The 57426-nt window shown below is 71.9% G+C and carries 50 protein-coding genes (2 of these 50 cut by a window edge); 27 read left to right on the top strand and 23 right to left on the bottom strand.

The genetic code is table 11. The annotated features are described in order from the left end of the window. From infB to truB, 3 genes are all read left to right on the top strand, one after another. Positions 1-2440, top strand: partial view of a translation initiation factor IF-2 gene (infB, locus tag V3N99_02445; protein MEO3935596.1) — the 3' portion only. It extends 521 nt beyond the left edge of the window; the window shows 2440 of its 2961 coding nt (coding positions 522-2961); its start codon lies beyond the left edge, outside the window; its stop codon occupies positions 2438-2440. A gap of 140 nt (positions 2441-2580) precedes the next feature. After that, positions 2581-3069, top strand: a complete 489-nt coding sequence (gene rbfA / locus V3N99_02440) for a 30S ribosome-binding factor RbfA (protein MEO3935595.1) — start codon at positions 2581-2583, stop codon at positions 3067-3069. After that, entirely contained in the window at positions 3059-3988 is a 930-nt protein-coding gene (gene truB, locus V3N99_02435; GenBank protein ID MEO3935594.1) for a tRNA pseudouridine(55) synthase TruB, read from the top strand. Before rbfA ends, truB begins: the two co-directional genes overlap by 11 nt. 13 nt (positions 3989-4001) lie before the next feature. Here the strand turns inward: truB and V3N99_02430 are convergent, their stop codons facing one another. Both V3N99_02430 and V3N99_02425 read right to left on the bottom strand, forming a co-directional pair. Further along, entirely contained in the window at positions 4002-5315 is a 1314-nt protein-coding gene (locus V3N99_02430; GenBank protein MEO3935593.1) for an MFS transporter, read from the bottom strand. Next, positions 5312-5881, bottom strand: coding sequence for a helix-turn-helix domain-containing protein (locus tag V3N99_02425; GenBank protein ID MEO3935592.1), 570 nt, complete (start codon positions 5879-5881; stop codon positions 5312-5314). Before V3N99_02425 ends, V3N99_02430 begins: the two co-directional genes overlap by 4 nt. Positions 5882-6056: 175 nt before the next feature. On the opposite strand from V3N99_02425, the gene V3N99_02420 reads away from it, so the two are divergent. After that, positions 6057-7514 (top strand): DUF222 domain-containing protein, encoded by a 1458-nt coding sequence (locus V3N99_02420; GenBank protein MEO3935591.1) that lies wholly within the window; start codon positions 6057-6059, stop codon positions 7512-7514. Positions 7515-7546: 32 nt separating this feature from the next. Here the strand turns inward: V3N99_02420 and V3N99_02415 are convergent, their stop codons facing one another. After that, the gene (locus V3N99_02415; protein ID MEO3935590.1) at positions 7547-8656 is read right to left on the bottom strand and encodes an SAM-dependent methyltransferase; all 1110 of its coding nucleotides are present in this window, start codon (positions 8654-8656) and stop codon (positions 7547-7549) included. Positions 8657-8763: 107 nt separating this feature from the next. Here V3N99_02415 and V3N99_02410 point away from each other — a divergent pair, with 107 nt between their 5' ends. Further along, positions 8764-9723: a bifunctional riboflavin kinase/FAD synthetase gene (locus V3N99_02410; GenBank protein ID MEO3935589.1), complete on the top strand. Its 960-nt coding sequence runs from the start codon at positions 8764-8766 to the stop codon at positions 9721-9723. A gap of 156 nt (positions 9724-9879) precedes the next feature. Here V3N99_02410 and V3N99_02405 read toward each other — a convergent pair whose 3' ends face one another. After that, positions 9880-10812 carry a LysR family transcriptional regulator gene (locus V3N99_02405; protein ID MEO3935588.1) on the bottom strand — a complete coding sequence of 311 codons (933 nt, stop codon included), beginning with the start codon at positions 10810-10812 and terminating at the stop codon, positions 9880-9882. An 87-nt stretch (positions 10813-10899) separates the two neighbouring features. Between V3N99_02405 and V3N99_02400 the strand changes: the two genes are divergently transcribed. The 5 genes from V3N99_02400 to V3N99_02380 all read left to right on the top strand — a co-directional run bounded on the left by V3N99_02400 (position 10900) and on the right by V3N99_02380 (position 18403). Beyond that, on the top strand, positions 10900-11823 hold the full coding sequence (locus V3N99_02400) for an EamA family transporter (GenBank protein MEO3935587.1): 924 nt from the start codon (positions 10900-10902) through the stop codon (positions 11821-11823). 153 nt (positions 11824-11976) lie between these two features. Continuing rightward, positions 11977-13857, top strand: coding sequence for a long-chain fatty acid--CoA ligase (locus V3N99_02395; protein ID MEO3935586.1), 1881 nt, complete (start codon positions 11977-11979; stop codon positions 13855-13857). 77 nt (positions 13858-13934) lie between these two features. Then, a complete protein-coding gene (locus V3N99_02390; GenBank protein MEO3935585.1) occupies positions 13935-14693 on the top strand; it encodes an ABC transporter ATP-binding protein in 759 nt (252 codons plus the stop codon). Then, a complete protein-coding gene (locus V3N99_02385; protein ID MEO3935584.1) occupies positions 14668-16320 on the top strand; it encodes a hypothetical protein in 1653 nt (550 codons plus the stop codon). The genes V3N99_02390 and V3N99_02385 overlap by 26 nt, the downstream gene beginning before the upstream one ends. A gap of 70 nt (positions 16321-16390) precedes the next feature. Then, positions 16391-18403, top strand: coding sequence for a TIGR03960 family B12-binding radical SAM protein (locus V3N99_02380; GenBank protein MEO3935583.1), 2013 nt, complete (start codon positions 16391-16393; stop codon positions 18401-18403). Between the two features lie 16 nt (positions 18404-18419). Here V3N99_02380 and V3N99_02375 read toward each other — a convergent pair whose 3' ends face one another. Further along, entirely contained in the window at positions 18420-20285 is a 1866-nt protein-coding gene (locus tag V3N99_02375; GenBank protein MEO3935582.1) for an NHL repeat-containing protein, read from the bottom strand. A 378-nt stretch (positions 20286-20663) separates the two neighbouring features. Between V3N99_02375 and V3N99_02370 the strand changes: the two genes are divergently transcribed. Beyond that, on the top strand, positions 20664-22166 hold the full coding sequence (locus V3N99_02370) for a cryptochrome/photolyase family protein (protein MEO3935581.1): 1503 nt from the start codon (positions 20664-20666) through the stop codon (positions 22164-22166). An 18-nt stretch (positions 22167-22184) separates the two neighbouring features. On the opposite strand, the gene V3N99_02365 is transcribed toward V3N99_02370, so the two are convergent. After that, entirely contained in the window at positions 22185-22718 is a 534-nt protein-coding gene (locus tag V3N99_02365) for an NUDIX hydrolase family protein (protein ID MEO3935580.1), read from the bottom strand. Between the two features lie 103 nt (positions 22719-22821). Next, a complete protein-coding gene (locus V3N99_02360) occupies positions 22822-24684 on the bottom strand; it encodes an NHL repeat-containing protein (protein ID MEO3935579.1) in 1863 nt (620 codons plus the stop codon). Between the two features lie 444 nt (positions 24685-25128). Between V3N99_02360 and ileS the strand changes: the two genes are divergently transcribed. Genes ileS through V3N99_02345 form a run of 3 tightly spaced genes read left to right on the top strand, consistent with a single transcriptional unit; the run spans position 25129 to position 30445 of the window. Then, the gene (ileS, locus tag V3N99_02355) at positions 25129-28470 is read left to right on the top strand and encodes an isoleucine--tRNA ligase (protein MEO3935578.1); all 3342 of its coding nucleotides are present in this window, start codon (positions 25129-25131) and stop codon (positions 28468-28470) included. Next, a complete protein-coding gene (locus tag V3N99_02350; protein MEO3935577.1) occupies positions 28467-29042 on the top strand; it encodes a GNAT family N-acetyltransferase in 576 nt (191 codons plus the stop codon). Before ileS ends, V3N99_02350 begins: the two co-directional genes overlap by 4 nt. Further along, entirely contained in the window at positions 29039-30445 is a 1407-nt protein-coding gene (locus V3N99_02345; protein MEO3935576.1) for a folylpolyglutamate synthase/dihydrofolate synthase family protein, read from the top strand. Before V3N99_02350 ends, V3N99_02345 begins: the two co-directional genes overlap by 4 nt. Before the next feature lie 118 nt (positions 30446-30563). On the opposite strand, the gene V3N99_02340 is transcribed toward V3N99_02345, so the two are convergent. Next, positions 30564-31970: an amidase family protein gene (locus V3N99_02340; protein MEO3935575.1), complete on the bottom strand. Its 1407-nt coding sequence runs from the start codon at positions 31968-31970 to the stop codon at positions 30564-30566. Between the two features lie 150 nt (positions 31971-32120). Here V3N99_02340 and V3N99_02335 point away from each other — a divergent pair, with 150 nt between their 5' ends. Together V3N99_02335 and ndk are read left to right on the top strand one after the other, a co-directional pair. Beyond that, a complete protein-coding gene (locus V3N99_02335) occupies positions 32121-32534 on the top strand; it encodes a DUF4233 domain-containing protein (GenBank protein ID MEO3935574.1) in 414 nt (137 codons plus the stop codon). A gap of 22 nt (positions 32535-32556) precedes the next feature. Next, complete coding sequence (gene ndk, locus V3N99_02330; GenBank protein MEO3935573.1) at positions 32557-32979, top strand: nucleoside-diphosphate kinase; 423 nt, start codon at positions 32557-32559, stop codon at positions 32977-32979. An 87-nt stretch (positions 32980-33066) separates the two neighbouring features. Here ndk and V3N99_02325 read toward each other — a convergent pair whose 3' ends face one another. The 7 genes from V3N99_02325 to V3N99_02295 all read right to left on the bottom strand — a co-directional run bounded on the left by V3N99_02325 (position 33067) and on the right by V3N99_02295 (position 39736). Beyond that, entirely contained in the window at positions 33067-33531 is a 465-nt protein-coding gene (locus V3N99_02325; GenBank protein MEO3935572.1) for an SRPBCC family protein, read from the bottom strand. Positions 33532-33752: 221 nt separating this feature from the next. Further along, positions 33753-34748 carry a dTDP-glucose 4,6-dehydratase gene (gene rfbB / locus V3N99_02320; protein MEO3935571.1) on the bottom strand — a complete coding sequence of 332 codons (996 nt, stop codon included), beginning with the start codon at positions 34746-34748 and terminating at the stop codon, positions 33753-33755. Next, positions 34745-35575, bottom strand: a complete 831-nt coding sequence (locus tag V3N99_02315) for a GntR family transcriptional regulator (protein MEO3935570.1) — start codon at positions 35573-35575, stop codon at positions 34745-34747. Before V3N99_02315 ends, rfbB begins: the two co-directional genes overlap by 4 nt. Positions 35576-35670: 95 nt before the next feature. Then, on the bottom strand, positions 35671-36237 hold the full coding sequence (locus tag V3N99_02310; GenBank protein MEO3935569.1) for an isochorismatase family protein: 567 nt from the start codon (positions 36235-36237) through the stop codon (positions 35671-35673). Further along, entirely contained in the window at positions 36230-37708 is a 1479-nt protein-coding gene (locus V3N99_02305; protein ID MEO3935568.1) for a cytosine permease, read from the bottom strand. Before V3N99_02305 ends, V3N99_02310 begins: the two co-directional genes overlap by 8 nt. A gap of 49 nt (positions 37709-37757) precedes the next feature. Further along, a complete protein-coding gene (locus V3N99_02300) occupies positions 37758-39419 on the bottom strand; it encodes a sodium:solute symporter (protein ID MEO3935567.1) in 1662 nt (553 codons plus the stop codon). Then, on the bottom strand, positions 39416-39736 hold the full coding sequence (locus V3N99_02295) for a DUF3311 domain-containing protein (GenBank protein MEO3935566.1): 321 nt from the start codon (positions 39734-39736) through the stop codon (positions 39416-39418). The genes V3N99_02300 and V3N99_02295 overlap by 4 nt, the downstream gene beginning before the upstream one ends. A gap of 135 nt (positions 39737-39871) precedes the next feature. Between V3N99_02295 and V3N99_02290 the strand changes: the two genes are divergently transcribed. The 5 genes from V3N99_02290 to V3N99_02270 all read left to right on the top strand — a co-directional run bounded on the left by V3N99_02290 (position 39872) and on the right by V3N99_02270 (position 45183). Beyond that, positions 39872-40903: an ATP-binding cassette domain-containing protein gene (locus tag V3N99_02290; GenBank protein MEO3935565.1), complete on the top strand. Its 1032-nt coding sequence runs from the start codon at positions 39872-39874 to the stop codon at positions 40901-40903. Further along, on the top strand, positions 40900-41712 hold the full coding sequence (locus tag V3N99_02285; protein MEO3935564.1) for an ABC transporter permease: 813 nt from the start codon (positions 40900-40902) through the stop codon (positions 41710-41712). The genes V3N99_02290 and V3N99_02285 overlap by 4 nt, the downstream gene beginning before the upstream one ends. 43 nt (positions 41713-41755) lie before the next feature. Continuing rightward, positions 41756-43153, top strand: coding sequence for a dihydrolipoyl dehydrogenase (lpdA, locus tag V3N99_02280; GenBank protein MEO3935563.1), 1398 nt, complete (start codon positions 41756-41758; stop codon positions 43151-43153). A 136-nt stretch (positions 43154-43289) separates the two neighbouring features. Beyond that, positions 43290-43625 (top strand): PadR family transcriptional regulator, encoded by a 336-nt coding sequence (locus V3N99_02275; protein ID MEO3935562.1) that lies wholly within the window; start codon positions 43290-43292, stop codon positions 43623-43625. A 370-nt stretch (positions 43626-43995) separates the two neighbouring features. Continuing rightward, entirely contained in the window at positions 43996-45183 is a 1188-nt protein-coding gene (locus V3N99_02270; protein ID MEO3935561.1) for a methyltransferase domain-containing protein, read from the top strand. A 106-nt stretch (positions 45184-45289) separates the two neighbouring features. Here the strand turns inward: V3N99_02270 and V3N99_02265 are convergent, their stop codons facing one another. Further along, positions 45290-45448, bottom strand: a complete 159-nt coding sequence (locus V3N99_02265; protein ID MEO3935560.1) for a DUF6131 family protein — start codon at positions 45446-45448, stop codon at positions 45290-45292. A gap of 295 nt (positions 45449-45743) precedes the next feature. Between V3N99_02265 and rpsO the strand changes: the two genes are divergently transcribed. The 3 genes from rpsO to V3N99_02250 all read left to right on the top strand — a co-directional run bounded on the left by rpsO (position 45744) and on the right by V3N99_02250 (position 49574). Beyond that, entirely contained in the window at positions 45744-46013 is a 270-nt protein-coding gene (gene rpsO / locus V3N99_02260; protein ID MEO3935559.1) for a 30S ribosomal protein S15, read from the top strand. A 155-nt stretch (positions 46014-46168) separates the two neighbouring features. Further along, positions 46169-48415 carry a polyribonucleotide nucleotidyltransferase gene (locus V3N99_02255; protein ID MEO3935558.1) on the top strand — a complete coding sequence of 749 codons (2247 nt, stop codon included), beginning with the start codon at positions 46169-46171 and terminating at the stop codon, positions 48413-48415. A gap of 154 nt (positions 48416-48569) precedes the next feature. After that, positions 48570-49574, top strand: coding sequence for a hypothetical protein (locus V3N99_02250; GenBank protein MEO3935557.1), 1005 nt, complete (start codon positions 48570-48572; stop codon positions 49572-49574). A 9-nt stretch (positions 49575-49583) separates the two neighbouring features. Here V3N99_02250 and V3N99_02245 read toward each other — a convergent pair whose 3' ends face one another. Together V3N99_02245 and V3N99_02240 are read right to left on the bottom strand one after the other, a co-directional pair. Further along, complete coding sequence (locus V3N99_02245; GenBank protein ID MEO3935556.1) at positions 49584-50498, bottom strand: hypothetical protein; 915 nt, start codon at positions 50496-50498, stop codon at positions 49584-49586. A 40-nt stretch (positions 50499-50538) separates the two neighbouring features. After that, on the bottom strand, positions 50539-52740 hold the full coding sequence (locus V3N99_02240; GenBank protein MEO3935555.1) for an alpha-galactosidase: 2202 nt from the start codon (positions 52738-52740) through the stop codon (positions 50539-50541). 89 nt (positions 52741-52829) lie between these two features. Between V3N99_02240 and dapB the strand changes: the two genes are divergently transcribed. Beyond that, the gene (gene dapB / locus V3N99_02235) at positions 52830-53597 is read left to right on the top strand and encodes a 4-hydroxy-tetrahydrodipicolinate reductase (protein MEO3935554.1); all 768 of its coding nucleotides are present in this window, start codon (positions 52830-52832) and stop codon (positions 53595-53597) included. A 15-nt stretch (positions 53598-53612) separates the two neighbouring features. Here the strand turns inward: dapB and V3N99_02230 are convergent, their stop codons facing one another. The 3 genes from V3N99_02230 to V3N99_02220 form a co-directional block, all read right to left on the bottom strand. Then, a complete protein-coding gene (locus tag V3N99_02230; protein ID MEO3935553.1) occupies positions 53613-54101 on the bottom strand; it encodes a glutathione peroxidase in 489 nt (162 codons plus the stop codon). A 76-nt stretch (positions 54102-54177) separates the two neighbouring features. Further along, positions 54178-54492, bottom strand: coding sequence for an AzlD domain-containing protein (locus V3N99_02225; GenBank protein ID MEO3935552.1), 315 nt, complete (start codon positions 54490-54492; stop codon positions 54178-54180). Then, positions 54489-55196: an AzlC family ABC transporter permease gene (locus tag V3N99_02220; protein ID MEO3935551.1), complete on the bottom strand. Its 708-nt coding sequence runs from the start codon at positions 55194-55196 to the stop codon at positions 54489-54491. The genes V3N99_02225 and V3N99_02220 overlap by 4 nt, the downstream gene beginning before the upstream one ends. A gap of 69 nt (positions 55197-55265) precedes the next feature. Here V3N99_02220 and V3N99_02215 point away from each other — a divergent pair, with 69 nt between their 5' ends. Next, positions 55266-55712 (top strand): DUF6314 family protein, encoded by a 447-nt coding sequence (locus V3N99_02215; protein MEO3935550.1) that lies wholly within the window; start codon positions 55266-55268, stop codon positions 55710-55712. Here V3N99_02215 and V3N99_02210 read toward each other — a convergent pair. Both V3N99_02210 and V3N99_02205 read right to left on the bottom strand, forming a co-directional pair. After that, positions 55702-56397: an SDR family NAD(P)-dependent oxidoreductase gene (locus V3N99_02210; protein ID MEO3935549.1), complete on the bottom strand. Its 696-nt coding sequence runs from the start codon at positions 56395-56397 to the stop codon at positions 55702-55704. The two genes, V3N99_02215 and V3N99_02210, sit on opposite strands and share 11 nt — an antisense overlap. Positions 56398-56497: 100 nt before the next feature. Then, positions 56498-57094 (bottom strand): GNAT family N-acetyltransferase, encoded by a 597-nt coding sequence (locus V3N99_02205; protein MEO3935548.1) that lies wholly within the window; start codon positions 57092-57094, stop codon positions 56498-56500. 35 nt (positions 57095-57129) lie between these two features. Between V3N99_02205 and V3N99_02200 the strand changes: the two genes are divergently transcribed. After that, positions 57130-57426, top strand: the 5' portion of a protein-coding gene (locus V3N99_02200) for a hypothetical protein (protein MEO3935547.1). Its footprint extends 165 nt past the window's final position; only the first 297 of its 462 coding nucleotides appear in the window; its start codon is at positions 57130-57132; its stop codon lies off the right edge, out of view.

Raw genomic sequence — 57426 nt, 5'->3', positions numbered from 1 at the left:
CGCGGCGCCTGCTGCGGCTCGGGCCCCTCGAGAGGGTGGCGCTGCCACCCCGGGTCCGCGTCCGGCGCCCCGCCCCGGCGCGCCGCGCCCGGGCAACAACCCCTTCGCGCCCAGCCAGGGAATGGGGCGTCAGCCCGCGGCCCGCGAGTCGGCGCGTCCCGGTAACAACCCCTTCGCCCCCAGCCAGGGCATGCCCCGCCCGCAGTCGCGGCCCGGTGGCCCCGGTCAGGGTGCTCCGGGCGCTCCGGGCGCAGGCCCCGGTGGCCCGCGTCCCGGTGGCCCGGGTGGTCCGGCCGGACCTCGTCCGGGTGGACCGCGTCCGAGCCCGGGCATGATGCCCGACCGCTCGGCTGTCGCCCGTCCCGGCGCCCGCCCCGCGGGCGGTCCCGGTCGGCCCGGTGGCGCCGGCGGTCCCGGTCGCCCCGGTGGCGCCGGCGGCGGCTTCGCTGGCGGCGGCGCCCGACCCGGCTTCGCCGGTCGTGGTGGCGGCGCGGGTCGTGGCGCGACGGCAGGTGCGTTCGGTCGCGGTGGCGGTCGTCCCGTGCGTGGGCGCAAGTCCAAGCGCGCGAAGCGCCAGGAGTTCGAGCAGATGCAGGCCCCGACGATCGGTGGCGTGTCGGTGCCCCACGGCGACGGCAAGACGCTGGTCCGTCTCCGGCGCGGTGCGTCGCTGACCGACTTCGCCGACAAGATCAACGCCAGCCCGGCCTCGCTGGTCACTGTGCTCTTCCACCTCGGTGAGATGGCCACGGCGACCCAGTCGCTGGACGAGGACACGTTCCGTCTCCTCGGCGCCGAGCTGGGCTTCGACATCCAGGTCGTCTCGCCCGAGGACGAGGAGCGCGAGCTGCTCGGCCAGTTCAACATCGACCTGGAGGCCGAGCTCGAGGCAGAGGACGACGACGAGCTCTTCGCCCGTCCGCCTGTCGTCACCGTCGTCGGCCACGTCGACCACGGAAAGACCAAGCTCCTCGACGCGATCCGCTCGTCGAAGGTCGCCGAGGGCGAGGCCGGTGGCATCACCCAGCACATCGGTGCCTACCAGGTCGTCACCGAGCTCGAGGGCGTTGAGCGCCCGATCACCTTCATCGACACCCCGGGTCACGAGGCGTTCACCGCCATGCGTGCTCGCGGTGCGAAGGTGACCGACATCGCGATCCTCGTGATCGCGGCCGACGACGGCGTCATGCCGCAGACGGTCGAGGCTCTCAACCACATGCAGGCGGCCAACGTGCCGATCGTGGTGGCGGTCAACAAGATCGACAAGGAGGGCGCCAACCCGGAGAAGATCCGGCAGCAGCTCACCGAATACAACCTGGTGGCCGAGGAGTACGGCGGCGACACGATGTTTGTCGACGTCTCGGCCAAGAGCGGGCTCAACATCGACAGCCTGCTCGAGGCTGTCCTGCTGACCGCCGACGCATCGCTCGACCTGCGGGCCAACCCCGACAAGGACGCTCGCGGTGTCGCAATCGAGACCCACCTCGACAAGGGCCGCGGCCCCGTCGCGACGGTGCTCGTGCAGTCGGGCACGCTCCACGTCGGTGACTCGATCGTGGCGGGTGCCGGCTTCGGCCGCGTGCGCGCCATGCTCGACGAGGACGGCAACAGCGTCGACTCGGCCGGCCCGGCCCGTCCGGTGCTGGTGCTCGGTCTGACCTCGGTGCCCGGCGCGGGTGACACGTTCCTCGTGGCTCCCGACGACCGCACGGCCCGCCAGATCGCCGAGCGTCGCGAGGCCGCCACGCGGGCCGCGTCGCTGGCCAAGGCCCGCAAGCGGATCAGCCTCGAGGACCTCAACGAGGCGCTCGCTGCTGGCAAGGTCGACACGCTCAACCTCATCCTCAAGGGTGACGCGAGCGGTGCCGTCGAGGCCCTGGAGGATGCGCTCCTCCAGATCGACGTCGGCAACGAGGTCGACCTGCGGATCATCGACCGCGGTGTCGGTGCCATCACGATGAACAACATCAACCTCGCGGTGGCGTCCGACGCGATCATCATCGGCTTCAACGTGAAGGCGGAGGGCCAGAACGCGGTCTACGCCGAGCGTGAGGGTGTCGAGGTGCGCTACTACTCGGTGATCTACCAGGCGATCGACGAGATCGAGCAGGCGCTGAAGGGCATGCTCAAGCCGGAGTACGAGGAGGTCTCGCTCGGCGAGGCCGAGATCCGCGAGATCTTCCGGTCGAGCAAGTTCGGCAACGTCGCGGGCTCGATCGTCCGCTCGGGCGAGATGAAGCGTGGCGCCAAGGCGCGCATCCTCCGCAACGGCACGGTCATCGGCGAGAGCGTCGAGATCACGGGTCTGCGGCGCTTCAAGGACGACGTCACGGAGGTCCGTGAGGGCTTCGAGTGCGGTATCAACCTCGGGTCGTTCAACGACCTGCAGCTCGAGGACGTCATCCAGACGTACGAGATGCGCGAGAAGCCGCGCGCCTGACCCGTTCCACCCGGCGTGCGGGCGGGGGCCTTCGCCCCCGCCCGCACCCGTGCGCGGTGACCCCGCGTGTCCTGACATCCCCCGGCTCTCCATACGGGCCGGGCAGTAGCCAGCACGACCCACCCAGGCAGGAGCACGCCATGGCCGACCCGGCACGCGCCCGCAAGGTCGCCGACCGCATCAAGGTCGTCGTCGCGGAGTACCTCGAATACCGCATCAAGGACGAGCGGCTCGGGTTCATCACGATCACCGACGTCCGGGTCACCGGTGACCTGCAGAACGCCACCGTCTTCTACACCGCCTTCGGCACCGCCCTCGAGCAGCAGGACACCGCGCGGGCCCTCGAGACCGCCCGTGGGCGGATCCGCTCGGCGGTCGGGCAGCAGCTCGGCATCCGGCTGACGCCGACCCTGGCCTTCATGCAGGACGCGCTGCCCGAGGGTGCGGCGCACCTCGAGGACGTGCTCGCGGCCACCATCGCGGCCGACCTCGAGCTGGCCAAGGCCCGCGAGGGCAAGGTGCACGCGGGGGAGGCCGACCCGTACAAGAAGCCGGTGGTCGACGGTGACGACGAGGCCGAGACCGAGGCCGTGAGCGGCGGCGAGCCCGCCGGGGACGATGGTCGCTGACGGACTGCTCGTCGTCGACAAGCCGGCGGGCTGGACCAGCCACGACGTCGTGGCCAAGGCCCGCTGGGTCTGCGGCACCCGCAAGGTCGGACACGCCGGCACGCTCGATCCCTTGGCGACCGGGGTGCTCGTGCTCGGCATCGGCCGCGCCACCAAGCTGCTGACCTATCTGGTCGGCTGCGACAAGGCCTACACCGCGACCATCCGGCTCGGGCAGGCGACAGTGACCGATGACGCCGAGGGCGAGGTCACCGCGACCGCGTCGGCTGCGGGCGTGACCGAGGCCTCGGTGCGGGCCGGGATCGCCGCCCTCACCGGGGCGATCCAGCAGGTGCCCTCGTCGGTCAGTGCGATCAAGGTCGACGGCAAGCGCTCGTATGCTCGGGTGCGCGGTGGCGAGGCGGTCGCCCTCGCGTCGCGGCCGGTCAGGGTGTCGCGCTTCGGGGTGCTGGCCCTGCGCGCCGACGACGCGCTCGACGTGCTGGACGTCGACGTCGACGTGGAGGTGTCGTCGGGCACGTACGTCCGGGCGCTGGCCCGCGACCTCGGTGCTGCGCTCGGGGTGGGTGGGCACCTGACCGCCCTGCGCCGCACGCGCGTCGGGCGCTTCGGTCTCGACGTCGCGCAGCCGCTCGACCGGCTCGTCGCCTTGGCCGAGCAGGCCGTGGCGGTGGGGGAGCCGCGCGGCGGTGGCCTCCCGGTGGTGCCGATGGGTGTGGCTGCGCGGGCGCAGTTCGTCGTGCACGCGGTGAGTGCCGACGAGGCGCGGACCATCGGCTACGGGCAGCGGATCACGTCGGCGCTCGTGGGTGAGCCGGTCGTCGCGGCGATCGGCCCGGACGGTGACCTCGTGGCGATGCTGGACGAGACGCGGGCGCAGGCGCGGTCGTTGGTGGTCTTCCCGGTCGCGACCGCGTGACCGTGGCGCAAGGTCAGGTGGCGCATGGGCTCGGCCGCCGGCCGAGCTCGCGCCAGGTGGGGCCGATCGCCGGCAGCATCGTCACGGCGAGGTAGCCGACCCCGCACGACACCAGGGCGACCTGCAGACCCCACACATCGACGAGCAGGCCTCCGAGGAGGCCGCCCAGGGGCATCAGACCCCAGGCCATCGAGGTGACGAGGGACGAGACCCGACCCACGAGAGGGGCAGGGATCCGCTCGAACTCGACGGCGCCGATGATCGGGTTGATGAAGCCGGCGGCGAAGCCACCCAGCCCGAAGGTGACGAGCGCGACCCAGATCGGCGTGTCGTAGGCCAGGACGAGGAACCGCGGGAGACCGGCCACGAGGAACGCCCCGAGGTAGACCGCGTGGCGGTGCAGCCGGGCCGCCCAGACCGCGGCGGAGAGCGCGCCGAGCGCGGCCAGCCCGCCGAAGACCGCAAGCAGCAGCCCGAGGGCCGCGGCCCCGCGCGTGCTGTCGATGGCCCACACCGGAAGAAGTACGGAGACCCACGCCTGGTCGATGAGGTTGGTCATCGCCACCATGACGGCGATCCCGAGCAGCAGCCGGTCGGTGCGCAGGAAGTCCCATCCGGCGCGCAGCTGACCGAGGTAGGAGAGCGACTCGGGGTTGTCGAGGTTGTCGGGGTTGTCGAGGTTCTCGGGGCTGCCGAAGCCGCTGTCGTTGCTCGCACTCAGTGGTGCCGCGATGCCCCACAGCAGCACCCCTGCGGAGGCGGCGAAGCTCCCCGCGTCGACGTACAGGGCGTTCGCCGGCCCGGTCGCCGCGACGAGCAGACCCGCGATGATCGCCCCGGTCATCGTGGCCGTGCGCTCTGCCGTGCCAGCCAGCCCGGTGACCCGTTCCATGGGGACCCTCGCCGTGGCCGCCACCACCGGAGCCAGCGCGTTCTTCGCGGCGTCACCCGGCCCACGCAGGGCCCCGGCCAGTGCGACGAGGGCGAGGAAGGCGACGAAGGGGAGCCGGCTGGCGGCATACAGGATCGGGACGGAGCCGACGACGATCGTCGAGCCGAGATCGCAGGTGACCGCGACCCGGCGGGCGCCGAGACGGTCGATGACCGGCCCGCACAGGGCCTTGAGGGCGATGAGGGGCACCAGCTCGGCGAAGGCGACGAGGCCGGTCCGGGTCGCGCTGCCGGTCGCTGCCAGCACGAAGAGCGGGATGGCGATCATCGACACCCGGGTGCCCGTGATCGAGATGACGTCGGCCACCAGCCAGCCGACGAGCGGTCGTCGGCGGGCGCCCGTCTCGAGCGTCGCGCTCGGGGCGGTGGTGGTCATCGGTCACCCCCGAGCTGGCCGGGTCGGACGAAGCCGTTGACGTTGACGACGTAGGACGCTGCGTCGTCTCCCACCTCGTCTTCGGTCGACTCGATGACCTCCTGCAGCCGCTCGAGCAGGCGGGCCGCTCCAGCCGGGCTGATGCGCAGGCGCCAGTCGCTGTAGGTGACCACCTCGCGCCAGGCGCGGGGGAGCAGGGGCAGCTCCTCGACACTGCGCTGGAGCTGCTCGGCGTAGATCGTGGTCACTGCCTGGAGGTAGGCCTCGTTGGTGTCGTTGGCCTCGACGTCGTCGGGTGGCGGGTTCGCGGTGCGGGTGCTCGCGGAGGTCGCCCGCCACCAGCGGTCGCGGCCGTTGCCGCGCTCGGTGTCTTCCTCGATGAAGCCGTGGGTGGCGAGCTGGCGCAGGTGGTAGGACGTCGCACCGGTGTTGAGGCCGAGCGCCCGGGCGAGGCTCGTGGCCGTCGCCGCGCCGTCGACCCGCAGCATGCCGAGCATGCGTAGGCGAGCCGGGTGCGTGAGCGCCTTCAGCTGCTGGGGGCTGGGAGTGACGGAGTCAGTGGGCATGATGGCAAAGGTATCTCTGCAAAGAGATGTTTGCAATAGAACCTGTGAAAGGGGAGTGACGCCTGTGGTTCGTGTGAAAAGCGTTGACCCACAACGACGGTCGTGTCGCACGTGATCGGGCCGTCCGTCGGTGGCTTGTCGGTGGCTTGTCGGTGGTCGGACCTACGTTCGGATCATGGACAGGGAGATCGAGGTCGGGGGCGGCGGCGCCGGCGCGGTGGCTCGTGCCGCTGGCCACCGCGCCGCCCGTGACGCCGTCTGCCCCGAGCGCCTCCACCAGCTGGCCACGCAGCTGGAGCGCGAGGCCTTAGCGCGGCTGTCTACCCTGGGCGACGACGGACTGCGAGCGGTGCTCGGCCAGGTGGGGCGCGCTCGAGCGGCCCTCGCTCGTCTGGAGCTGGCCTGTGTCGGCGAGGTGCTCGGGCGGGAGGCTGCGTCTACCCGCGGGTTCTCCGTCGTCGACTGGGTGGGGCAGGCGCAGGGGCAGTGGGCGCCGCTTCCCGACCCCCGAGACGTGGCGGCCGTGGTGACGGTCGCCCAGGCGATGGCCGAGGGTCAGCCTGGCCGTGACGCCCTGACCGCAGCGGTCGAGGACGGGCGGCTCTCCGTGACGAAGGCCGCTCAGATCGCGCGCTGGACCAAGGACGTAGGCGGCGTCGCCGACGATCACGACCTCCACGCGACGTTGAGCAGCGTGATCGAGCTGGCCGGTGACGACCTCCCCACCGAGGGTGTGGCGACTGAGAACGGGGACGGCGCTGCAGTGACGTCGTGGCCAGGTCGGTCCCGCGGCTTGTCGACGGCCGAGCTCGCCCGCTTCCTGAGTCGGGCGAGTCGGCTGATCAAGCCCGCGCGTGACATCGAGGACCTCGAGCGGGCACAGCGGCTCGCCCGTTCGCTCGTGAAGTCGCAGGGGCCGGCCGGGATGAGCGTCTACCGCCTCCAGCTGGACCCAGAGGGTGTGGCGCTGCTCGACGCGGCCGTGGCGGCGCTGTCGGCGCCGGTTGCCGGTCTTGCCGGTGAGCGCGACGCCCGGCGGCCCGCCACGCGTCGGGCCGACGCCCTCTTGACCCTCGTCGAGCGGGCCGTGGCAGCCGGTAGCGGAGGGGTCGGCACTGGCGCAGGGGGAGGGGCTGGTGGGGGCGCGGGCGGAGGAGTCTGCGACCGCGAGCCACCCGCCGGGCCGGTCCCGGGCACCGGCGACCGGGCGCAGGTGGTGGTCACGATCGCCTACGAGTCCCTCCTCGAAGGACTGCGCGGCGCTGGGGTGACGCTGGGTGGAGAGGTGCTCTCGCCCAGTGTCGTGCGCCGGATGGCCTGCGACGCCCGGATCCTGCCGATGGTGCTCGGAGGTGACGGTCAGGTGCTCGACCTCGGTCGGGGCCGGAGGCTCTTCAGCCCGGCTCAGCGGCTGCTGATCAGGCGCCGGGATCGTGAGTGCACCTTTCCCGGGTGCACGGTGCCGGCCACCTGGTGCGACGTGCACCACGTGCGCTGGTGGTCTCGAGGAGGCACGACCGACCGCTCGAACGCCGCGTTGCTGTGCCAGCGACACCACACCGTCGTCCACGAGCGAGATCTTGAGGCCACGGTCACGCCCAGCGGCGTGTCGTGGCCGACCGGATACGGGTGAGGGCCCGGTCGGCACCCGGCCGGGGTGCGGGCTCAGCTCTTGCGGGCCACGATCACGTCGCGGTGGATCCCGGCGTCGACTCGGTGTGCCAGGCCTCGGTAGGGCTCGGTGTCGCACACGTCGAGCCCGGCCCCCGAGCACAGCTCGGTGAGCTCGCCGCGGCTCAGGCCGTGGGTGTTCCACGCCAGGCCCAGCGCCCCGCCGGCGCGCAGCACCGACGACCAGACGGGGAGGGCGGCAGCCAGCAGGTCACCGGGGGAGCGGTCCCGCCCGGCGCCCGACCGCGAGCCGTGGGCGACACCGTAGGGCGCGTCGGTGACGATCGCATCGACCTTGCGTCGACCGAGCAGCTCGGCGGTCTCGAGGGTGTCTGCCGCCCACATCGACAGGTGCTGGCGCTCGCCGGCCTTCCATGCCTCGACGTCCGGGTGGAGCTGGGCGGTGAGGTGGTCGGCGACGTGACGACCGTTGCGGCGCAGGGGATCCAGCGAGATGGTGTGCTTCAGCCGCTTGCGCCGCAGCCAGGTCGTCAGGAAGGCGGCGTAGGCCTCGACCTCGCGTCGCTCCCGCTCCACCCCGTAGGCGTCGTGGCCCAGCGCCAGGGCCCAGCTGAGGGTCGTGCCCCGCCCGGCGAGGGGGTCGAGCACCGTGAACCGGTGTCGCCCCAGCCGGTCACCCCAAGCGGTCGAGGCCAGGGTGACGTTGATCAGCGCCCGGGTGAACTGCTCGTTCGTGCGGCCGGGGTACTTCGGGATGGTGAGCAGGTCATCGTCGAGGTGCTCGGTGCGGGTGAGCTCGAGCGGGCGCAGCAGCTCACCCTCCCGCGCGAAGAGCGCGTGGGCGGCGGAGAGCTGCCCGAGTGCGGTGAGGGGCTCGGTGAGTGGTTGGAGGGAATCGGTGCGCGGCTCGTCGTCAGGCGCTGCGTCGAGCTCGGTCTCGAGCTCGGTCTCGAGCTCGGTCTCGGTCTCGAGGTCGACCTCGAGGTAGTCCACACCGGCCAGCCTGACCGGTTCCACCGAGCGCACCGGCGCCCCCACTCCAGCGGCGGCGAGCACCGCGAGCTCGTGGGCGACGACGCCCGGGGCGTTGCCGGCATACACGCGGTTGCTCGAGGGGGTGAGGAGCAGCAGGAAGCGGGTCACGGCGCGTCAGCCTAGACGGCGCCCGCCCGGTGGCGGGCCGCCCATGGTGCGCTGACTCACCCACCTCCGGCGTCTCACCACGCCTGCGGACTTCGTAGAGTGTGACCGTGCACGTGTGGAGCAGCCTCGACGACATCCCGACCGAGCTCGGTCGCACCGTGGTGACCCTCGGCAACTTCGACGGCGTGCACAAGGGCCATCGGGCGGTGCTCTCGCGTGTCGTCGAGCGGGCCACCGCCCTGGGGCTGACGTCCGTCGCGGTCACGTTCGAGCCGCACCCGATCGCGGTGCTCTACCCCGAGCGGGCCCCCCAGATGCTGCTGTCACTGACCCAGCGCACCGACCTTCTGGCTCAGACGGGTCTCGACGCGACGCTGGTGCTGACCTTCACCCAGGAGTTCGCGCAGCTGACCCCCGCGGACTTCGTCGCGCAGGTGTTCGTCGATGCCCTGCACGCCGATGTCGTCGTCGTGGGCAAGGACACCCGCTTCGGGGTCCGCAACACCGGCAACGTCGAGACCCTGCGGGCGCTGGGTGAGTCGCTCGACTTCGAGGTCGTCGCGCTCGAGGACATCGGCGAGGGTGCCCGCTGGTCGTCGTCGATGGTGCGCGGCCAGCTCGCCGAGGGTGACGTCGAGGGGGCCGCCGACGTCCTCGGGCGTCCGCCCCTGCTCGCCGGCACCGTCGTGCACGGCGACCACCGCGGCCGCGAGCTCGGCTACCCCACGGCCAACCTCAGCCCCGCTGTCGAGGGCCTCGTGCCGGCCGACGGTGTCTACGCCGGCTGGCTGACCCGGCTGGGCCAACCCGTCGGGTCCACCGACCGCACCCTCCCTGCGGCGGTGTCGATCGGCACCAACCCGACCTTCGACGGCACCGAGCGCCGGGTCGAGGCGTACGTGCTCGACCGCACCAACCTCGACCTCTACGGCGAGCGGGTCACCTACGAGCTGGTGCGTCGGCTGCGGCCCACACTGCGCTTCGACGGCATCGAGCCGCTCGTGGCCCAGATGGAGACCGACGTCGCGCAGTGCCGAGAGATCCTGAGCTCCATCGTCCCCACCTGAGGTCGTGACGCCCATCGCCGGCAGGGCTGGCGGGTCAGGGGGAGTCTCGTCCTCGCGTCGGAGACAGACGCAGCGGTGGCATCTGGGGGCGCGAGCCGGTGTACCGGCTGATCACGGAGAGCGTGGTCGAGACCGGGGCCAGACGTCGTCCCGCGGTCACCCGCTCCCCGCGTCCGACGGGGGGAGCAGCCCCCACGCCGGGGCCGAGTGGACGAGCAGCCGACGCAGGTGGGTGACCGTGGGACTGGCTCCCATGCTGCGGCGCCACGTGACGCTGACGGTGCGGGTGACCTGGGGCTCGACGGGCAGGACCACGACCCCGGCCGGGAGGGTCTCGCGGCCCAGGCGGGGGATCAGCGACACCGCCGCCCCGTGCTCGACCAAGGCGATGTGCGAGCTGAACTCCGCGGCCCAGTAGGCGATGCGGGGCGCCTTACCGGTCTCCTGGAACAGCCGGGTCAGCCACTGGTGGCAGACGCTGCCGACGGGAGCGCACGCGAAGACGTCGTCGCGCAGGTCGTCGGGTGAGACGTGCGGGCAGTGCGCCAGGCGGTGGTCGGCGGGCACGAGCAGGTCGGCGACGTCGAGACCGACCACCTCGCGCTCCAGGTGGTCCGGCATCGTCGGCCGCAGGTCGCCCCAGTGGTGCACGAGCGCAAGGTCCACGCGTCCCGCGGCCACGAGGTGGACCGCCCCGGGTGGGTCCTCCTCGACGACCTCCAGGGCGATCCCGCAGGCGTCGTCGGCAAGCCGCCGCAGCAGGGGGGCGACGACCCCGCGCACGGCGGTCGAGAAGGCTGCCATCCGCACCCGCCCGCCCACCACCCCGTGCCCGGCGGCGACGTCGGCCTCGAGCGCCTCCATCGAGGCGAGCAGCTCGGCGCCCCTCTCGGCGAGGTGGTGGCCGGCCTCGGTGAGCATGATGCCGCGGCCGTAGCGCTCGACGACGACGGTGCCCGCCTGTCGCTCGAGCTTCTTCAGCTGCTGGGAGACGGCTGACGGGGTGCAGTGCAGCACGTCGGCCGCCGCCACCACCGACCCGTGCTCACGGACGGCGGTGAGGGTGCGCAGCAGGGCGAGATCGATCACGACTCAGTCAACCATGCAGCCCTGCTTCATGGTGGCACCCACGACATGTCGCTGGTGCTAAGGAGTCTTGGGGCTGATGATGGAGGCGTGCCCCGTCGCCATGCCGCTCTCGCCATCCTGGTCGCGGTCGTATGGGGGGCCAACTTCGTCGTCATCGACGCCGGGTTGGGTGACCTGCCACCCTTGACCTTCGTGGTGCTGCGCTTCCTGCTCGTGCTCGTGCCCGCCATCTTCCTCGTCCCGCGACCGGCGGTGCGGTGGCGCGACCTCGCGGCGGTCGGGCTGCTGATGAGTGCGGCGCAGTTCGGCCTGCTCTACTCCTCGCTCGCCCTCGGGATGCCCCCCGGCCTCGCCTCGCTGGTCCTCCAGGTGCAGGTCGTCCTCACGGTCGTCATCGCTGCCCTCACGATCCGCGAGCGGCCAAGCCGCACCCAGCAGCTCGGCGTCCTGGTCGGTCTCGTCGGGTTGGGCATCGTGGCCCTCGGCCGCGGCGCAGCCACCCCCGTCCTCGCCCTGGCTCTCTGCATCGCGGCCGCGCTCGCCTGGGCCGCCGGCAACGTCGTGGCTCGCCGCGTCGGCACGTCCTCCGGGCTCGGGCTCACTGTCTGGTCGGCGCTCTTCGTGCCCCTACCCCTCCTGGCTCTCAACCTCGTCGTCGACGGCCCCCAGGCGATCGTCACCGGTCTCAGCCACGCCGGCTGGGCGACGCTGCTGTCGAGCGCCTACACGGCATACCTCTGCTCGCTGTTCGGCTACGGGGTGTGGAACTCCCTGCTGGCCCGGCACCAGGCGTCGGCCGTGGTGCCCTTCACCCTGCTCGTGCCGGTGAGCGGCATCGCGACGGCCTGGATCGCGTACGGAGAGCGGCCCGGCGTCGCGTCCGCCGTGGGTGGGACCGTGCTCATGGCCGGGGTGGGCGTCACCGTGCTGGCCGCCCGCCGCCGTGCCCGCAGTGTGGTCCCGCCCGCGGTGGACACGGTCGTCTCGGCGCCGGCCTCGGTGGCTCGCTGAGCCCGCTGGGCGACGCTGCCGGTGTCGGTCTGGTGTCGAAACCGACGAATTCCGGGGGCGACCTACCGTCGGTCGCCACACCTTGTCAGGATGGGCTCACCTGACGACGGCGTCGGTCCGATGCGGTCGCCCCCAGTGCGAGGAGAGTGTGGCGTGCCCCAGCTGTCGGTAGTGGACGAGGTCGTCGACGAGCAGATCCTGGCGGGGCGGGCCCCGAGCCTGGCCCGGCTCTTCCGTGACCGCGTCTCCAGCAGCGGCACCCGGGTCGCCTTCCAGTTCTTCCGGCCCGGCGTCGGCGGCCAGGAAGACCTGGTCGACCTGACCTGGGACGAGACCCGAGGCCGGGTCGACGCGCTCGCCGCTGGCCTCGTCGCGCTGGGGATCGCCGCCGAGGACCGGGTGGCGATCGCCGCCGGGACCCGCATCGAGTGGGTGCTGGCCGACCTCGCCATCATGACGGCGGGCGCCGCCACGACCACGATCTACCCGTCGTCCAACGAGGAGGACGTCGCCTACATCGTCGCCGACTCCGGCAGCCGGGTCGTCTTCGCCGAGGACGCCGAGCAGGTCGCCAAGCTGCGCCACTTCCGCTCCGAGCTGCCCGAGCTGATGAAGGTCGTCACCCTCGAGCCCACCCGCGCCCCGAGCGAGGCCGAGGCCGGCGACGACTGGGTGATCGGTGTGGACGACCTCGCCGACCTCGGGCGTGGCCTGCTTGCGCAGGACCCGACCCGGCTCGACGAGCGCGTGGCCGCGATCACCCGTGACACCCTGGCGACGATCATCTACACCTCGGGCACGACCGGCCGCCCCAAGGGAGTGCGGCTGACCCATGACTCCTTCACCTACATGGCCGCGGCCAGCGCGGCGATGGGGGAGATCAAGGCCGACGACCTGCAGTTCGTCTGGCTGCCCCTGTCGCACGTGTTCGGCAAGGTGCTGATCGCCGTCCCGTTGCAGATCGGCTTCACCACCGCCATCGACGGGCGCATCGACAAGATCATCGACCACCTCTCGGTGATCCGGCCGACGTTCATGGGCGCTGCGCCCCGCATCTTCGAGAAGGCCCACGCGCGCATCACCTCGATGTTCGCCGCCGAGACCGGAGTCAAGAAGCAGCTGATCGACTGGTCGCTCGCCACCGCGCGCAAGGGCCTCGACGTCCGTGAGGGCGGCGAGGAGCCGGGCCTCGTCCTGGCGGCCCAGCTCGCGGTCGCCGACCGTCTCGTCCTGGCGAAGGTGCGGGAGCGGTTCGGCGGCCGGATGCGCTTCATGATCAGCGGCTCGGCGCCCCTCAGCCCCGAGATCGCCCGGTGGTTCGGCTCGGTCGGTCTGCAGATCACCGAGGGGTACGGACTGACCGAGACCGCGGCGGGCTGCACGATCAACCGCGCCGGCACCGGCCGCTGGGCATACGGCTCCGTGGGCTGGCCCCAGCCCGGCACGCAGGTGCGACTCGCCGACGACGGCGAGATCCAGATCAAGGGACCCGGCGTGATGCGCGGCTACCACAACCTGCCCGAGGCGACGGCGGAGGTGCTGGACGCCGACGGCTGGTTCAGCTCCGGCGACATCGGCACCCTCGACGAGCGGGGCTTCCTGCGTATCACCGACCGCAAGAAGGACCTGTTCAAGACCTCGGGCGGCAAGTACATCGCCCCGTCGATGATCGAGTCGCGGTTCAAGGCCCTGTGCCCCGTGGTCGGCCAGTTCCTCGTGCACGGCGAGAGCCGCAACTTCGCCAGCGCCCTGATCACCCTCGACCCCGACGCGATCACCGCCTGGGCCGCGGGCCACGGCATGGCCGGCCGGCCGTACGGCGAGATCGTCGCCTCACCCGAGGTGCGCGCCCTCGTGCAGGGTTACGTCGACGAGCTCAACGCCGGGCTCAACCGCTGGGAGACGATCAAGAAGTTCGTCATCCTCCCTCGGGACCTCTCGGTCGAGGACGGCGACCTCACGCCCAGCCTCAAGCTGCGTCGACGGGTCGTGGTCGACAAGTTCCGCGACGAGCTCGACGCGCTCTACCGCTGAGGCGCTGGCCGCCGTCTCCTGGGGGAGAAGGGGGTCAAATCGGCCCTCACCGGGTTCCCGTCTGACAGACTGCACGGGTGGGCAGGCGCAGCGGCGGGGGCACCGCGGGCCCGCCGGGCCCCACCCCCGACGGCCCCCAGGGCCTCGACGTGGTGCACCTCGTCGTGCGATTCGGGTCCGTGGTCGCGGTCGACGACGTCACGCTGTCGGCCTCGGCCGGCCGGGCGACGGCGCTGCTCGGCCGCAACGGCGCCGGCAAGTCCACCACCCTGCGGGTCGCTGCCGCGGTCGTGCCACCGAGCGGGGGTCGGGTCAGCGTGTCGGGCGTCGACGTGACGGCCGATCCGCTGGGCGTCAAGCACCTCGTCGGCTACTGCCCCGACGTCGGCGGCCTCGTGCCCCGCGCCACTCCCTGGGAGCACCTGGAGCTGAGCGCCCGCCTGCGTGGGCTGAGCGGCTGGGAACCCCGCGCGCGCGACCTGCTCGACCGCTTCGACCTGCTCGAGGTGGCTGACCGCGTCACCGGCGGTTTCAGCCACGGGATGGGGCGCCGCACCTCGGTGGTGCTGGCCGCGCTGCACGAGCCCCGGGTGCTGCTCCTCGACGAGCCCTTCGACGGGGTCGACCCGACCGGGGTCGACGCCACCCTCGACGTGATCGCCGAGGCTCGCGGCCGTGGAGCGACGGTGGTCGTCTCGACGCACCTGCGCGACCTGGCCGTGCGAGCGTGCGACGACGCGATCGTCATGCGCGCAGGGCGGGTCGTGGCCCTGGTCGGGGCCGACGAGCTCGAGGGCGAGGAGGGGGAACGTGCCTACCGCGAGCTCCTCAGCTGACCTCGGTCTGGTGCCGCCCCCGCCCCGCGGGGGCCCGCTCGTCGGGCTGCCGCCGCAGCAGCACCCGTCTCCACCGAGCCCGCTCCGGGCCCTCGGGGTGCTGGCGCGCTTCCGGTGGGCGATGCTTCCGGGCCCGGTGCAGGTGCTGGGGCTGCTCGTCGGCGTCATCGCCCTGTCCCTCGAGGTCCTGCTGGTGGTGGGCGCTCACCGCCTGCGGTCCGACCCGGGCACCCTGACCTCCGTGACCTCCCTGACCAGCGCCGGCTTCTCGGCGCAGACCCTCGTCGCCACCCTGCCCCTGACCTTCGCGGCCTTCCTGCTGACCGTCACCGCGGCAGCCCTGGGGTCCGGGGGCGGGCGTGAGACCCTGCCGGCCGACCAGGCTGTCGCCCTGCCGATCGGCTCCTCGACCGACCACCTCGCCGCCCTCGGCTGGGCCCCGCTGACGCTGGCGTGGGTCGTGCCCGCAACCGCTTTGGCGGCCTCGGTGTCCTTCGCCGCCCGACACGACGTCGTCGCGGGCGAGGCGGTCGTCGTGTTGTGGCTCCTGGCTGTGACCGCGGCCGCTCAGCTGCTCGCCTGGCTGGTCGAGAGCCTGCGCAGCACCCGCCACGGGCCGCTGGCGGTGCGCCTCGTCACGGCAGCGGTGGTGCTTGTCGTGGCGGTGACCTTCTGGCAGGGACACGCCCACACCGTCGTCCGCGCCGTGGGGGGCGACCTCCTCGCCGCCCTGGTGAGCGCGGGCGACGACGGCCACTGGGCAGTGTGGTCCCTCGGTGTCGCCGCACTCGCCGTGGTGCTGCTCGGCGCCGTGCGCCTCGGCGACCGCGCGGCCGCCGCAGCCGCCCGCCGCGCGCCGCGGGCCCAGGCCGCACTCGAGACCAGACGACACCCCTTGCGCCCCGCACGCACGACCGAAGGGGCCCTGCGCCGCCTCGACCGGGCCGGCGTCTGGCGCTCGGTCCCGTTGCGCCGGGGCCTGGGCCTGCTCGCCCTCATCCCGGTCGTCGTCGCCGTCACCGGCCGGGTCCAGTGGGGGTCCCTGCCGTTGCTGCCGGGCTTCTTCGGCCTCGGCGGCGCGCTGCTCTTCGGGGTCAACGCGCTCAGCCTCGACGCGGCCGGTGCCTGGTGGCGCGAGTCGCTGCCGGTGCCGCCGGACGTGCTCCTGCGGGTGCGGACCAGGGTCGTGCTCGAGGTGGTGCTCCTCCCCTCGGTCGCCACGCTGATCGTCGGTGGGGTGCGCTCCGGCCCCCCGCCGGGACCCACCGCGGTCCTGGCCGTCCTGGGGTGCACCCTCGTCGTCGTGGCGCGGGTGCTGGCGTCGGTCATGCGGTGGTCGGTCACCCGTCCCTACGCCGCAGACCTGCGCCGGCCCCGAGCCACCCCGGCCCCGGCGGGGGCGATGCTCCTCTACTCGCTGAGGCTCACGGTGCACGGTGTCCTCTACGGCACGCTCTTCGCGGCCCTCAGTGCGATCTCGGCGCACTGGGCCTGGGCCCTTCCGGTCACGGTCGGCCTGAGCGGGCTGCTGGTGGTGCCGTCGGTGCTCAGCCTGCGCCGCACCCGCCGTCTCTGGCTCGACCCGGTGCGCCGGGCCGCCGTGGTGCGCACCGTCGGCGCCGTCTGAGCACCCACGACCCGCCGCCGACCTGCGGATGCGGGTTGGTGCGGCGACGGGGTCGGCCTACCCTTGGGCCATGCTCACCACCCGCCGCCCCGGAGACTCGCTCTTCACCGACCTCGAGCCGCTGCTCGAGCGCGTGAGCAAGCCGATCCAGTACGTCGGCGGTGAGCTCAACTCCACCGTCAAGGACTGGAACTGCGGCGGCCACGGCCCCGATGGCCAGGAGCTGACCACTCGCTGGGCCCTGATGTATCCCGACGCCTACGAGGTCGGCGTCCCGAACCAGGGCGTCATGATCCTCTACGAGGTCCTCAACGAGCGCCCCGACGCCCTCGCCGAGCGCACGTATGCCGTGTGGCCCGACCTGGAGGCGCTGATGCGCGAGCACGGCGTGCCGCAGTTCACCGTCGACGGCCACCGCAGCGTGCGCGACGTCGACGTGCTCGGGGTCTCCTTCGCGACCGAGCTGGGCTACACCAACATGCTCACGGCCCTCGACCTCGCGGGCATCCCCCTGCACGCGGCCGACCGTGGCGACGACGACCCCATCGTCCTCGCCGGTGGCCACGCCGCCTTCAACCCCGAGCCGGTCTCCGACTTCATCGACGCCGCGGTCGTCGGCGACGGCGAGCAGGCCGTGCTCACCATCACCGACGTCATCCACGAGTGGAAGGCGCAGGGTCGCCCCGGCGGTCGCCACGAGCTGCTGCTGCGCCTCGCCCGCACGGGCGGGGTCTACGTCCCGTCGCTGTACGACGTGTCCTACCTCGCTGACGGGCGCATCCAGCGCGTCGCGCCCAAGCCCAGCGCGTCCGGGGTGCCGTGGCGGGTCTCGAAGCACACGATCATGGACCTCGATGCCTGGCCGTACCCCAAGCAGCCGCTGGTCCCGCTCGCCGAGTCCGTGCACGAGCGGATGTCGGTCGAGATCTTCCGCGGCTGCACGCGTGGGTGCCGCTTCTGCCAGGCGGGCATGATTACCCGCCCGGTGCGCGAGCGCTCGATCACGGGTATCGGCGGGATGATCGAGCGTGGTCTGGCCGCAACGGGATTCGAGGAAGTGGGTCTGCTCTCGCTCTCCTCCGCCGACCACTCCGAGATCGCCGAGCTCACCAAGGGTCTGGCCGACCGCTACGAGGGCACCCAGACCGGGCTCTCGCTGCCGTCCACCCGGGTGGACGCCTTCAACATCGACCTCGCCAACGAGCTGACCCGCAACGGACGACGATCCGGGCTGACCTTCGCCCCCGAGGGCGGCTCGGAGCGGATCCGCAAGGTCATCAACAAGATGGTGACCGAGGAAGACCTCATCCGCACGGTCTCGGCGGCCTACGGCGCCGGCTGGCGGCAGGTCAAGCTCTACTTCATGTGCGGTCTGCCCACCGAGACCGACGAGGACGTGCTGCAGATCGCCGAGGTCGCGAAGCGGGTCATCGAGACCGGTCGCAAGGTCTCGGGGCGACGCGACATCCGGTGCACCGTGTCCATCGGAGGGTTCGTGCCCAAGCCGCACACTCCGTTCCAGTGGGCCTCGCAGCTCGGCGTCGAGGAGACCGACGCGCGGCTGCACAAGCTGCGCGACGCCATCCGCTCCGACAAGCGCTACGCCAGCTCGATCGGCTTCCGCTACCACGACGGACAGCCCGGTCTCGTCGAGGGACTGCTCTCGCGCGGCGACCGTCGGGTCGGCAGGGTCATCGAGGCGGTCTGGCGCGACGGCGGGCGCTTCGACGGCTGGAGCGAGCACTTCTCCTACGAGCGCTGGATGCGCTGTGCCACCGAGGTGTTCGCCTCCGCGCCGGACTGCGAGGCCGTCGACGTGGCCTGGTACACCACGCGCGAGCGCGAGCAGGCCGAGGTGCTCCCGTGGGACCACCTCGACTCCGGTCTCGACAAGGACTGGCTCTGGGAGGACTGGCAGGAGGCCCTCGACGAGACCGAGGTCGAGGACTGCCGTTGGACCCCGTGCTTCGACTGCGGCGTGTGCCCGCAGATGGGGACCGAGATCGAGGTCGGGCCCACGGGCAAGACCCTGCTCCCCGTCACCGTCCTCGGGGCCGGGCGCACGCAGATGCTCGAGTCCTAGCCGCCCCGGCCGGGTGCTACGCCAGCGAGAAGGCGAGCACCCGGTCGTTGTTGGTGTCGGCGACGTAGAGCAGCCCGTCGGGGCCGACCGCCAGGCCCTGGGGGTCGTAGAGCGGACGACCGTCCCACACGTCGGTCGGGGTGGTCTCCGCCACCAGGACACCCTGGTCGTCCATGACGACGATCCGGTTGTTGCCGGCGTCGGTGGCGTAGATCAGGCCGTCGGGACCGACCCGCACACCCCAGGGGCTGCGGAAGGGGCGGGCGCTGCCCGTGGCCTGCAGGAAGCGTCTCCATACGCCACCGGTCGTGCGTCGGCAGAGGCCGAGGTTGTCGGCAACCCACACCGTGCCGTCGGGGGCGACGTCGATCCCCGAGCAGTAGCGCAGGCCACCGATGCTGCTGGCCGAGTCGGTTTCGGCAACCGTTCCGTGACCCGAGCCGTCGAGCACGTAGCGCACGATGCGCTTGTTGGGGCTGTCGGTGACCACGACGTCGCCGGCGGGGGTGAAGGCGAGACCGACGGGGTGGTGCAGCTCCCGCGTGCCGAACGCGGCGGCCCGGTGCGACGACCCGTCGGGATCGAGCACCTCGATGTCGTTGCTCTCGCGGTTGGCGACGTAGATCAGGCCGGACCGCTCCACCCGCACGTCGGTGGGGAAGGTGAGGGCTCCGGGGGTCGTGCGGTCACCTGTCATGCCGACCTGCTCGGCGTTGGTGCCGTCGAGGTCGCAGCGCACGATGGCCTGGCGCCACCAGTCGATGACGTTGACCTTGCCCGAGGCGTCGATGTCGAGACCCTTGGGCTTGTTGACCCCGTCGATCGGGGGGACCGCACCGAAGAAGCTGCGGGTCGGGCTGCCGGTCAGGTCGAACTCGTCGAGCCCGTAGCCGTAGAGGTCGCAGACGATGACCCGTCCGCCGTTGACCGCGATCCCCTTGGGCCCGATGAACTGCCCCAGACCGGTGCCGCTGCTGCCGAAGGCGAACAGGTAGTTGCCCGCGAGGTCGAAGACCTGGATGCGGCGGTTGTCTGAGTCGGTGACCCAGATCTTGCCCTCGGCGACGTCGATGCCGCGGGGGAGACCCTTGAACTGTCCGGGAGCCGACCCGCGGCCTCCGACCTTCCGCAGGATCGTGCCGAGCTCGTCGAAGATGACGAAGCCCTGCACGATGGCGTCGCAGACGATCACGTGGTGGCTGTCCGGGTCGACGACGAGCTGCCCGTAGTGCAGGTGCAGGTTCTCACCGAGGGTGCCGATGAACCGGCCGTCGGTGGTGAACTTGTTGATGCGGGTGTTGTTCAGGTGAGCAGCCTTGTCGGTCGCGTAGACCACCTCGACGCTCGCGCCGGTGTCGTCGACCCCCGGCCCCACCGCGACGTCGGTGACCCCCTTGAACTGGCCGGGGCCCGTGCCGCGCCCGCCGAACGACAGGATGGCGCCGAAGCGCTTGTCCAGCTTGGCGATGCGGTTGTTGATGGTGTCGGTGACGTAGAGGTTGCCGGCGGCGTCCATGCCCATGCCGCGACCGGTTGCGAGGTCGTCGATGCCGGGCACCCTCGCCTTGGACTGCTCGTAGTCGATCTGCCCGGTCACCCGGTTGACCGCGACGAGCCGGTAGCGCCCGTTGTCGTTGACGTACCAGTAGCGGTCGTCGGCCACGACGTCAGTGGGATACATGTCCGCGTAGGCCGCCCCGAGAACGACGTGGTCCAGGGCGAGCGCCGGGGCCTGAACCGCACCGGAAGGGCGGCCGGACGCGGCGCTGGCCGACGCTGCGGAGGCGGGGAGCACGGCAGCACCTGCGGTGACGGTGCCGGCGGCGCCGAGGAGGGCGCGTCGGGTCAGGCGTGGCCGGGGGCTGCGGGGCGAGGTGGACATCGAGGTTCCTCCCGTGCTGGCGGGGCTCGCCGTCGAACCCCGAGGTGCGAGCGACGGCTGAGGCCTCCCGCCTGCCCATCCTGCACCACGGTCCGCCGCCGTGAGCCGGTGTTGCACGCGAGATGGCGGTGTGCGCACGTGGGGTCAGCCCCTGGACAGGACGCGCACGCAGATCAGTCGCCCGGGCCGGCACGCTGGGGCCCGGTCCGGCAGGTCCACCAGGAGGTGGTGCCTGCGGTCCCCGGCCCGGCGGCGGGCGAGACGGCCAGCCGGGTCCCGAGGGGGGACCGCAGTCACGCGCTGGTGGCGCGCCCAAGGCCCCCGACGTCCACTCGGTGCCGGGCTGCGCGGGGTGGGCTCGCGGCATACGGTCGCAGGGTGCCGACCCAACCCGCGACCCGGTGGCTCTTCGGAGACCAGCTCGGGCCCCACTTCCTTGACGACCACGACGGACGGGTGCTGCTCGTCGAGTCGAAGCGGGTCTTCGCCCGCCGACGGTTCCACCGCCAGAAGGCCCACCTGGTGCTCTCGGCCATGCGGCACCGGGCCCGCGAGCTCGAGGGGCGGGTGCTGCACGTGGCCGATGGCACCTACCGGGACGCGCTGGCCCGGGTCGACGGCCCGCTGCAGGTGGTGCAGCCGACGAGCCGGGCCGCAGTCGGCCTGGTGCGGCGGCTGTCGGAGGAGCGCGACCTCGAGCGGCTCCCGGCCAGGGGGTTCGTGACCTCCCGCGAGGACTTCACGGCCTGGGCCCGCTCACGCGGGGAGCGTCGCCTGCTCATGGAGGACTTCTACCGTGATGCCCGTCGTCGCCACCACGTGCTCCTCGAGGGTGACGGGGAGCCGGTCGGTGGTCGGTGGAACCTCGACCACGACAACCGCGAGCCGGCCCCGAAGGGTCGCACGACCCTCGGTGTGGCGCAGCCCTGGTGGCCGGTCGAGGACGAGATCGACGAGCAGGTGCGCGCCGATCTCGACCGGTGGGAGGCCGACGGAGACGTCACCTTCCTCGGTGTCGACGCCCCGCGACGGTTCGCCGCCACCCGTGACGAGGCCCTGGCGGTGCTCGACGACTTCGTGGTCCACCGCCTGCCGGAGTTCGGCCCCCACGAGGACGTCGTGCTCGAGGGCGATGACTGGATGGCCCACTCCCTGCTCTCGGCACCGATGAACCTCGGTCTGCTCGACCCCCTCGAGGTCGTCTCCCGGGCCGAGCAGGCCTTCCGGGACGGCGACGTCCCCCTCGCGTCGGCCGAGGGTTTCATCCGGCAGGTGATGGGCTGGCGCGACTACGTCTGGCACCTCTACTGGCACCTCGGCGACGACTACCGGCACCTCAACCGGCTGGACCAGCGCGAGCCCCTCCCCGACTGGTTCGCCAACCTGGACGCCGAGGCGACGAATGCGCGTTGCATCTCGCACGCCCTCGCTGGTGTGCGTGACCACGGCTGGGCACACCACATCCCGAGACTCATGATCTTGGGAAACTATGCTCTCCAGCGTGGTTGGCGCCCGGACGAGCTCACCGACTGGTTCCACCGCGCCTTCGTCGACGGATACGACTGGGTCATGGTGCCCAACGTCGTCGGCATGTCGCAGTACGCCGACGGCGGGATCATGGCCACCAAGCCGTATGCCGCCGGCGGTGCCTACATCTCCCGGATGACCGACCACTGCCGCGCCTGTCCCTTCGACCCCAAGGTGCGGGTGGGCGAGAAGGCCTGCCCCGTCACGGCCGGCTACTGGTGGTTCCTCGACCGCACCAAGAGCGAGCTGGCGGGCAACTTCCGGATGGCGCAGCCCGTCAAGGGGCTGGAGCGGCTGCGCGACCGCGAGCAGCTGGTGGCCCAGGAGGAGCGCCGTGGGTCCGACCCGCCGTGACCTCTGGGCGGCGAGACCTCAGACCGCGAAGCCGAGGTGGGCCAGCGCCTGACGCAGGAGCACGCCGTGGCCGTTCTCCATCTCGCCGAGCGAGGCGAGCCGGCCGGCCTCTTCGGGCGTGACCCACGAGAAGTCGAGCGCGTCCTGCTGGGGGGCGCAGTCACCGGCCACCGGCACCACGAAGGCCAGCGACACCGCGTGCTGGCGGGGGTCGTGGAAGGGTGTGATGCCCGGGGTGGGGAAGTACTCGGCGACGGTGAAGGGCACCGGCGACACGGGGATGTGCGGCATGGCGAGCGGCCCGAGGTCCTTCTCGAGGTGACGCATCAGGGCGTCGCGGATGCGCTCGTGGTAGAGCACCCGCCCGGAGACGAGCTCGTGGTTGATCGCACCCTCGCTGGTGGCGCGCAGCAGCAGACCGATGCCGGTGAGCGCACCCCGCTCGTCCAGCCGCACCGGCACCGCGTCGACATACAGGATGGGTAGCCGGTCGCGGGCGTCGCGCAGCTGCTCGGCGGTCAACCACGAACCCTGGGTATCGGTCTCGGTCATGCCGTCGTTTCTACCAGCAGGCCGGGGTCTCTCCCCGGTCGGGATGGCCGGTCGCCCTCACCGTGCCCACCGGCACCCCCGGCTGGGGGTGCCGGTGCCGTGGTCACCGGACCCTGAGGGCGAGCACCCGGTCGTTGCTCGTGTCGGCGACGTAGACCAGGCCGTCCGGCCCGATCGCAATGCCCTGCGGGCCGTAGAGCGCCCGGCCGTCGAACACGTCGCTCGGCGCGGTCTCGGCGACGAGCCGGCCGTTGGCCCGCATGACCACGACCCGGTTGTTGCCGGAGTCGGTCGCGTAGATGAGTCCGTCGGGTCCGACGCGCACCCCCCACGGGGTCTTGAACGGCATCGCACTGCCCGTGGCCTGCTCGAAGCGCGTCCACACGCCGGCCGGGGTGCGGCGGCACAGGCCGAGGTTGTCGGCGACCCAGACCGTGCCGTCGGGGGCGACGTCCAGGCCGGAGCAGTAGCGCAGCCCGCCGATCGCCGCGGCGTCGTCGGCGTCGGCGAAGGTGCCGTGGCCGTTCGCGTCGAGGGTGAAGCGCACGATGCGCTTGGCCGGGCTGTCGGAGACCAGGAGGTCGCCGTTCGGGGCGAAGGCCAGCCCCACCGGGTGGTGGACGTCCTGGACGCCGAAGAAGGCCTTCTTGTGCGAGGTGCCGTCGGGGTTGAGGACCTCGATGTCGTTGCTCTCCCGGTTGCAGACGTAGATCACCCCGGTGCCGGGCTGCACGCGGACGTCGGTCGGGAAGGTGAGCGCCCCGGGGGTCTTGCGGTCACCGGTCTGGCCCACCTGCTGGGGGTTGGTGCCGTCCAGGTCGCACCGCACGATGGCCTGGCGCCACCAGTCGATGACGTGCACCTTGCCCGACGAGTCGATGTCGAGACCCTTGGGCTTGTTGACCCCGTTGATCGGCGGGACCCCCCCGAAGAAGCTGCGCGTGGAGCGCCCCTGGAGGTCGAACTCGTCGAGGCCGTAGCCGTAGAGGTCACACACCAGCACCCGCCCGTTGCTGACCGAGATGCCCTTGGGCCCGATGAACTGGCCCTGGCCGGTTCCCAAGCTGCCGAAGCCGAAGAGGTAGGTGCCCGTGGTGTCGAAGACCTGGATGCGTCGGTTGTCCGAGTCGGTGACCCAGATCTTGCCTTTGTAGATGTCGATCCCGCGGGGGAGGCCGAGGAACTGACCGGGGCCGCCGCCCCGTCCCCCGACCTTCTTGAGCACCGTGCCCGCCTTGTCGAAGATGACGAAGCCCTGGACGATGGCGTCGCAGACGATGACGTTGCCGTTGTCGGGGTCGACGACCAGCTGGCCGTAGTGCAGGCCGATCATGTCGCCCATCGTCCCGATGGAGCGCCCGTCGGTCGTGAACTTGTTGATGCGGGTGTTGTTCTGGTGGCCGGTCTTGTCGGTCGCATAGACGACCTCGGCCGGAGCCCCGGTGTCGTCGAGACCGGGGCCGACGGCCACGTCCGTGATGCCGCGGAACTGTCCGTCGCCGTCGCCGCGCCCGCCGAACGAGGTGACCGTGCGGAAGCGCTTGGTCATCTTGGTGATGCGGTTGTTGATCGTGTCGGTGACGTAGAGGTAGCCGGCCGCGTCGATGCCCATGCCGCGACCCGTCGCCAGGTCGTCGGTGCCCGGCACCCGTGCCTTGGCGAACTCGTAGTCGATGACGCCGGTCTTGCGGTTGACGGCGATGAGGCGGTAGCGACCGTTGTCGTTGACGTACCAGTAGTTCGGGTCCGCGACGACGTCGGTGGGGTACATGTCGGCGTACGCGGCGCCGAGGACCACGTGGTCCAGCCCGACTGAGCGCGTGATCCGCGGAGCGGGGTCGGTGACCGCCGAGGCCGACGTGGCCAGCAGGGGGGCTGCGACGACCGACGCACCCGCGGCCCCTGCCGACCCCAGGAGGGTGCGGCGCGAGAGCGGCGAGGTGGGCTGGGGGAGAAGCTGTGACATGGGCACGACCTTTTCTTCGTCCGGTTGTGGGTCATGGTGTCTCATGACGGGGCGGGCGGTGCTCATGGTGCAGCAGGCTTTACCCAATCCGGGAAGTTGGCGCCCGGTGTGTGGCTATACCACCGATATGTGCGTGCTCGACCGTCGCGGATGCCGGTAGTCTGGCTACACCGACGTTCGAGCCGTCATCAGCGGTGAGTCTCCGGAAGAACGGCCCGAGCGACCCACGCCCGTCGTGGGCCGCGAGGGCTCAGTAGAGCCGGACGGGTGGGCCCGTCAGCGCCCGACACGAGTGGTTGTGCTCCGATCGCCCCGAGGCCGGAGGAGCACGGCAAGCGAGGTGGTACCGCGGTGCGGACCGGGCCAGGGCCCGGTAGGCGTCGTCCTCGTGGGTGACCGACCCGAGTGACGACAGCGACGACGAGCACGAGCAGGAGACCGTCCATGGCCTATCCCCAGGTGAGCACCGGCACGAGCGACGAGGCGTCGGCGTCCGACTCCCCCCCGGCGACCCGGCAGGGGGTCCCCACCGCCCCCCGCTTTCCGCAGATCGAGGAGCGGGTGCTGCGCTACTGGGACGAGGACGGCACCTTCGTCGCCTCGGTCGAGCAGCGGGAGGCGGGCGTCGACGGGTCGAACGAGTTCGTCTTCTACGACGGGCCGCCGTTCGCCAACGGCCTACCCCACTACGGGCACCTGCTCACCGGTTACGTCAAGGACATCGTCCCGCGCTACCAGACCATGCGGGGGCGCCGCGTGGAGCGCCGCTTCGGCTGGGACACCCACGGGCTGCCGGCCGAGCTCGAGGCGATGAGCCAGCTCGGCATCAAGACCAAGGACGAGATCCTCGAGATCGGCATCGAGACCTTCAACGCAGCCTGCCGCGAGTCGGTGCTGCGCTACACGGGGGACTGGCGCGAGTACGTCACGCGCCAGGCGCGCTGGGTCGACTTCGACCACGACTACAAGACGCTCAACCCCGACTACATGGAGAGCGTCATCTGGGCGTTCAAGCAGCTGCACGAGAAGGGTCTGGTCTACGAGGGCTTCCGGGTGCTGCCCTACTGCTGGAACGACCAGACGCCGCTGTCGAGCCACGAGCTGCGGATGGACGACGACGTCTACCAGCAGCGCCCGGACCCGGCCGTCACGGTCGGTCTCCGGCTCGAGACGGGCGAGCTGGCCCTGGTCTGGACCACGACGCCGTGGACCCTGCCGGCCAACCTCGGCATCATGGTGGGGCCCGACATCGACTACGTCGTGGTGGAGTCCGACGTCACCGGCCGGACGGAGCGCTACGTCATCGGCGCCGCTCGGCTCGCCGCCTACGCCAAGGACCTGTTCCCCGCGGAGGCGGCTGACCAGGCCTTCGACCCCACGACCCGCGTCGTCGAGCGCCTGACGGGCACCGACCTGCTGGGGCGGTCGTTCACCCCACCCTTCTCCTACTACCTCGGGCACGAGCGGGCCCACCGCGTGTTCTCGGCCGACTTCGTCACCACCGAGGACGGCACGGGCCTCGTGCACACGGCTGGGGCCTTCGGAGAGGAGGACAAGGTCGTCACCGACCGTGAGGGCATCGAGCCCGTCATCCCCGTCGGTCCCGACGGCCGGTTCGTCTTCCCGGTCACCGACTACGAGGGGATGCAGGTCTTCGACGCCAACAGCCACGTCATCGACGACCTGCGGGCGGTGACCCGCGGCGAGGGGTCGCACGGGGCGGCGACCGAGGGCACCGTCCTGCTGCGCCGCGAGACCTACGACCACTCCTATCCGCACTGCTGGCGCTGCCGGCAGCCGCTGATCTACATGGCCGTCTCGAGCTGGTTCGTCGAGGTCACCAAGATCAAGGACCGCATGCTCGAGCTCAACGAGCAGATCGCGTGGACGCCCGACCACATCCAGCACGGCCAGTTCGGTCGGTGGCTCGAGAACGCCCGCGACTGGTCGATCACGCGGAACCGCTTCTGGGGCAGCCCCGTTCCCGTGTGGAAGTCCGACGACGCCCGCTACCCCCGCATCGACGTCTACGGCTCCTTCGCTGACCTCGAGGCCGACTTCGGGGTCGCGGTGACCGACCTGCACCGGCCGTTCGTCGACCGGCTCACGCGGCCCAACCCCGACGACCCCCGCACCCCGCAGGAGGGGCAGTCGACGATGCGCCGGGTCGAGGACGTCCTCGACGTCTGGTTCGACTCCGGCTCGATGAGCTTCGCCCAGGTGCACTACCCGTTCGAGAACGCCGACTGGTTCGAGCACCACTTCCCGGGCGACTTCATCGTCGAGTACATCGGGCAGACCCGAGGCTGGTTCTACACCCTGCACGTGCTCGCGACGGCGCTCTTCGACCGCCCGGCCTTCTCCTCCTGCGTCAGCCACGGCATCGTCCTGGGCTCCGACGGCCAGAAGATGAGCAAGAGCCTGAAGAACTACCCCGACGTGCGCGAGGTCTTCGACCGGGACGGCGCCGACGCGATGCGGTGGTTCCTGATGAGCAGCCCGATCCTGCGCGGGGGCAACCTCGTCGTCACCGAGCAGGGCATCCGCGACGGTGTGCGCCAGGTGCTCCTTCCGCTGTGGAACGCCTGGTCGTTCTTCGCGCTCTACGCCAACTCGGCGCGCGGTGGTGAAGGCTATACGGCGCGCTGGTCGACGTCCTCGACCGACGTCCTCGACCGCTACCTGCTGGCCAAGCTGCGCGACTTCGTCAGCGAGGTCGAGACCCAGCTCGACGCCTACGAGATCGCCGATGCGTGCGAGACCACGCGTGGCTTCCTCGACGCGCTCACCAACTGGTACATCCGGCGCTCGCGCTCGCGCTTCTGGGGCGGTGAGGACGCCGACGCCGAGGCGGCCTTCGACACCCTCTACACGACCCTCGAGACCGTGTGCCGCGTGGTCGCGCCCCTGCTGCCGCTCACCACCGAGGAGATCTGGCGGGGACTGACCGGTGGCCGCTCCGTGCACCTGACGGACTGGCCGGTGGCGGGCGACCTCCCTCAGGACGAGGTGCTCGTGGCGGCGATGGACCGGGCCCGCGACATCTGCTCGGTCGCGTCGTCCTTGCGCAAGGGCGAGAAGCTGCGGGCCCGCCTGCCCCTGGCCGGCCTGACCGTCGTCGCGGCTCGGTCCGGCGCGCTCGAGGCCTTCGCGGCTGTCGTGCGTGACGAGGTGAACGTCAAGGACGTGACCCTGGTCGACCTCGAGTCGGCGAGCGAGGAGGACTTCGGCGTCTCGCAGCGTCTCAGCGTCAACGCGCGGGCGGCCGGTCCGCGACTGGGCAAGGATGTGCAGACGGCGATCAAGGGTGCCAAGGCGGGTGACTGGTCGGTGGCCGCCGACGGAGCGGTCACCTCGGGCGGCCTCGCGCTGGCCGAGGGCGAGTACACCCTCGAGACCGTCGTCGCCGCCGACGACACCGGGCCCGGCTCGGGTCGCGCCGTCGCGATGCTGCCCGGTGGCGGCTTCGTCGTGCTCGACACCAGCATCACTCCCGAGCTCGCGGCCGAGGGGCTGGCGCGCGATGTCGTCCGCGCCGTGCAGCAGGCCCGCAAGGACGCCGGTTTCGACGTCAGTGACCGGATCTCGTTGACGCTGAGCGGTTCTGACGCCGTCTGGCAGTCAGTGGTCGCGCACCAGTCGCTCATCATGGGCGAGACGCTGGCCGTGCAGTTCGGCGCGGCCGGTGGCGACCGCGAGCTGCCCGCCGTCGAGGGGGCGCACCTCACGACGGCCACGGTGGGCGACGGTGACGCGGTGCGCATCCTCGTGAAGCGGTCGACGTGACCCTGCTGGTGCGGCCCGGGGTGCTCGACGACCTGGCCGACGTCCTCGACGTGGGCCGTCGCACGTGGCCGGCGACCTACGGCCCCATCGCCGGGTCCGACTACGTCGCGATGGGCCTGGCCAAGTGGTGGACCGCCCAGGCGACGGAGCCGGCCCTGCGCGCAGGGCGGGTGCTCGTCGCCGAGGTCGACGGTGAGGTCGTGGGGATGTCGTGCACGGGCCCCCTCGACGGGCGGCTGGTGCTGTGGAAGCTCTACGTCCTGCCGCAGTCGCAGGGCCACGGAGCCGGGGGCGCGCTGATGCGGGCCGTCCTCGCCACGGCTGCCGAGACCTACGACGAGATCCGCCTCGCCTACCTCGACGGCAACGATCGCGCGGCGTCGTTCTACCACCACCACGGCTTCGTCGAGCTCGAGCGCGAGGCCGGCGGCACCGGCATACCCGACCAGGTCTGGATGTCGCGGGCGCTCGGGGAGCCGGAAGTCGCCGCCCCGCCCCCGGCGCGTCCACGCGAGCCGCACCCGCCCCCGCACCAGCCCCCGCACCCGCACGAGCCCGAGGACCCCCGATGAGCCCCAGTGGTCGACCCGATGCTGCCCAGGTCGAGGCGGGACGCCGCCTCGACGTCGAGAAGCGGGTGCGTGAGGTCGAGGCGGCCATCCTGGCCAGAGCCCCCGAGACGCACGTCGATCCGAGCCTCGACGAGGTCGCCGCGGTCATGGAGCTGCTCGGTGAGCCGCAGCACAGCTTTCCCGTCATCCACCTCACCGGCACCAACGGCAAGACCTCGACGACCCGGATGGTCGAGTCGCTCCTGCGCGAGCTGGGCCTGACGACAGGCAGATTCACGTCGCCTCACCTGCACTCGTTCCGCGAGCGGATCGCGATCGGAGGCGACTCCCTCACGGCCGAGCAGCTCATCGCGGTCTACGACGAGGTCCTGCCGATGGTCGAGCTGGCCGACGCCAGGTCGGTCGAGCAGGGCGGTGGACGGCTCAACTTCTTCATGCTCTCGGTGGTGCTGGCGTATGCCGCCTTCGCCGACGCCCCCGTCGACGTCGCCGTCGTCGAGGTCGGCCTCGGCGGCCGCTGGGACGCCACCAACGTCGCCGACGGTCAGGTCGCGGTCATCACCCGCGTCGCGATCGACCACACCCGGCTGCTCGGGTCGACGATCGAGCAGATCGCCACCGAGAAGTCCGGCATCATCAAGCCCGGGGCCATCGCAGTCTCGGCGGTGCAGGAGCGCGACGTCGCCGAGATCCTCGTCGAACGAGCCGAGGAGGTTGGTGCCCGCATCGTCTTCGAGGGCGTCGACTTCGGCGTGGTCTCTCGTGAGGTCGCGCTCGGGGGTCAGCTGCTGACGCTCAAGGGTCTGGCGGGGGAGTACACCGAGGTCTTCCTGCCCCTGCACGGCGAACACATGGCCAGCAATGCCGCCACCGCCCTGGCCGCGGTCGAGGCCTTCCTCGGCGGTGGCGAGCAGGCGCTCGATCCGGAGGTCGTGCGGGCCGGCTTCGCCGCCGTCACGTCACCGGGGCGCCTCGAGATCGTGCGCCGCTCGCCCACGGTGCTCGTCGACGCGGCGCACAACCCCGCCGGGATTCGCGCCCTGGTCGCGGCGCTCGAGGACGCCTTCACCTTCACCCGGCTCGTGGGCGTCGTCGCGATCTTCGCCGACAAGGAGCCGCTCGAGATGCTCGAGGAGCTCGAGCCGGTGCTCGACCACGTCGTCGTCACGCGCAACACCTCGTCGCGCTCGATCCGCCCCGACGACCTCGGCGCCATCGCGCGCGAGGTCTTCGGCGACGACCGGGTCACCGTCGTGCGTGACCTGCCCGACGCCCTCGACCGCGCGGCCGGCATCGCCGAGTCGTCCGGCGACGCCAGCGGCATGGGGTCCGGCGTCCTGGTGACGGGCTCGGTCGTCACCGCCGCCGACGCCCGCATGCTCCTCGGCGTCACCTCCACCTGACCCGCCCCCCGCCCCCCCGCGTTCCGAACGAGAGAAACCCGTCGTTCCGTGTCCTCCGGGCCGGCGAAGTGAAGGGTTTATCTCGTTCGGAACGCAGGAGCGGGGGGAGGGGGGAGGGTCACGGGTGTGGCGCTCCGGCGCCGATTCGCCACGGGTGGGTCCGCTCGAGCTGTGCCCCGAGCTGCAGCAGCAGCCGCTCCTGCCCGGGCCGCGCCGTCAGGAGGGCGGCAATCGGTAGCCCGTCGGCGTCCAGACCAGCGGGCACGGTCAGGCCGGGCCAGCCGAGCAGGTTCCAGGGGTTGAGGAAGCCGACGCGGCGCGACGCCCGCAGCAACGTGACGACCGTCCGCACGCCGTCTCGCTCGCCGACCGGGGGTGGGGCGCACGGCATCGTCGGGGTGAGGAGCACGTCGACGTCGGCCAACGACTGCTCGACCGCGGCTCGCTCGTCGCTGACGTCGAGCGCCCACGGCAGGGCCCGCCGGGTCACCGAGCCGACCCGGGCAGCGAAGCGGGTCAGCGGTTCGACCAGCTCGGGGTAGTCGGTCGCGGCAGTGTCGGCCGTCGCGGAGGCGGTGTAGCGCACGCTGAACTTCGTCGACGCCGCCGCGAAGCGCACGTGCCCCGCACGGACGGTGTGCCCGAGCCCGCGCAGCCGAGCCGCCGTCACCTGCGCCGCCTGCGCCCACGCGGGGTCGAGCGATCCGCCCTGGGGGATCGGCCGGTCCATCGCCCGGTCGGTCGTGACCATCACCCTGACCGGGGCCGGGTCGTCTGCCACGGCGGCCACGAGCCCCTGCGCCGTCGTGAGCAGCACGTCGTAGAGCAGGGCGGTGTCGGCCAGGGTGCGGCCGAAGCCCCCCGGCGAGACCATCCCCGTCCACGGGGCGATGTCGGGGGCGGTCGAGATCGCGCCCGGTGTCACGAAGAGCCCCGGCAGGCCGCACCACGCCCCGGGCCCCCGGATGGAGCCGCCCCCGTCTCCGGCCAGCGCAAGCGGCACCAGTCCGGCCGCGACGGCTGCGGCGGAGCCACCGCTGCTGCCTCCCGGCGTGCGGGAGGTGTCCCAGGGGTTGGCGGTCACGCCGCCGAGAAGGCTCTCGGTGTAGGGCGTGAGGCACAGCTCCGGTGTGCGGGTGGCCCCCACCACGATCGCCCCAGCGGCACGGACGAGGCGGATGCTCGCGGCATCCTGCGCCGAGACGCTGGTGAGCGCGCGCGATCCCTTGGTCATCACGTCACCGGTGATGTGGACCTCGTCCTTCGCCGCGACCGGGACCCCGGCGAGGGGCATGTCCTCCCCGGCGGCCAGCCGCTGCGCCACCCGGTCGGCGTCCGCGAGGGCGCGCTCGTGGGTCACGCGCTGGAAGGCGTTGAGTCGGTCCTGTGCGGCGTCGATCCGGTTCAGGGCCGCGGCCACGACCTGGCGGGGCGTCAACTCGCCGGAACGCACGCGTCGTGCCGTCTCCGTGGCGGTGGCCCACTGCAGGGCCTGCGCGAGGTCGGTGTCGTCATGAGAGGCCATGGGGGGACTGTGGCACACGGCCGGCCCGGTCCGGAAAGCAGTCGCGCCGACGATCTGCGGTCCACTGCGCCACTGCTCCGACCCCGCGCAGCGGAGGAGGGCCCGGCGGCATACGCTCGATGGCATGGACACTGGCGAGGTGGAGCGACCGTGCGGGGCCTGACGCTCTACGGGCAGACCGGCAAGTTCACCTCTCGCATGCTCATGACGGTGCTCGTCGGCCAGTCGCTCGCGGTCTTCTTCGGGGCACTCGTCGCGCGCGGCATCGCGGTCGCCCAGGGCGACACCCGCGGTGCGGCGTACCTCTGGGTGGGGGTCGGGCTCGCCGTGCTCGCCGTGCTCGCGGCGGGCACCATGCGCCGTCCGTACGGCGTGACCCTCGGCTGGCTCGTGCAGGTCGGCACCTTCGTCGCCGGCGCCGTGCTCCCGATGATGGTCGTCGTGGGGGCGATCTTCCTGGCTATGTGGGTCACCTGCCTCGTGCAGGGCGCGAAGATCGACGTGACGGACGCGCGGCGGCGAGCCGAGGCCGCTGGTGCCGAGCCCGGCGGCGCCGGAGCCTGAGCCCCGCCGCTAGGGTTGTCGGGTGACCACCGAACGCTCGCTCGTCCTCGTCAAGCCCGATGGCTTCCGCCGTGGCCTCACCGGCCAGGTGCTCAGCCGCATCGAGGCCAAGGGCTACACGCTCGTGGCCCTCGACATCTTCACCCCCGACCGGGAGCGGCTCGCGCAGCACTACGCCGAGCACGAGGGAAAGCCCTTCTACGAGCCGCTCGTCGACTTCATGGCCTCCGGCCCGGTGACGGCCGTCGTCATCGAGGGCGAGCGCTGCATCGAGGGCTTCCGGGCCATCGCGGGAGCGACCGACCCGACCGCCGCCGCTCCCGGCTCGATCCGGGGCGACCTCGGCCGCGACTGGGGCCTGAAGGTGCAGCAGAACATCGTCCACGGCTCCGACTCTCCCGACTCGGCTGCCCGCGAGATCGACATCTGGTTCCCCCAGCTCTGAGCCCCGAGCAGGAACGGATCGCGCGCGCCGTGGCCGCAGCGCAGGCCGGCTGACCCGGCCGGGGCCGTGCAGCTCGGCTCTGCGGTCTCAGCGGCGCAGGCCGTCGGGCGGGATCCGGCGGTCGAGGTCGGAGCCGCCCTCGCAGCGTCGAGCCAGTGCGGCGACCTCGCGCTCGACGTACTGCCGGGTCAGACCCTCGCTGAGGCGTCCGACGGCACCGGCGAGCAAGCCCGTGTGCAGCACGGTCGCCACGACGTGGGTCCGTCCGCCACCCAGGTCGGTCAGCTCGTGCAGGGCGGCGGTGGTCACCCCGGCGCTGCGGGCCTGCCACTCCCACTGGCTGAACGGCTCCCACACGGTCACGGTCCAGGTGCTCGCGGGCAGCTGCGGCTGCTTGAGGCGGGCTCTCGAGCCCAGATCGAGGGCGGCCGCTCCGCCCAAGGGCTTGACCCGGGTGACGGTGGGGTTCCACCGGGGCCATGACACGGCGTCGGTCCAGACAGCCCACACCCGCTCGAGCGGCGCGTCGATGTCGAGGTCGAACGTGATCATCGGGGCGGTCCTCGTGAGGGGGGGGTGGACGGGGGGCACCCACCAGCGTAGGGACGTCGCCGCCCCCGCGCGGGAGAAGGGGGGAAAAGCGGATCGGGCGGGTGGGTCCCCGGCCCGCGAGAGTGGGCCGGTGCTCCCGGCGCAGCTGCGCTCGGTCGTCGTCGACCACCTGCAGCTGACAGGCCTGGCCCCGCGACACCTGCGTCGAGTGGGGCCGGGGATCAGCGGCCGAGGCGCTCGTACGTCTTCTCGGTCTCGGCTTTCGCCGACTGCCACCACGACTCGTTGTCGCGGTACCACTCGACCGTCTGCGTGAGCCCGGCGCGGATGTCCTGGTACTGCGGGGTCCAGCCGGTCTCGGCGCGCAGCTTGGTGCTGTCGATCGCGTAGCGCAGGTCGTGGCCCGGGCGGTCGTTGACGTGCTCGAACCAGTCGGCCGGCTTGCCCATCAGCTCGAGCAGCAGGTCGATGATCTGCTTGTTGTCCCGCTCGCCGTCAGCGCCGATGAGGTAGGTCTCGCCGAGGCGGCCCTGCTCGATGATCGCGACCACGGCGTCGTTGTGGTCGTCGACGTGGATCCAGTCGCGCACGTTGGCGCCGGCTCCGTAGAGCTTGGGCTTGACGCCCTGCAGGATGCCCGTGATCTGGCGGGGGATGAACTTCTCGACGTGCTGGCGCGGCCCGTAGTTGTTGGAGCAGTTCGACAGGGTCGCCTTGAGGCCGAAGGAGCGGATCCAGGCCCGCACCAGCAGGTCGGCGCTCGCCTTCGAGGCGCTGTAGGGCGAGCTCGGGTTGACCGGGGTGGCCTCGGAGAAGCGCGTCGGGTCGTCGAGCTCGAGGTCGCCGTAGACCTCGTCGGTGGAGATGTGGTGGATCCGCTTGTCGTGCCGCCGCACCGCCTCGAGCAGGCGGTAGGTGCCGATGATGTTGGCCTCCATGAAGGGCCACGGGTCGTCGAGGCTGTTGTCGTTGTGCGACTCGGCCGCGAAGTGCACGACCAGGTCGGTGTCGCCGACGAGCCGGTCGACCAGGTCGGCGTCGGCGACCGACCCCTCGACGAAGGTGATCTCGTCCTCGACGGAGGCGAGCGAGGCACGGTTGCCGGCGTAGGTCAGCGCGTCGACGACCGTGAGCTCCCAGTCGGGACGGGTCGAGCGCACGCGCAGGACGAAGTTGGAGCCGATGAAGCCGGCTCCACCGGTGACGAGGACCTTCATGAGGCGTGCTCCTTGGGTGAGGGTGAGGGTGAGGGTGAGGATGAGGACGAGGACGAGGCGGCCGGGGCGGCGACGCTGCGCAGCCCGGGGGTCTCGGAGGCGGCGGTCGCCGGCCCGGAGTTGAACTCGACCTCGAGCGCGAACCGCGCGGCGAGGTAGCGGTGGTCGGAGAGGGCGACGGGGTGGCCGTCGGCACCGACGGCGACCCGGCGCACCAGGAGGAGCGGGTCGCCCTCAGCGACCCCGAGCAGGTCGGCGTCGGGGCCACTGGCGAGGCCGGCGGTCACGGTCTGACGCACGGTCGTGATGCGGTGACCCTGCCGGGTCAGGCTCTCCCAGATGCCGGGGGTGGTGGCGGCGTCGCGGCTGAGCGACCCGGCGAGGGTGGCCGGCACCCACTCGCGCACGACGTCGAGCCCCTCGCCGTCGACGGTGCGCACCGACCGCGAGTGCAGCAGGTCGGAGCCCTCGTTCACTCCGAGCGCGCCGGCCAGCGACAGGGCAGCGGTGCGGAAGCCGAAGTCGACCACGTGGCGCTCGATCGACTTGCCGGCGTCGGTGACGGCGGAGGTCGCGTGCCGGAAGGTGCCGATGGCGAGGCGCTGGTGGAAGGCGGAGCCGGTCACGAACCACCCTGCGCCGTGCCGGGACTCGACCAGCCCCTCGCCGCGCAAGGTCTCGAGCGCCCTCCGCACGGTGGGGCGCGAGACGTCGTAGCGCGCACCGAGCTGCGCCTCGGAGTCCATCGCACCGGTGTCGCCGAACTCGCCCAGCGCGATGCGCTCCCGCAGGTCGTGGGCGATGGTGGCGAAGCGAGCACTTGTCATCAACTTGTAAGTTACAGGACTGTATGAGGTCCTGTCACCTCACCATCCCGGCCGGGGCCGGGTCACGTCCGTCCCAGCCATCCCTGAGCCCGTGCTCAGCGCACGACCGTCACGAGTGGCGCGTAGAGCTCCATGAGGGCCAGGGCCCGCTCGTGGTTGCTTGGAGTCGACCCACCACAGGCCTCCGCGGTGACGGTGACCGCGATGCCGGCGTCGGCCATCGCGAGCACCGTCGAGACCACGCAGCAGTCGGTCGCCAGACCGACCACCTCGACGCTGCGGACCGGTTCGCGCCCGCCGACCTGTCGCAGGGCCCCCGCCAGCTCGGGCCCCCACTTGCCGAAGGTCGTCAGCTCGACGACCGGTCGGCCATCCACCACCTGCGCGACCTCCGGGGCCAGGGCGTAGAGGGGGTGGTCAGGCGGCACGAGGGCCCAGGGCCAGTCGGTGAAGTAATCCACCCAGGCACCGGCGGGCGCCGACGGCGCGACGTAGCGGGTGAGCACCGCCCGCTCGCCGTAGGCGGCCAGGCGGCTGAGCAGGTGCGGTCGCGCCGCGGCCCACATGGGAGAGCCCCACGCGGAGCCGGGGTCGGTGAAGACGTGCTGGGCGTCGACCACCACGAGGGCCTCGCAGCCTCCGGCCGCCACGGGTTCAGGCATCGACGAACGACTCGGCCGGTCGCTCCTGACGACGGACGGCGCCCCGGGAGACGACCAGCGTGCCGACGAAGCCGATCGCCAGGGCGACGAGCACGCCCAGGCCGGCGTAGGCCCAGGTGCCCTCCTTGCCACCGATCGGTCCCAGCAGGAAGCCCTGCCAGGACAGCCACCCGGCGTAGGTGTTGACGACCAGGCCCCAGCCCACGGCGGTGCCCACGACCATCAGCGCCACCGACTCCCAGCGGACCGCGCCGTAGCGGCCGTGAGGGTCGGCGAGGTCGCGCTGCTCGTAGTCACGGCGGCGCAGCGCGAGATCGGCGAGGAAGATGCCGCACCACGCGGCGATCGGCACGCCCATGGTGATCAGGAAGCCGGTGAACGGCGTGACGAAGTCCTTCGCGAAGAAGACGACGACGACGGCGCCGACCGTCATCAGGGCCCCGTCGATCGTCGCGGCCACCGGCCGGCTGACCGGCACGCCCAGGCTGAGCAGGGACAGTCCCGAGGAGTAGATGTCGAGCACGATGCCGCCGAGCAGCCCGAGGATGGCCACGACCGCGAAGGGCACGAGGAACCACGTGGGCAGGATGGTGGTCAAGGCCCCGATCGGGTCGCTCTGCACGGCGGTCGACAGGTCGGCGTCCGAGCCGGTGAGCAGCAGCCCGAAGACCACCAGCACGACGGGGCCGACCGACGCGCCGACGGTGGTCCACCCGACGACGCCCCGGCTGGACGCTCCCCGCGGTAGGTAGCGCGAGTAGTCGGCGGCGCAGTTGACCCACCCCAGGCCCAGGGCGGTGACGAGCAGCACCACGGCGCCGACCACCTCGGGCAGCGCCGCACCGGGCAGCGCGGAGACGGTCGACCAGTGGATGTGCGGGGCCGCCAGGGCCATGTAGGCCACCGTGAGCACCGCTGTGGCCACGGTGATGCCGGTCTGGAGCCGCATGATGAGGTCGAAGCCGAAGATGCCGGCCGTGACCGTCACGGCCACGATCACCAGCAGCGCGAGCACCTTGGTGCCCGTGCCCCCGCCGACCCCCAGCCGCTCGAAGATCGTCGAGGTCGCCAGCGTCGCGAGCACGACGAGCACCGTCTCCCACCCGACCGTCAGCAACCACGAGACGAGCGACGGCAGCTTGTTTCCCTGCAGCCCGAACGATGCCCGCGACAGCACCATCGTGGGCGCCGATCCCCGCTTGCCCGCGAGCGAGACGAAGCCACAGAGCAGGAACGACGCCACGATGCCGACGACCGAGGCACCCACGGCCTGCCAGAACGACAGCCCGAAGCCGAGGACGTAGGCCCCGTAGGGGATGCCGAGGACCGAGATGTTGGAGGCGAACCACGGCCAGAACAGGGTGCGCGGCGTGCCGCGCCGTTCCGACTCGGCGATGACGTCGAGACCGTTGGTCTCGACGACGGTCGCCCGCGGGGCGGGGGCTGTCGAGGTGGGGAGAGTCGTCGCCATGGCCACACGCTAGCCCGAGCGACCGACACCCCGCCGGTGTGGCGCGCGGCTACGTCCTGGCCGCCCTCTCCGTCGACCCAGCAGCCGCGCCCGACCCCGCCGTCTTGTCGACCCGGGGGTCACCCTCGTCGGCGAAGTAGTCGGCAGGGATCGTCTCGTCGGTGCCTGCCGACGCCCCGGTCGCTCGCAGCACCAGGGTGACGACGACCGCGACGACGACGTTGAGGGCGAAGGCGGTGACCGCGATGTAGCCCAGCTGGCCCCAGCCGTCGACCGCAGCGAGCGAGCCGCCGAAGTGCGCGGTGGTGGCGGACGAGACGCCGTACGCCTTGACCGTGCCGTAGACCATGCCGATGGCCCAGCCGGTGAGCAGGGCGTAGCGGTGGAACCACCGCGTGTAGAGGCTGAAGACGATGGCCGGGAAGGTCTGGAGGATCCAGATGCCGCCCAGCAGCTGGAAGTTGATGGCGTTCTGCTTGTCGAGCAGCAGCACGAAGACCAGGGCGAAGGCCTTGACCCCCAGCGACGCGAGCTTCGAGACGCGCGCCTCCTCCTTCACGGTCGCCGACGGGTTGATCCACTCCTTGTAGATGTTGCGGGTGAAGGTGTTGGCGGCGGCGATCGACATGATCGCCGCCGGCACGAGGGCGCCGATGGCGACGGCCGCGAAGGCGACTCCCGCGAACCAGGCCGGGAACATGTCCTCGAAGAGCTGGGGGATCACGAGCTGCGCGTTGGGCTTGCCGTCGAGCCCGATCGGCTTGGTGCCGGCCGCGATCGCCACCCAGCCGAGCAGGGCGAGCAAGCCGAGCACGAAGGAGTAGGCGGGCAGGATCGCGGCGTTGCGGCGGATCGTGTTGCGGCTCTTGGACGACAGGGTCGCGGTGATCGAGTGGGGGTACATGAACAGCGCCATCGCCGAGCCCAGGGCCAGCGAGGCGTAGGACCAGAACTGTGCCGACGTCGGGATGAAGGACCCGGTGGGCTTGCCGGTGGCCTTGCTGGGGGTCGCCATCTTCTGTTGCGCCGCGTCGAAGATGTGGCTCCAGCCGCCGACCTTCGACGGCAGGTAGATCACGGCGACGATGATGACGATGTAGATGAGGATGTCCTTGACGAAGGCGATGATCGCCGGCGCCCGCAGCCCCGAGGTGTAGGTGTAGAGGGCCAGCACGAGGAAGGCGATGAAGATCGGCAGGTCGCGCGCCACCAGGTTGCCGGTGCCGCCGACGCCCGAGACCTCGAGCACCGCCTGGATGCCGACGAGCTGCAGCGCGATGTAGGGCATCGTCGCCACGAAGCCCGTCACGGCCACCGCGAGCGACAGCGCCCGCGAGCCGTGTCGGCCGGAGACGAAGTCGGCCGGTGTGACGTAGCCGTGCCGGTGGCTGACCGACCACAGCCGCGCCATGAAGACGAAGATGATCGGGTAGAGGACGATCGTGTAGGGCACGGCGAAGAAGCCGCTGACCGCTCCGGCGCTGAACATCGCCGCGGGCACGGCGATGAACGTGTAGGCCGTGTAGAGGTCGCCTCCGAGGAGGAACCATGTCACCCAGGTGCCGAAGCTGCGGCCACCGAGGCCCCACTCGTCGAGGCTCTCCATGCTCGTCGGCCGTCGCCAGCGGGAGGCGTAGAAGCCCATCACCGCGACGATGACGAACAGGACGATGAGCACGGTCAGCGCGACGACGTTGACGCCCGTCTTCATCGCCGGCCCCCGTCCGTGGCCGTGGGTCCGTCGACGAAGGCGGTGCCGTCCGGCGTCATCGGCCGGTGCGGACGCGCGACCAGACCGATCCGGTAGGCGGCGTACGTGCATCCGGAGCAGAGGAAGACCCAGAGGAACTGGTACCAGATGAAGAAGGGGAAGCCGAAGAGCGTCGGGTCCTTGCGGGCGTAGGTGCCGACGAGCAGCAGGGCGATCACGGGCAGCGCGAGGAGCACACCGGCGACGGCGAGCAGCTTCCGGTTCGCCGGAGGCGCCTCGTGTGCGCTCGGGCGCCCGGCGGGGGCGGCAGGGGACATCAGGGGGACCTTCCGTTCGGGTGACGGGACACGTCGTCGTGACCGTCGAGACCGAAACATACTCCCGACTCGCCGCGTCGTGCGGCCAGAAAGCATCCCGATGCCGGTGTCGGGGGTGACCGATACGGTTCCCGCATGTCCCCTCAGACCAGCCCCACCGCCGTGCCGGCGGTGCAGGCCCGTGGCCTCGTCAAGAAGTATGGCGCCGTCACCGCCCTCGACGGGGTCGACCTCAGCGTGCCGACCGGCACGGTCCTCGGTCTGCTCGGGCCCAACGGGGCCGGCAAGACGACCACCGTGCGGGTGCTGACGACGCTCCTGCGCCCCGACTCGGGGGAGGCCAGCGTGGCCGGCATCGACGTCCTGGCTGACCCGCGCGGGGTCCGCCGCAAGATCGGGCTGTCGGGCCAGTACGCCGCGGTCGACGAGTACCTCACGGGCTTCGAGAACCTCGACATGATCGGCCGGCTCTACCACCTCGGGCGCCGTCGGGCCCGCGAGCGGGCTCGCGAGCTGCTGGCCCAGTTCAACCTCGAGGACGCGGGCGACCGGCCGTCCAAGACCTACTCGGGGGGCATGCGCCGCCGCCTCGACCTGGCCGGCGCGCTGGTCGCCGACCCGCCGGTCCTCTTCCTCGACGAGCCGACGACGGGGCTCGACCCCCGCAGCCGCACTGACATGTGGGACGTCATCGCGGGTCTGGTCGCTGGCGGCACCACGCTGCTGCTGACGACCCAGTACCTCGAGGAGGCCGACCGGCTCTGTGACTCCATCGTGGTCATCGACCACGGCAAGGTGATCGCGCAGGGCACGGCTGACGAGCTCAAGAGCCAGGTCGGGGGAGAGCGGCTGGAGGTCACCGTCAGCGACCCCTCCCGGCTCGACGAGGCGAGGCAGCTGCTCGGGGCCCTGGCGGCGACCGGCGCGAGGGCCAGCGTCGACACGCAGGTGCGACGGGTGATGGTGCCCGTCTCCGGCGGCCCGGCGGTCCTCATGGACGGTCTCCGGCGGCTCGACGCCGCCGGCATCGGTGTCGACGACGTCGGGCTGCGCCGCCCCACCCTCGACGACGTGTTCCTCACCCTGACCGGGCACGAGGCCGAGGCCTCCCCGGCCGACCCGGCCGCCCCGGCCAACCGGGCCACCACCAAGGAGCAGAGCCGATGAGCGCCCTCGACGCCGTGGCCGACGGACTCGTCGTTGCCAAGCGCAACCTGATCAAGATCAAGCGGGTGCCCGACCTGCTGGTGTTCACCACGCTCCAGCCGATCATGTTCGTGCTGCTCTTCTCCTACGTCTTCGGGGGGGCCATCTCGACCGCGGACGGGGGAGCGGCCTACCGTGAGTTCCTCATCGCGGGGATCTTCGCCCAGACGGTGGTGTTCGGGGCCACCATCACCGGCGCCGGACTGGCCGAGGACGTCAAGAAGGGGATCATCGACCGCTTCCGGTCGCTGCCGATGTCGGGGTCGGCGGTGCTCTTCGGCCGCACCCTGTCCGACGTCGTCAACAACGTCATCGTCCTGGTGGTCATGAGCCTGACCGGGCTGGTGGTGGGGTGGAGGATCCGCACCTCGGTCGCGGAGGCCCTGCTCGGGTTCCTGCTGCTCCTGCTCTTCGCCTACGCGTTCAGCTGGATCATGGCCTGGATCGGCATGCTGGTGCCGAGTCCCGAGGTGGTCAACAACGCCTCGTTCATCGTGATCTTCCCGCTGACCTTCGTCGCGAACACCTTCGTGCCGCTCTCGTCGCTGCCCGGCCCGCTGCAGGCCTTCGCCGAGTGGAATCCCGTCTCCGCCGTCACGCTGGCCGCCCGCCAGCTCTTCGGCAACCCCGATCCCAATCCCAACGCACCCCCGACCGACGCCTGGGCGCTGGTCCACCCCGAGCTCTACACGCTGCTCTGGGCGGTGGCGATCCTCGTCGTCTTCGTCCCGCTGGCGAGCTGGCAGTACCGGCGGGCGACCAGCCGCTGAGCCCCGTCAGGTCGGGTCGTCGCGGTCCTCTAGGGTGGAGGACATGGCTGATTTCGATGTCGTGGTGCTCGGTGCAGGTCCCGGTGGTTACGTCGCGGCGATCCGGGCGGCCCAGCTCGGTAAGTCCGTGGTGATCGTCGAGGAGAAGTACTGGGGCGGGGTGTGCCTCAACGTCGGGTGCATCCCCAGCAAGGCGCTCCTGCGCAATGCCGAGATCTCGCACATCATCACCCACGAGAAGAAGACCTTCGGGATCGAGGGTGACGCCACGATGGCGTTCGGCCCGACCCACGCGCGCAGCCGTCAGGTCGCCGACGCGAGCGCCAAGGGCGTGCACTACCTGATGAAGAAGAACAAGATCCAGGAGATCGAGGGCAAGGCCACGCTCACCGGCCCCACGTCGCTCGACGTCGTGCTGACCGATGGGTCGCGCCGCTCGGTGACCGGTGAGTCCTTGATCATCGCGACCGGCGCGACCACGCGGCTCATCCCCGGGACCTCGCTCTCCGAGCGGGTCGTGACCTACGAGGAGCAGATCCTCACCGACCAGCTCCCCGGCTCGATCATCATCGCTGGCTCCGGTGCCATCGGCGTCGAGTTCGCCTACGTGCTGAAGAACTTCGGGGTCGACGTGACCATCGTCGAGTTCCTCGACCGGATGGTGCCGACCGAGGACGCCGACGTGTCCAAGGAGCTGCTCAAGCAGTACAAGAAGCTGGGCGTCAAGGTCATGCTCTCGACCAAGGTCGAGTCGATCGACGACACCGGCGACACGGTCAGGGTGACGGTCAGCCCCGCCGCAGGCGGTGACCAGCAGGTGCTCGAGGCTGACAAGGTCATGCAGGCCATCGGCTTCGCTGCCCGCGTCGAGGGCTACGGCCTCGAGACGACCGGCGTCGAGCTCACCGAGCGCGGCGCGATCGCGGTCGACGCCCGTGGCCGCACCAACGTGCCGGGCGTCTACGCGATCGGCGACGTGACGGCCAAGCTGATGCTCGCCCACACGGCCGAGGCCATGGGCGTCATCGCGGCCGAGACCATCGCCGGCGCCGAGACGGTCGAGATCGACTTCGACATGATCCCGCGAGCGACCTTCTGCCAGCCGCAGATCGCCTCCTTCGGCTACACCGAGGCGCAGGCCAGGGAGAGGGGCTACGACGTCAAGGTCGCCCAGTTCCCCTTCTCGGCCAACGGCAAGGCCCGCGGCATGGCCGAGGGTGTCGGCTTCGTCAAGATCATCGCCGACGCGGCCCACAACGAGATCGTCGGCGCCCACCTGATCGGCCCCGAGGTCACCGAGCTGCTCCCGGCCCTCACCCTGGCCCAGAAGTGGGACCTGACGGCCGACGAGGTCGCCCGCAACGTCTTCGCGCACCCCACCCTGTCCGAGGCGATGAAGGAGGCCGTCGAGGGAATCGCCGGCCACATGATCAACCTCTGACCCCACCTCCTGCCCGATGGGCGGCACCTCCACCGGAGGAGCCGCCCATCGGCGTGCCCGGCTCGGGTCTCACCGCTAGTGTGCAATCCGTAGTAGTGTCCGGTCCGTAACAGCAACCGCACTCGAGGGAGGGTTCGTGGAGACGACCCAGCTGGTCAAAGGGGTGCTCGACCTGGCCGTGCTGGCCGTCGTCGCCCAGGAGGACGGCTACGGCTACGACATCGTGCGGCGCCTGCGCGCGGCGGGGCTGGAGGACGTCGGTGACGCCTCGGTCTACGGCACCCTGCGCCGGCTCTTCAACGCCGGCGCCCTGACGTCGTACGTCGTGCCGAGCGAGGAGGGCCCGCACCGCAAGTACTACGGGCTGAACGCTCAAGGGCGCTCGCAGCTCGAGCTCGAGGGCAAGACGTGGCGGACCTTCGCCGCGGTGATGGAGGACCTGGTGACGACAGCGGAGGGGGCAGGGCGATGAGGACGACGACAGGCGTGGCGTCGGGTGCACCGGGCAGCGCGGGGACGGGGTGGCGTCGGAGGTCACCCGCTACGTGACCGCGGTCCGGGCGGCGCTCGCGGACCGGCCCGAGGACGAGGTCGACGACCTCACCGGGGGGATGGAGGCTGAGCGCGACCTCGGTGCGCACCATCGACCTGCGGGCGGGCTGGACGCGTCTGACGACCGGGGTGGCCGCGGTGCGCGACCGACATCGCGGGCTGGCCTCGGTGTGGACGTTCCTCGTCTCGCTGCGCGCCGTGTGGTGGGTGCTGCGAGGGCTGGGCCTCGGCGCCCTGCTCTTCGGGCTGACCGGCAACAACCACCCGACCTACTTCGTACCGACCTCGGGGTGGTGGCCGTCGTGGCCCTGCTCTCCTACCCGGTCGTCGCGCGCGAGGTGGACTACGTCGACACGGCGGCGCCGCCGGCCGACGAGCTGTCGTTCGCGGGGCAGCCGGTCGACAACATCTACGTCTACGACCGGGACGGCCGCCGCCTCGAGGACGTGCGCCTCTTCGACGCCCAGGGCCGCTCCCTCGTCCTGCAGCGCACCTCCGACCCCATGAACCCGGACGTCACCCTCCCTGGGGTCAGTGACGTCTACGGCCAGTGGTGGACCAACGTCTACCCCCGCGCGTGGACCGTGGGCGGCGCGCCGTACGCCGGCAGCCCCGAGGCCGACCCCAGGCATCGACGGCACCGACCACCTCCACGGGTCGGACGACGCCAACGACCCCCTGACGGCGCTCCCCCGCCTACGCTGCCGGCTATGACCTTCGACGTCGCGGGGGATGCCTACCAGCGCTTCATGGGGGTCTACAGCGATCCCCTGTCGGTGCTCTTCGCTGACCGTGCGGGGGTGTCGGCCGGCAGTGGGGCCCACGTCGTGGACGTCGGCTGCGGGACCGGCGCGCTGACCTCGGTCCTCGTCGACCGGCTGGGACCGGCCCGGGTCGTGGGCCTCGACCCCTCCGGCCCTTTCGTCGCGGCGGCGAGGCAGCGTCTGCCCGATGTGGACGTGCGCGTCGCCGCGGCCGAGCGGCTGCCCCTCGTGGACGGCAGCGTCGACGCCGCCCTGGCCCAGCTCGTCGTGCAGTTCACGGCCGACCCGGCCGCCGGCCTCGCCGAGATGGCGCGGGTCACCCGCCCCGGTTGCGTGGTCGCGGCCTGCGTCTGGGATCTCGCGGGAGGGCGCGCCCCGCTGTCGACCTTCTGGCGGGCGGCCGTCGACGTCGAGCCGGCCACGCACACCGAGTCCGGGCTCGCCGGGGTTGCCGAGGGCGACCTCGTCCGTCTGCTCACCGAGGCCGGCTTGCGTGACGTGGCCGGCGGCACGCTCTCGGTGCGACGTCACTACGCCTTCTTCGACGACTGGTGGCAGCCCTACACGCTGGGGGTCGGTCCGGCCGGTGACCACGTCCGGCGCCTCGACGACGTCGGTCGGGAGCGTCTGCGGGGGCGCTGCCGGGAGCTGCTGCCGGAGAGGGACATCGAGGTGGAGGCCGTCGCGTGGGTCGCGACCGGTGTCGTGCCCTGAGCCCCGCACCACCGGGCCCGTCGGCAGGCTCCAGCTGCACGACCCGAGGTACCGGACACGCCGGTGGGCGGGCCCCCTGCGTCGAGGGCCCGCCCACCGGGGCCGGTCAGTAGAAGTGCTTGCGCCCCCCGATGGCGCGGCCCGTGGCGCCCAGCACTGCGAGGACGGCGCCCACCACGAGCAGGATGATCCCGATGGTCACGAGGATCTTCAGACTGGCCACGACGAGGCCGACGATGACGAGGATGATGCCGAGGATGATCATGTGCTCTCCTTGAGTCTGGCGTCCTGCGACGTCCGCAGTGACGGCACCCACCCGGTGGGCGGCTGGAAACGCAGGTCTACACCCGTGGTGGGGGCGAGGGCGCTCCGACACGCGTCCGAGACCGGGTCGGTCCCGGGGGGGTCGGTCTCCGGGGTCGGTTCCGGGCGTCGCGATGCAGGCGCCTACGCCGCCGGCTGGTAGCCTGCGAGGTGCCGTATACCGGCCGCGGACCGAGAGAGCCCAGTGGATCAGCCCTGGAGCACCGCGCACCCTCACCATAAGGAGCCCGTCACCCATGCCGTTGGCCTTGGATGTCAAGAAGCAGATCATGACCGAGTACGCCACCGTCGAGGGCGACACCGGCTCCCCCGAGGTGCAGGTCGCGTTGCTCACGCAGCGCATCAAGGACCTGACCGAGCACTCGCGGGCCCACAAGCACGACCACCACAGCCGTCGCGGCCTGCTGCTGCTGGTCGGGCGTCGCCGCCGACTCCTGCGCTACCTGGAGAACGTCGACGTCGAGCGCTACCGCTCGCTGATCAAGCGCCTCGGCCTGCGCCGATAAACGTCATGTGACATGGCGGCCACCGCTGGAGCTCTCCGCGGAGGCCGCCATTTCGCATGATGCGGCCCTTTGGCTCATTCCGGGCCCGGGGTCGCCCCGAAAGACGCCCGCGCACAACGACGATGCGCGAGGACTGACGAAGAAAAGGAGGACCCATGGAGGGTCCAGAGATCACGTTCGCCGAAGCTGTCATCGACAACGGCAAGCACGGCACCCGCACGGTCCGGTTCGAGACCGGTCGCCTCGCCAAGCAGGCCGGTGGCGCAGTCACCGCCTACCTCGACGACGACACGATGCTCCTCAGCACGACCGCCGCCGGCAAGCAGCCGCGCGACGGGTTCGACTTCTTCCCCCTGACGGTCGACGTCGAAGAGCGCATGTACGCCATCGGCAAGATCCCCGGCTCGTTCTTCCGTCGTGAGGGTCGCCCGTCCACCGACGCGATCCTCACCTGCCGCCTGATCGACCGGCCGCTGCGTCCGACCTTCAAGAAGGGTCTGCGCAACGAGGTCCAGGTCGTCATCTCGGTCTTCGCGCTGAACCCCGACCACCAGTACGACGTCCTCGCGATCAACGCCGCGAGCGCGTCCACCCAGATCTCGGGCCTGCCGTTCTCCGGCCCGGTCGGTGCGGTGCGCGTCTCCCTCATCGACGGCCAGTGGGTCGCCTTCCCGAACTTCTCCGACACCCCGAAGTCCGTCTTCGACATGGTCGTCGCGGGTCGCGTCACCGACACCGGCGACGTCGCCATCATGATGGTCGAGGCCGAGGCCACCGACTACACCTGGGACCTGGTCAAGAACCAGGGCGCCGGCGCCCCCACCGAGGAGGTCGTGGCCCAGGGCCTCGAGGCCTCCAAGGCGTTCATCGCGCAGCTGTGCGCGGCGCAGTCCGAGCTGGCGTCCAAGGCGGCCAAGCCGGTCGAGGAGTTCCCGTTCTTCCTCGACTACCAGGACGACGCCTACGCCGCGGTCGAGGGCCACGTGCTCGCCGACCTGACCGCTGCCCTGCAGATCGCGGGCAAGGCCGAGCGCGAGACTCGCATCGACGACATCAAGGACGCCATGAAGGGCGCCCTCGGCTCCGACGGCTCCGAGTTCGCCGGTCGCGACAAGGAGCTCTCGGCGGCCTACCGCGCGGTGCAGAAGAAGCTCATCCGGCAGCGCATCCTCACGGACGGCGTCCGCATCGACGGTCGCGGTCTGCGGGACATCCGCGCGCTGTCGGCCGAGGTCGAGGTGCTCCCGCGGGTGCACGGCTCGGCGATCTTCGAGCGGGGCGAGACCCAGATCATGGGCGTCACCACGCTCAACATGCTCAAGATGGAGCAGCAGCTCGACACCCTGTCGCCGGTGACGCGCAAGCGCTACATGCACAACTACAACTTCCCGCCCTACAGCACCGGTGAGACCGGCCGCGTGGGCTCCCCGAAGCGTCGCGAGATCGGTCACGGGGCGCTCGCCGAGCGTGCGCTCATGCCGGTCCTGCCGAGCCGCGAGGACTTCCCCTACGCGATCCGCCAGGTGTCCGAGGCCCTGTCCTCGAACGGCTCGACGTCGATGGGATCGGTCTGTGCCTCGACCCTGTCGATGCTCAATGCCGGTGTGCCGCTGCGCGCCCCGGTCGCGGGCATCGCGATGGGCCTGGTCTCGGACCAGGTCGACGGTGAGACCCGCTACGCCGCGCTGACCGACATCCTCGGGGCCGAGGACGCCTTCGGTGACATGGACTTCAAGGTCGCCGGCACCAAGGAGTTCGTCACGGCCATCCAGCTCGACACCAAGCTCGACGGCATCCCCGCGTCGGTCCTGGCCAGCGCGCTGACCCAGGCCCGCGAGGCCCGCCTGCACATCCTCGACGTCATGGCCGAGGCCATCGACGTGCCGGACGAGATGTCGCAGTACGCCCCGCGGATCATCACGGTGAAGGTCCCCGTCGACAAGATCGGCGAGGTCATCGGCCCGAAGGGCAAGATGATCAACCAGATCCAGGACGACACCGGCGCCGACATCTCGATCGAGGACGACGGCACGGTCTACATCGGTGCCGTCGACGGCCCGTCGGCCGAGGCGGCGCGGGCGGCGGTCAACGCGATCGCCAACCCGCAGATGCCCGAGATCGGTGAGCGCTTCATGGGCACGGTCGTCAAGACGACCACCTTCGGTGCGTTCGTCTCCCTGCTCCCGGGCAAGGACGGTCTGCTGCACATCTCCGAGGTGCGCAAGCTCGTCGGTGGGAAGCGGATCGACAACGTCGACGACGTCCTCAAGGTCGGCCAGAAGGTGCAGGTCGAGCTCAAGGAGATCGACCCGCGCGGCAAGCTCTCGCTCGGTGCGGTCATGCCCGACGGTGAGGGTGACGCGGCCGCCGACGCAACCGCGGCGGAGTCCGTCGACGCCTGAGCCTGACGGCTCGTCGTACGTCCTGACGACGCGGCCCGGCACCCTCTCGCGGGGGGTGCCGGGCCGTTGTCGTGCGGTGGTAGGGCCTTCCGGTCGGATGCCTGCCGGCGTAGGGTCTGCGGATCGGTCATTCGCAGGGGGGCCTGTGGGAGTGATGATGCGTCGAGACGGTCTCATCGGGGTCATCGGTGTCGTCCTCCTCCTCGCGGCCTGCACCGGGACCGCCGCTCAGGGCCCCCTGCCTCCTTCGGGGCACGCATCGGCGCCACCCGCCGCAGCGCTCACCATGGTCACCGCGCCGTCGGTGGTGACCGACTACTCCCGGCGCAACAACGCCGTGCTCGCCACCCTGACGACGACCTACAGCGAGCACGCGTGGGACGCTGTCGATGATGGGCCGCTCCTCGACGCCGACCGCTTCGACTCGGCCGTGTCGCAGGCGGTCAGCGGCCACAGCACGCCGCTCACCCTCACGTTCACCGCCACGGCGACCTGGGCCAACGGCTTCACGTCCTACCCCATCTGGGCGATCGTGCGCACCTCGGTGGTCGCCGAGCCCCCGCAGGGCTCCGGGGGGCCTGACGACTACCTCCTGGTCGTCCGCCGCGACTCGGCCACCGCCCGATGGAGGGACGAGATGATCGTCCGCGTCGAGGTCGTGCCGAACGACTCCGACGACCGGCCGGGCACCACGACCCCGGCCGACGTCGCCCGCGCCCAGGAGACCCGTCTGGCGATCGCGCGCTACCTCGAGACGGGCGACACCCCCGATGTCTACGTCACTCCCTACCTGTCGGCCGTCAGGACGCAGTTCTCCGAGCCCCAGTCGGGCGAGCGGGCCAGGAGCGCGACGTGTCGTGCGTATCCCGCCGCGGCACCCGGCGATGCCCTTCCGCAGACCCTGCGGGTCGTCCGCAGCCCCTCCGGGGTCCTGGCCCTGATGACCCTCAGGTGTGTCGAGACGCGTGTCGCCGTGGCGGACGGCACGGTGAGGCGGCCCGCGGGATACGCGGCAGCGCTGGGCGTCGCCGACGCACCCGCGGCGACCCTCACGCAGGACTTCGAGGTCACGCTCGCCGTGAGCCGCCCGACCAGGGGGCGGGCCATCGTGGTCGGGACGACCGTGAGCCCGGTGCGGCCGGTGAGACCGCCGGCCTGACGAGCTGAGTCAGTCGTCCGAGTCGCCGAGCAGCTCGCGCACCGAGTCCAGCTCGGCGAAGGAGGCCCTCAGCGTGCGCTGGGCCACCTTGTCAGCCGTCGCCGCCTCGGCCCTGGCGGTCAGCAGGCCGTCTCGTGCGGTGCGGGCGTCACGCAGGGCCGCCTCGAGGTCGCTGATGCGGGTGTCGAGGGCGGCGAGCGCGTCCGTCGCCTCCTCGAGGCGGGTGCCGGCGGCGGCGGCCTGCGCCGTCGTCTCCCGAGTACGGCGTCGCGCGGCCTCCACCCGCTCCACCAGCGCGGGGTCGGGCCCGGTCTCCTCGTCCTGCGCAGCCTCGTCGTCCGCCTTGTCGTCCGCGTCGTCGTCGTCGGGCGCGCTGCCCTTCTCGCCCCGCAGCACGGTCAGCGCCGGTCGCCGGGCCGGGGCGGGCGAGGCCAGGGCCTCCGACAGGTCGACGTCACCGAACCCGGCGTAGGACAGGGCCCGCGTCAGCTGTCCCGATGCGACGGCCCCGGCGGCCGGCGGGGAGGCCAGGGCCGCGACGTACGTCTCGCGCACCTGCTCCAGCGTCGGGCCGGTGAGCGTGGTGCCTGCGTCGACCACCACCTCGCGGGTGGCGCGGAGCAGGGTGTCGACGAGGGCGGTGCGCTCACGTCCGAGGTCGCGCAGGGCGCCGCCGTCCATGCGCTCGGACGCGTTCTGCAGCCGCCCGGCGAGGTCGAGCAGAGACTCCAGCTGCGCGGGCCGCTGCCGGACGAGCTGGTTGACCGCCCACGCGGCGACCGTGGGCTTGCGCACGGAGGCCACCGCCTTGGCCAGGCCGACGTCACCGTCGGCACGCACCTGGGCCACGAGCGCGGTGCGCGCCCCCATGAAGGCGTCGGGGTGTTGCCCGTAGAGCTCGGTCACGGCGCTGTCGAGGTCCACCCCGCCATCGTGGCACGGACCACCCGGGGCACCACGTCGTCTAGAGGGCGGTCGCCAGGTAGAGCACGGCTTGGTCGGGGTGCAGGGACGGGCTCGCCAGCCCGACGTGCTCCAGCCCGGCCCCGGTCACGACCACCCCCGGGTAGGCCGTCCCGTCGGCCGGCGCCTCCCCCCACCACAGCGGCGGGTTGAGCCCCGAGGGGGGAGCGCCGACCAGAGCCGGGCGCACGGCATACCGGCCGGCGGGGTCGAGACCGCGGAAGCGCAGGCGGGTGACCGGCTGGTGCCGCGGGCTGTCGAGCACGACCTGAGCGAAGACGGCGGCGGAGCGGTCGGGGGCGACGACCCCGTGCACCCACACGGAGCTGTCGGAGGAGTCCATGCGCACCACGTCGCCGCCGAGCAGCAGGCCGCGGTGCTCCTTGTAGAAGTCGAGCCACGGTCGCAGCTCGGCCAGCTCTCCGTCAGTGGCCTGGGCGAGGTCCCACTCGATGCCCAGGTGGCCGAACACGGCTGTGGCAGCGCGGAACCCGAGGTCGTGCACCCGTCCCGTGGTGTGCGAGCGACCCGAGGCGATGTGCGACCCCATGTACTCCGGGGGGATGAGCTGGGTGGTCCACCGCAGCATGTGCTGGCGGTCGTGCGGGTCGATGTTGTCGGAGACCCAGACCCGGTCGGTGTGCTCGAGCACGCCGAGGTCGACCCGCGACCCACCGGACGAGCACGACTCGATCTCGAGACCGGGGTGTGCCGCCCGCAGCTCGTCGAGCAGGCGGTAGAAGGCCTCGGTCTGCGCGTGCACCCCCGCACGACCACCGTCGGTCTGGTCGCCCGCCTCGACGAGGTCGCGGTTGTGGTCCCACTTGAGGTAGCCGATGTCGTACTCGGCGAGCAGCGCCATCATCTGGTCGCGGACGTGAGCGTAGGCGCCCTCGATGCCGAGGTTGAGCACCTGCTGGTAGCGCGACTCGACCGGCCACTGCGAGCGTGCGGCCATGACCCACTCGGGGTGGGCGCGGGCCACGTCGGAGTCGGCGTTGACCATCTCGGGCTCGAACCAGAGGCCGAACTGCATGCCCAGCCCGCGCACCCGGTCGACTAGCGGGTGCAGCCCGTCGGGCCACACCTCCTGCGACACGACCCAGTCGCCGAGCCCGGAGTGGTCGTCGCGCCGGGAGCCGAACCACCCGTCGTCGAGCACGTAGCGCTCCACCCCGAGGGCGGCGGCGCGGTCGGCGAGGTCGAGGAGCCGGTCGCGGTCGTGGTCGAAGTAGACGGCCTCCCAGACGTTGAGGGTGACGGGTCGGTCCGGGCTCACCTGCGGCTGGCGTGAGCGCTGGTGGCGGTGGAAGCGGTGGGCGACGTCGTCGAGGCCGGTGCCGTGGGCGCCGAAGACCCACGGGGTGGTGTAGGAGGCGCCCTCGGAGAGACGCACCTCGCCGCTCATCAGCAGCTCACCGCCGCTGAGGAAGGACTCGCCGGTGAAGACCCGCTCGGCGAGGTGGGTGTGGTTGCCGCTCCACGCCGTGTGCACGGCATACACCTCACCGGAGGCGAAGCCGAAGCCGGGCGTGCCGGCGTGCAGCACGTAGGCGGAGTCGTTGCCGGTGCGGCCCTTGCGGTTCTCGCGCAGGTGCTGCCCGGCGACGAGCGGTGAGCGCTGCGGCAGGCGCTCGCGGCCCCAGCGGCCGGTGAAGTCCAGCAGCTCGTCGGCCTCGGGCGGCAGCGGGTAGCCGAGGGTGACGTCGTCGACCGTCAGCACCTCGGCGTCGCGGTTGGTCACCGTCGCCCGCTGACGGGCCAGCCCGGTGGGGAGCAGCTCGATCTCGAGCCTCAGGTCGATGCGGGCGTCGGTGTCGCTGGCGCTCACGACCACCATCGCCACGCCGGCGTCGGTCCACCCGGTGACGCAGGTGCCGTCCACGGCGACCTCGGAGACGACGAAGCGGGTCGACCACGAGCGCCCGTCGCGCGAGGCCCGGAGACCCGGGCGCCCCGACCACCCGGACGAGGCCTCCGCGAGGACGGTGGGCCGCAGCGGCACGTCGACGTTGTTCTGGCCCACCAAGGGCACGGCGCCGACGACGAGGGAGCGGGCCGTCTCCTCGTCGAGCCCGGTGAGCTCCGGACCCCAGTGCACGATCGACGGGAGCCGTCCGTCCGTGGTGTCGAGCAGGAGGCTGACGCCGCCGGCACGGAGGTGGACGACCGGGCCGACGGTGGCCGGGAGCAGGGGGGGCATGAGCGAGGGCCTCTCGAGGGGTGGCGCGATCCGGATCGCTCACAACCTATCGGGCGGGGCAGACACGGCACCTGACTAGGGTGGGCGAGGTGAGCGACGTGCTGGCAGTGTCCGTGATCGGTGCCTCGGGGCGGATGGGGGCACAGGTGTGCGCGGCGCTCGAGGCCGCCGAGGACCTCGATCTCGTGGGCACCTTCGACGTCAATGACCCGCTCGGTGACCTCGCCGGCGCCGACGTCGTCGTCGAGTTCTCGGTGCCGGACGCCACCACCGGCAACGTCGCCCACTGCGTCGAGCGCGGGGTGCACGTGGTCGTCGGCACGACCGGCTGGACACCGGACCGGCTCGAGGGGCTCGAGGCGGTCATGGCGACGGCACCCCCGGCCCAGTCCGGCACCGGCGTCGGGGTGCTCGTGGCCCCTAACTTCGCGATCGGCGCCCTGCTGATGATGAGCTTCGCGGCCCAGGCCGCGCGCTACTACGAGTCGGTCGAGATCATCGAGCTGCACCACCCGCAGAAGGTCGACGCCCCCTCGGGGACGGCCGCCCGCACGGCGGGCCTGGTCGCCGCAGCCCGCCGCCGCGCCGGACTCGGCGACGTGCCCGACGCGACGACCACCGACCCCGGTGGCGCGCGCGGAGCCCGGGTCGACGGCATACCGGTGCACTCGGTGCGGCTGCGCGGGCTCGTCGCGCACCAGGAGGTGCTGCTCGGGGGGGTCGGCGAGCAGCTGACCATCCGGCACGACTCCTTCGACCGCGAGTCGTTCATGCCCGGCGTGCTGCTGGGGGTGCGACGGGTGGCTGAGCACCCCGGCCTCACGGTCGGGCTCGAGCACTACCTCGGGCTCGGCTGAGCGAGCCCGCCCCGGTCAGGCCGAGAGCGCCTTCTCGATGTCGGCCGAGAGCTTCTCCGGCTTGGTCGTCGGGGCGTAGCGCTCGATCACCTGGCCGTCCTTGCCCACGAGGAACTTCGTGAAGTTCCACTTGATCTTGCTCCCGAGGAGCCCGCCCTTCTGCTCGCGCAGCCACTGGTAGACCGGGTGGGCACCGTCGCCGTTGACCTCGACCTTGGAGAAGAGGGGGAAGTCGACGCCGAAGTTCTTCTGGCAGAAGGCCGCGATCTCGTCGTCGGCGCCGGGCTCCTGCCCGCCGAACTGGTCGCAGGGAAATCCGAGGACGCTGAAGCCCTGGGCCTTGAACTCGTCGTGGAGCGCCTGGAGGCCCTCGTACTGCGGGGTGAAGCCGCACTGCGAGGCGGTGTTGACGACCAGGACGACCTCGCCGTCGAAGTCGGCGAGCGGCACGTCGCGGCCGTCGATGGAGCGGGCGGAGAAGTCGTGCAGGGTGCTGTCGGTCATGGAGACATCCTGTCGGACGGGGAGCGGGTCGGCACCACTGGTTCGGAGGCGCCCGGCCCGGCGGATGGGGTGGCCGTCAGACCGCCCAGCCGAGGTGGCGGGCCAGGGCGGCGGTGGCCGCGGCCAGCACCACCACGACGACGAAGGGCGCCCGCAGGAGCAGCGCCAGCGCAGCCACGGCGAGCCCGAGCGCCCGGGCGTCGAGGACCAGCCGCTGGTGTGCGACGAGGGCCTGCACCACGACCAGGGCCGAGAGCAGCGCGACCGGGAGCAGCGCCGTGGTGCGGCGCAGCAGCGCCCCGTCGAGCCAGCGTCGTGGCACCAGGTGCCCCACCAGCTTGAGCAGGTAGGCGGCGGCGCAGGCGGCGAGGACCGTGACCCAGAGGCTCACCGGGCACGGTCCTGCCGGCCGGACCTGCGGTGCCCCCACCAGCCCACCCCGATCGCGGCGAGGGCGGCGACCAGGACCGGCACCCCCGGCGGGGCGGCGGGGGAGAGGGCGGCGGCCAGCACCGCCGCCGCGACGCCCGTGGCCGCAGCCTCGCGCGAGCGGAGGCGCGGCCAGAGCAGGGCGAGGAAGGCCGCCGCCGCAGCAGCGTCGAGACCGTAGGTGCGTGGGTCGCCGAGGGCGTCGCCCAGCAGGGCGCCGAGCAGGGTCGTGAGGTTCCACCCGACGAAGACCACGGCTCCGGTAACCCAGAAGCCCAGCCGTCGCCCCTCGGGCGTGGACTGACCGATCGCGACGTCGGTCGACTCGTCGATGGTCAGGTGGGCCGCCAGCGCCCGCCGGGCGCCTCGAACCTCGAGCAGGTTCCTCACCTGGAGGCCGTAGAGCCCGTTCCTCACGCCGAGCAGCGTCGAGGTGGCGACGGCGGCCGCGCCACTGCCCCCGGCGGCGACGATCCCGATGAGGGCGAACTGCGATCCCCCCGAGAAGAGCAGCAGCGACAGGCACAGGGTCTGGCCCAGGTCGAGCCCCGAGGCGACCGACAGCGCCCCGAAGCTCACGCCGTACGCGCTGGTCGCGAGCCCGACCGAGAGCGACTGCCGCAGGACGGCACGGCGCTCAGCCGGGTGCACGGTGTCGTCGGTCACCGCCGCCCCCGGGTCGTCTGCCTCGTCACCCGAGGCATGGTGGCAGAGACCCGTGCCAGACTTGCCGCCGTGTCCACGCCCTCCACCGCACCGACCGACCTGCTGGGCGAGTGGCTCTTCACCCGGCGCATCGACGACCGCGCGGCCAGCCGACGGGGCACCGTCGCCGGGCGGATGCGGCTGGTGCTCGAGGTCGACGGCAGGGTGCGGTGGGACGAGGAGGGTGCCCTGAGCTGGCCCGGTGCCGAGCCGCTGCCCGTCACCCGCACCCTGTACGCCGCCCCCCGCGACGACGGCTGGATGGTGACCTTCTCCGACGGTCGCGACTTCCATCCCTGGCGCCCGGGCGAGGTGGTCGAGCACCCCTGCGGGCCGGACCTCTACCGCGGACTGGTCCACGGCCCGGTCGCCGGAACCCGGGGCTGGTCGGTCATGTGGGAGTGCACGGGGCCGGCCAAGGACTACTCGATGACCACCCTGCTGCGCCCGGCTGCCCCAGGGCACGTCAGCGGATGACGAGGGCCTTGGCGGAGGCGTCCCAGACGACCTCGCGCTTCCCGGCGCGCAAGGCGTCCAGGGTCGTGGTGACGGTGTCGTCGAGCGGGTGACCACCTGGCAGGGCCGGTGCCTGCCCCGCGAGCGGGTGGTCGGCCAGCCCGGTGTCCATGTGCGGTGGCCGCACGTCGAGCACGGTGAACGCACGACGCTGCTCCCGACGCAGCACGCTGAGCCAGGCGGCGAGGGCGCTCTTGGTGGCGGAGTACTCCGCCATCCCGGTCGTGGGCGAGTCAGCGAGGATGGCCGAGACCACCACCACGGCGCCTCCCGGTGGCAGGTGGGCGGCGGCGGCCCGCACGAGGGCCATCGGGCCCAGCGTGTTGACGGCGAACAGCTCCTCGACGACCGCCGCGTCGGCGGAGACCGCCGGGCCGAACGCGGCGACCCCGGTGGTCACGACCAGCACGTCGAGCCCCCCGAGCTGTTCGGCGGCCGCGTCGACGACCTGACGGCACGAGCGCACGTCGATGACGTCGAAGGTCAGGGGCGTCGTGCCGCACCGCCCCGCCACCGCCGCGGTGCGCTCCTGGTCGCGCCCAGCCGCGACCACCCGCGCTCCCGCAGCGTGGAGGGCGTCCGACAGGGCGGCGCCCAGGACTCCTGAGGCCCCGCACACGAGGACACGGGCACCGGCGAGATCCATGGGCGAGGCTCCTGCAGCAGGGGGACGAGGGTACCGACGAACCCTACGGGCGCCGCGCTCGCCGCGCTCGCCTGCTCCGTCGCGGCGAGACGCCGGGCCCTCAGCCCTCCCCGGCCGCCGGCGCGTCGGTGACGGCCGTCGACAGCCGCACCTCGTGCAGCACCCGCTGCGGACCGACCTCGCGGTCGCGCACGGCGCCGTCGGTGCCGAAGCCCGCGGCCTCGAGGAACTGGCGGAGGACCCGATCGTCGTGCGGCACCCAGACCCGCAGCGCAGTCGCCCCGGAGCCTCGCACCGTGTCGACCGCAGCGTGCAGCAGGCGTGACCCGTGACCCTGCTGGCGGGCGCCCGGATGGACGCCCAGCACGAGGATCTCCGCGTCGGTCGCGGTCGCGTCGGGGTCACCGGAGGGCCCGACCGCCGCCATCGCCACCACCTGCTCGCCGGCGCACCCCACCAGCAGCCGGTGGGCCCGGGTCGGAGGGTTGGTCAGCGACTCGCGCCACACCGACGCGAACGCCGGGGGCTGGAAGCCGGCGAGGACGTCGTTCGGCACGTGCGCGGCATACGCACCGGTCCACAACGCCGCCTGGACGACGCCCACGGCAGGGGCGTCGCTCACCCGTGCGAGGCGCACGCTCGCGTCGGCGACGACGGCCTGCCCGGATCCGTGGTCGTGCCCGTGATGATCAGCCATGCGCCCATCCTCGCAGGGCGTGATGGGATAGGGCGGTGAGCCCCCGACCGACCGCGCCGCCCCTCACGGCCGCGGCGGCGCTGGCTGCGGGGGTGCTGCTGGCCGGGTGCAGCAGCGGCACCGCCGAGGGTGCCGACTCACCGCAGACGGCGGTGGTGACCTTCTTCCACGCCCTCGGGGCGAAGGACAGCACCGGTGCCTGCGCCGTCATCTCCACGCAGGGCAAGGCCCTGGAGGGAGTGGGGTTGCAGCAGTGTCAGGTCGGCTTCGACAAGGTGCTGGCCAGCCTCGCCGACCAGCGCGACATCGCGGCGCTGTCCGGGGCCCGGGTC

The sequence above is a fragment of the Dermatophilaceae bacterium Soc4.6 genome, from assembly GCA_039889245.1.
Classification (GTDB): Bacteria; Actinomycetota; Actinomycetes; order Actinomycetales; family Dermatophilaceae; genus Lapillicoccus.
The sequence above is the reverse complement of the archived record's forward strand: the minus strand, read 5'-3'. Positions and strand labels throughout refer to the sequence as shown.

Excerpts from the sequence above, each read along its gene's own strand:
- rbfA (MEO3935595.1), top strand. The coding sequence starts at position 2,581 with ATGGCCGACCCGGCACGCGCCCGCAAGGTCGCCGACCGCATCAAGGTC.
- truB (MEO3935594.1), top strand. The coding sequence starts at position 3,059 with ATGGTCGCTGACGGACTGCTCGTCGTCGACAAGCCGGCGGGCTGGACC.
- V3N99_02430 (MEO3935593.1), bottom strand. The coding sequence starts at position 5,315 with ATGACCACCACCGCCCCGAGCGCGACGCTCGAGACGGGCGCCCGCCGA.
- V3N99_02425 (MEO3935592.1), bottom strand. The coding sequence starts at position 5,881 with ATGCCCACTGACTCCGTCACTCCCAGCCCCCAGCAGCTGAAGGCGCTC.
- V3N99_02420 (MEO3935591.1), top strand. The coding sequence starts at position 6,057 with ATGGACAGGGAGATCGAGGTCGGGGGCGGCGGCGCCGGCGCGGTGGCT.
- V3N99_02380 (MEO3935583.1), top strand. The coding sequence starts at position 16,391 with ATGCTCACCACCCGCCGCCCCGGAGACTCGCTCTTCACCGACCTCGAG.
- V3N99_02375 (MEO3935582.1), bottom strand. The coding sequence starts at position 20,285 with ATGTCCACCTCGCCCCGCAGCCCCCGGCCACGCCTGACCCGACGCGCC.
- V3N99_02365 (MEO3935580.1), bottom strand. The coding sequence starts at position 22,718 with ATGACCGAGACCGATACCCAGGGTTCGTGGTTGACCGCCGAGCAGCTG.
- V3N99_02360 (MEO3935579.1), bottom strand. The coding sequence starts at position 24,684 with ATGTCACAGCTTCTCCCCCAGCCCACCTCGCCGCTCTCGCGCCGCACC.
- ileS (MEO3935578.1), top strand. The coding sequence starts at position 25,129 with ATGGCCTATCCCCAGGTGAGCACCGGCACGAGCGACGAGGCGTCGGCG.
- V3N99_02345 (MEO3935576.1), top strand. The coding sequence starts at position 29,039 with ATGAGCCCCAGTGGTCGACCCGATGCTGCCCAGGTCGAGGCGGGACGC.
- V3N99_02340 (MEO3935575.1), bottom strand. The coding sequence starts at position 31,970 with ATGGCCTCTCATGACGACACCGACCTCGCGCAGGCCCTGCAGTGGGCC.
- V3N99_02325 (MEO3935572.1), bottom strand. The coding sequence starts at position 33,531 with ATGATCACGTTCGACCTCGACATCGACGCGCCGCTCGAGCGGGTGTGG.
- rfbB (MEO3935571.1), bottom strand. The coding sequence starts at position 34,748 with ATGAAGGTCCTCGTCACCGGTGGAGCCGGCTTCATCGGCTCCAACTTC.
- V3N99_02315 (MEO3935570.1), bottom strand. The coding sequence starts at position 35,575 with ATGACAAGTGCTCGCTTCGCCACCATCGCCCACGACCTGCGGGAGCGC.
- V3N99_02310 (MEO3935569.1), bottom strand. The coding sequence starts at position 36,237 with ATGCCTGAACCCGTGGCGGCCGGAGGCTGCGAGGCCCTCGTGGTGGTC.
- V3N99_02305 (MEO3935568.1), bottom strand. The coding sequence starts at position 37,708 with ATGGCGACGACTCTCCCCACCTCGACAGCCCCCGCCCCGCGGGCGACC.
- V3N99_02300 (MEO3935567.1), bottom strand. The coding sequence starts at position 39,419 with ATGAAGACGGGCGTCAACGTCGTCGCGCTGACCGTGCTCATCGTCCTG.
- V3N99_02295 (MEO3935566.1), bottom strand. The coding sequence starts at position 39,736 with ATGTCCCCTGCCGCCCCCGCCGGGCGCCCGAGCGCACACGAGGCGCCT.
- V3N99_02290 (MEO3935565.1), top strand. The coding sequence starts at position 39,872 with ATGTCCCCTCAGACCAGCCCCACCGCCGTGCCGGCGGTGCAGGCCCGT.
- V3N99_02285 (MEO3935564.1), top strand. The coding sequence starts at position 40,900 with ATGAGCGCCCTCGACGCCGTGGCCGACGGACTCGTCGTTGCCAAGCGC.
- lpdA (MEO3935563.1), top strand. The coding sequence starts at position 41,756 with ATGGCTGATTTCGATGTCGTGGTGCTCGGTGCAGGTCCCGGTGGTTAC.
- V3N99_02265 (MEO3935560.1), bottom strand. The coding sequence starts at position 45,448 with ATGATCATCCTCGGCATCATCCTCGTCATCGTCGGCCTCGTCGTGGCC.
- rpsO (MEO3935559.1), top strand. The coding sequence starts at position 45,744 with ATGCCGTTGGCCTTGGATGTCAAGAAGCAGATCATGACCGAGTACGCC.
- V3N99_02255 (MEO3935558.1), top strand. The coding sequence starts at position 46,169 with ATGGAGGGTCCAGAGATCACGTTCGCCGAAGCTGTCATCGACAACGGC.
- V3N99_02250 (MEO3935557.1), top strand. The coding sequence starts at position 48,570 with ATGATGCGTCGAGACGGTCTCATCGGGGTCATCGGTGTCGTCCTCCTC.
- V3N99_02240 (MEO3935555.1), bottom strand. The coding sequence starts at position 52,740 with ATGCCCCCCCTGCTCCCGGCCACCGTCGGCCCGGTCGTCCACCTCCGT.
- V3N99_02230 (MEO3935553.1), bottom strand. The coding sequence starts at position 54,101 with ATGACCGACAGCACCCTGCACGACTTCTCCGCCCGCTCCATCGACGGC.
- V3N99_02210 (MEO3935549.1), bottom strand. The coding sequence starts at position 56,397 with ATGGATCTCGCCGGTGCCCGTGTCCTCGTGTGCGGGGCCTCAGGAGTC.
- V3N99_02205 (MEO3935548.1), bottom strand. The coding sequence starts at position 57,094 with ATGGCTGATCATCACGGGCACGACCACGGATCCGGGCAGGCCGTCGTC.